50 protein-coding genes (2 of these 50 running past the window's edge) are annotated in these 57,671 nt (G+C 66.2%); 28 read left to right on the forward strand and 22 right to left on the reverse strand.

The window, feature by feature from the left end:
- Positions 1-484 carry the 5' portion of a hypothetical protein gene (locus tag JVX90_RS08720; RefSeq protein ID WP_205331953.1) on the reverse strand. The gene continues 149 nt to the left of window position 1, outside the view, so only the first 484 of its 633 coding nucleotides appear in the window; the start codon lies at positions 482-484; the stop codon falls past the left edge of the window.
- Between the two features lie 233 nt (positions 485-717).
- Between JVX90_RS08720 and JVX90_RS08725 the strand changes: the two genes are divergently transcribed.
- From JVX90_RS08725 to JVX90_RS08735, 3 genes are read left to right on the forward strand one after another with little or no spacing between them, the layout of a single operon-like run.
- Positions 718-1,575: an alpha/beta hydrolase gene (locus JVX90_RS08725; RefSeq protein ID WP_240194109.1), complete on the forward strand. Its 858-nt coding sequence runs from the start codon at positions 718-720 to the stop codon at positions 1,573-1,575.
- The gene (locus JVX90_RS08730) at positions 1,575-2,474 is read left to right on the forward strand and encodes an alpha/beta hydrolase (RefSeq protein ID WP_205331954.1); all 900 of its coding nucleotides are present in this window, start codon (positions 1,575-1,577) and stop codon (positions 2,472-2,474) included. The genes JVX90_RS08725 and JVX90_RS08730 overlap by 1 nt, the downstream gene beginning before the upstream one ends.
- Positions 2,471-3,886, forward strand: coding sequence for an MFS transporter (locus tag JVX90_RS08735; protein ID WP_205331955.1), 1,416 nt, complete (start codon positions 2,471-2,473; stop codon positions 3,884-3,886). The genes JVX90_RS08730 and JVX90_RS08735 overlap by 4 nt, the downstream gene beginning before the upstream one ends.
- A 75-nt stretch (positions 3,887-3,961) precedes the next feature.
- On the opposite strand, the gene JVX90_RS08740 is transcribed toward JVX90_RS08735, so the two are convergent.
- The gene (locus JVX90_RS08740; RefSeq protein ID WP_205331956.1) at positions 3,962-6,196 is read right to left on the reverse strand and encodes an NADP-dependent isocitrate dehydrogenase; all 2,235 of its coding nucleotides are present in this window, start codon (positions 6,194-6,196) and stop codon (positions 3,962-3,964) included.
- Between the two features lie 381 nt (positions 6,197-6,577).
- On the opposite strand from JVX90_RS08740, the gene JVX90_RS08745 reads away from it, so the two are divergent.
- From JVX90_RS08745 to JVX90_RS08755, 3 genes are read left to right on the forward strand one after another with little or no spacing between them, the layout of a single operon-like run.
- Complete coding sequence (locus JVX90_RS08745) at positions 6,578-7,663, forward strand: NADH:flavin oxidoreductase (RefSeq protein WP_205331957.1); 1,086 nt, start codon at positions 6,578-6,580, stop codon at positions 7,661-7,663.
- Complete coding sequence (locus JVX90_RS08750; RefSeq protein ID WP_205331958.1) at positions 7,660-8,325, forward strand: DUF1345 domain-containing protein; 666 nt, start codon at positions 7,660-7,662, stop codon at positions 8,323-8,325. Before JVX90_RS08745 ends, JVX90_RS08750 begins: the two co-directional genes overlap by 4 nt.
- Positions 8,322-8,942, forward strand: coding sequence for a LysE family transporter (locus tag JVX90_RS08755; protein ID WP_205331959.1), 621 nt, complete (start codon positions 8,322-8,324; stop codon positions 8,940-8,942). Before JVX90_RS08750 ends, JVX90_RS08755 begins: the two co-directional genes overlap by 4 nt.
- A gap of 50 nt (positions 8,943-8,992) precedes the next feature.
- Here JVX90_RS08755 and JVX90_RS08760 read toward each other — a convergent pair whose 3' ends face one another.
- The 5 genes from JVX90_RS08760 to JVX90_RS08780 are packed head-to-tail and all read right to left on the reverse strand — an operon-like array spanning position 8,993 to position 14,112.
- Positions 8,993-9,727 carry a MerR family transcriptional regulator gene (locus tag JVX90_RS08760; protein ID WP_205331960.1) on the reverse strand — a complete coding sequence of 245 codons (735 nt, stop codon included), beginning with the start codon at positions 9,725-9,727 and terminating at the stop codon, positions 8,993-8,995.
- Between the two features lie 9 nt (positions 9,728-9,736).
- A complete protein-coding gene (locus tag JVX90_RS08765; protein WP_205331961.1) occupies positions 9,737-11,233 on the reverse strand; it encodes an NAD(P)/FAD-dependent oxidoreductase in 1,497 nt (498 codons plus the stop codon).
- Between the two features lie 13 nt (positions 11,234-11,246).
- Entirely contained in the window at positions 11,247-12,170 is a 924-nt protein-coding gene (locus JVX90_RS08770) for a hypothetical protein (protein ID WP_008376476.1), read from the reverse strand.
- A 50-nt stretch (positions 12,171-12,220) separates the two neighbouring features.
- Positions 12,221-13,105 (reverse strand): SDR family NAD(P)-dependent oxidoreductase, encoded by an 885-nt coding sequence (locus tag JVX90_RS08775; protein WP_205331962.1) that lies wholly within the window; start codon positions 13,103-13,105, stop codon positions 12,221-12,223.
- Positions 13,105-14,112 (reverse strand): alpha/beta hydrolase, encoded by a 1,008-nt coding sequence (locus JVX90_RS08780; protein WP_205331963.1) that lies wholly within the window; start codon positions 14,110-14,112, stop codon positions 13,105-13,107. Before JVX90_RS08780 ends, JVX90_RS08775 begins: the two co-directional genes overlap by 1 nt.
- A gap of 178 nt (positions 14,113-14,290) precedes the next feature.
- Between JVX90_RS08780 and JVX90_RS08785 the strand changes: the two genes are divergently transcribed.
- From JVX90_RS08785 to JVX90_RS08795, 3 genes are read left to right on the forward strand one after another with little or no spacing between them, the layout of a single operon-like run.
- Positions 14,291-14,773 carry a hypothetical protein gene (locus tag JVX90_RS08785; protein WP_240194110.1) on the forward strand — a complete coding sequence of 161 codons (483 nt, stop codon included), beginning with the start codon at positions 14,291-14,293 and terminating at the stop codon, positions 14,771-14,773.
- 7 nt (positions 14,774-14,780) lie between these two features.
- Positions 14,781-16,058: a flotillin family protein gene (locus tag JVX90_RS08790; protein ID WP_205331965.1), complete on the forward strand. Its 1,278-nt coding sequence runs from the start codon at positions 14,781-14,783 to the stop codon at positions 16,056-16,058.
- Between the two features lie 10 nt (positions 16,059-16,068).
- Positions 16,069-16,887, forward strand: coding sequence for a hypothetical protein (locus tag JVX90_RS08795; protein ID WP_205331966.1), 819 nt, complete (start codon positions 16,069-16,071; stop codon positions 16,885-16,887).
- On the opposite strand, the gene JVX90_RS08800 is transcribed toward JVX90_RS08795, so the two are convergent.
- Positions 16,872-17,492, reverse strand: coding sequence for a pyridoxamine 5'-phosphate oxidase family protein (locus JVX90_RS08800; protein WP_205331967.1), 621 nt, complete (start codon positions 17,490-17,492; stop codon positions 16,872-16,874). The genes JVX90_RS08795 and JVX90_RS08800 overlap by 16 nt on opposite strands.
- Before the next feature lie 14 nt (positions 17,493-17,506).
- Here JVX90_RS08800 and JVX90_RS08805 point away from each other — a divergent pair, with 14 nt between their 5' ends.
- On the forward strand, positions 17,507-17,971 hold the full coding sequence (locus tag JVX90_RS08805; protein ID WP_205331968.1) for a carboxymuconolactone decarboxylase family protein: 465 nt from the start codon (positions 17,507-17,509) through the stop codon (positions 17,969-17,971).
- Between the two features lie 36 nt (positions 17,972-18,007).
- Here the strand turns inward: JVX90_RS08805 and JVX90_RS08810 are convergent, their stop codons facing one another.
- From JVX90_RS08810 to JVX90_RS08830, 5 genes are read right to left on the reverse strand one after another with little or no spacing between them, the layout of a single operon-like run.
- Positions 18,008-18,340, reverse strand: a complete 333-nt coding sequence (locus tag JVX90_RS08810) for a GNAT family N-acetyltransferase (RefSeq protein ID WP_205331969.1) — start codon at positions 18,338-18,340, stop codon at positions 18,008-18,010.
- Positions 18,337-19,326: a pirin family protein gene (locus tag JVX90_RS08815; RefSeq protein WP_205331970.1), complete on the reverse strand. Its 990-nt coding sequence runs from the start codon at positions 19,324-19,326 to the stop codon at positions 18,337-18,339. Before JVX90_RS08815 ends, JVX90_RS08810 begins: the two co-directional genes overlap by 4 nt.
- A 10-nt stretch (positions 19,327-19,336) precedes the next feature.
- A complete protein-coding gene (locus JVX90_RS08820) occupies positions 19,337-20,413 on the reverse strand; it encodes a heparan-alpha-glucosaminide N-acetyltransferase domain-containing protein (RefSeq protein WP_205331971.1) in 1,077 nt (358 codons plus the stop codon).
- 13 nt (positions 20,414-20,426) lie between these two features.
- Positions 20,427-21,056, reverse strand: a complete 630-nt coding sequence (locus tag JVX90_RS08825) for an LON peptidase substrate-binding domain-containing protein (protein ID WP_205331972.1) — start codon at positions 21,054-21,056, stop codon at positions 20,427-20,429.
- A complete protein-coding gene (locus JVX90_RS08830) occupies positions 21,053-21,745 on the reverse strand; it encodes a VOC family protein (RefSeq protein ID WP_240194111.1) in 693 nt (230 codons plus the stop codon). The genes JVX90_RS08825 and JVX90_RS08830 overlap by 4 nt, the downstream gene beginning before the upstream one ends.
- A gap of 106 nt (positions 21,746-21,851) precedes the next feature.
- Here JVX90_RS08830 and JVX90_RS08835 point away from each other — a divergent pair, with 106 nt between their 5' ends.
- The 3 genes from JVX90_RS08835 to JVX90_RS08845 all read left to right on the forward strand — a co-directional run bounded on the left by JVX90_RS08835 (position 21,852) and on the right by JVX90_RS08845 (position 25,427).
- On the forward strand, positions 21,852-23,612 hold the full coding sequence (locus tag JVX90_RS08835; protein ID WP_205331973.1) for an alpha/beta-hydrolase family protein: 1,761 nt from the start codon (positions 21,852-21,854) through the stop codon (positions 23,610-23,612).
- Positions 23,613-23,639: 27 nt separating this feature from the next.
- Positions 23,640-24,497 (forward strand): crotonase/enoyl-CoA hydratase family protein, encoded by an 858-nt coding sequence (locus tag JVX90_RS08840; RefSeq protein ID WP_205331974.1) that lies wholly within the window; start codon positions 23,640-23,642, stop codon positions 24,495-24,497.
- A 153-nt stretch (positions 24,498-24,650) separates the two neighbouring features.
- Positions 24,651-25,427 (forward strand): hypothetical protein, encoded by a 777-nt coding sequence (locus JVX90_RS08845; protein WP_205331975.1) that lies wholly within the window; start codon positions 24,651-24,653, stop codon positions 25,425-25,427.
- Here the strand turns inward: JVX90_RS08845 and JVX90_RS08850 are convergent.
- Together JVX90_RS08850 and htpG are read right to left on the reverse strand one after the other, a co-directional pair.
- Complete coding sequence (locus JVX90_RS08850) at positions 25,424-25,891, reverse strand: nitroreductase family deazaflavin-dependent oxidoreductase (protein WP_205331976.1); 468 nt, start codon at positions 25,889-25,891, stop codon at positions 25,424-25,426. The genes JVX90_RS08845 and JVX90_RS08850 overlap by 4 nt on opposite strands.
- On the reverse strand, positions 25,891-27,849 hold the full coding sequence (htpG, locus tag JVX90_RS08855) for a molecular chaperone HtpG (protein ID WP_205331977.1): 1,959 nt from the start codon (positions 27,847-27,849) through the stop codon (positions 25,891-25,893). Before htpG ends, JVX90_RS08850 begins: the two co-directional genes overlap by 1 nt.
- A 45-nt stretch (positions 27,850-27,894) precedes the next feature.
- On the opposite strand from htpG, the gene JVX90_RS08860 reads away from it, so the two are divergent.
- Positions 27,895-28,659 carry a PIG-L family deacetylase gene (locus tag JVX90_RS08860; protein ID WP_205331978.1) on the forward strand — a complete coding sequence of 255 codons (765 nt, stop codon included), beginning with the start codon at positions 27,895-27,897 and terminating at the stop codon, positions 28,657-28,659.
- A 6-nt stretch (positions 28,660-28,665) separates the two neighbouring features.
- On the opposite strand, the gene recD is transcribed toward JVX90_RS08860, so the two are convergent.
- From recD to JVX90_RS08880, 4 genes are read right to left on the reverse strand one after another with little or no spacing between them, the layout of a single operon-like run.
- Complete coding sequence (gene recD, locus JVX90_RS08865) at positions 28,666-30,516, reverse strand: exodeoxyribonuclease V subunit alpha (RefSeq protein WP_205331979.1); 1,851 nt, start codon at positions 30,514-30,516, stop codon at positions 28,666-28,668.
- A complete protein-coding gene (locus JVX90_RS08870; RefSeq protein ID WP_205331980.1) occupies positions 30,513-33,866 on the reverse strand; it encodes a UvrD-helicase domain-containing protein in 3,354 nt (1,117 codons plus the stop codon). Before JVX90_RS08870 ends, recD begins: the two co-directional genes overlap by 4 nt.
- On the reverse strand, positions 33,863-37,204 hold the full coding sequence (gene recC / locus JVX90_RS08875; protein ID WP_205331981.1) for an exodeoxyribonuclease V subunit gamma: 3,342 nt from the start codon (positions 37,202-37,204) through the stop codon (positions 33,863-33,865). The genes JVX90_RS08870 and recC overlap by 4 nt, the downstream gene beginning before the upstream one ends.
- Before the next feature lie 40 nt (positions 37,205-37,244).
- Positions 37,245-37,700: a thioesterase family protein gene (locus JVX90_RS08880; RefSeq protein WP_336819947.1), complete on the reverse strand. Its 456-nt coding sequence runs from the start codon at positions 37,698-37,700 to the stop codon at positions 37,245-37,247.
- A gap of 61 nt (positions 37,701-37,761) precedes the next feature.
- Between JVX90_RS08880 and JVX90_RS08885 the strand changes: the two genes are divergently transcribed.
- Positions 37,762-38,367 carry a GNAT family N-acetyltransferase gene (locus JVX90_RS08885; RefSeq protein ID WP_205331982.1) on the forward strand — a complete coding sequence of 202 codons (606 nt, stop codon included), beginning with the start codon at positions 37,762-37,764 and terminating at the stop codon, positions 38,365-38,367.
- 88 nt (positions 38,368-38,455) lie between these two features.
- Complete coding sequence (locus JVX90_RS08890; RefSeq protein ID WP_205331983.1) at positions 38,456-39,889, forward strand: NAD(P)/FAD-dependent oxidoreductase; 1,434 nt, start codon at positions 38,456-38,458, stop codon at positions 39,887-39,889.
- A 327-nt stretch (positions 39,890-40,216) separates the two neighbouring features.
- Here JVX90_RS08890 and JVX90_RS08895 read toward each other — a convergent pair whose 3' ends face one another.
- Both JVX90_RS08895 and JVX90_RS08900 read right to left on the reverse strand, forming a co-directional pair.
- Complete coding sequence (locus JVX90_RS08895) at positions 40,217-41,983, reverse strand: BCCT family transporter (RefSeq protein ID WP_205331984.1); 1,767 nt, start codon at positions 41,981-41,983, stop codon at positions 40,217-40,219.
- 121 nt (positions 41,984-42,104) lie between these two features.
- A complete protein-coding gene (locus JVX90_RS08900; protein ID WP_205332349.1) occupies positions 42,105-42,509 on the reverse strand; it encodes a PaaI family thioesterase in 405 nt (134 codons plus the stop codon).
- A gap of 259 nt (positions 42,510-42,768) precedes the next feature.
- On the opposite strand from JVX90_RS08900, the gene JVX90_RS08905 reads away from it, so the two are divergent.
- From JVX90_RS08905 to JVX90_RS08940, 8 genes are all read left to right on the forward strand, one after another.
- Positions 42,769-43,161 carry a BlaI/MecI/CopY family transcriptional regulator gene (locus JVX90_RS08905; protein WP_205331985.1) on the forward strand — a complete coding sequence of 131 codons (393 nt, stop codon included), beginning with the start codon at positions 42,769-42,771 and terminating at the stop codon, positions 43,159-43,161.
- A gap of 63 nt (positions 43,162-43,224) precedes the next feature.
- Positions 43,225-44,163, forward strand: coding sequence for a M56 family metallopeptidase (locus tag JVX90_RS08910; RefSeq protein WP_205331986.1), 939 nt, complete (start codon positions 43,225-43,227; stop codon positions 44,161-44,163).
- A 45-nt stretch (positions 44,164-44,208) separates the two neighbouring features.
- Positions 44,209-45,645 carry a GuaB1 family IMP dehydrogenase-related protein gene (locus JVX90_RS08915; RefSeq protein ID WP_205331987.1) on the forward strand — a complete coding sequence of 479 codons (1,437 nt, stop codon included), beginning with the start codon at positions 44,209-44,211 and terminating at the stop codon, positions 45,643-45,645.
- A gap of 9 nt (positions 45,646-45,654) precedes the next feature.
- Positions 45,655-47,031 carry a hemolysin family protein gene (locus JVX90_RS08920; protein ID WP_205331988.1) on the forward strand — a complete coding sequence of 459 codons (1,377 nt, stop codon included), beginning with the start codon at positions 45,655-45,657 and terminating at the stop codon, positions 47,029-47,031.
- Positions 47,024-48,100: a hemolysin family protein gene (locus JVX90_RS08925; RefSeq protein ID WP_205331989.1), complete on the forward strand. Its 1,077-nt coding sequence runs from the start codon at positions 47,024-47,026 to the stop codon at positions 48,098-48,100. Before JVX90_RS08920 ends, JVX90_RS08925 begins: the two co-directional genes overlap by 8 nt.
- Positions 48,100-49,002 (forward strand): 3-methyladenine DNA glycosylase, encoded by a 903-nt coding sequence (locus tag JVX90_RS08930; RefSeq protein ID WP_205331990.1) that lies wholly within the window; start codon positions 48,100-48,102, stop codon positions 49,000-49,002. Before JVX90_RS08925 ends, JVX90_RS08930 begins: the two co-directional genes overlap by 1 nt.
- Positions 49,003-49,078: 76 nt before the next feature.
- Positions 49,079-51,244: a malate synthase G gene (locus JVX90_RS08935; RefSeq protein ID WP_205331991.1), complete on the forward strand. Its 2,166-nt coding sequence runs from the start codon at positions 49,079-49,081 to the stop codon at positions 51,242-51,244.
- A 125-nt stretch (positions 51,245-51,369) separates the two neighbouring features.
- On the forward strand, positions 51,370-52,548 hold the full coding sequence (locus JVX90_RS08940) for a hypothetical protein (protein ID WP_205331992.1): 1,179 nt from the start codon (positions 51,370-51,372) through the stop codon (positions 52,546-52,548).
- Between the two features lie 30 nt (positions 52,549-52,578).
- On the opposite strand, the gene JVX90_RS08945 is transcribed toward JVX90_RS08940, so the two are convergent.
- Positions 52,579-53,217 (reverse strand): dihydrofolate reductase family protein, encoded by a 639-nt coding sequence (locus JVX90_RS08945; protein ID WP_205331993.1) that lies wholly within the window; start codon positions 53,215-53,217, stop codon positions 52,579-52,581.
- A gap of 212 nt (positions 53,218-53,429) precedes the next feature.
- On the opposite strand from JVX90_RS08945, the gene sfnG reads away from it, so the two are divergent.
- The 4 genes in view from sfnG to JVX90_RS08965 are tightly spaced (at most 35 nt apart) and all read left to right on the forward strand, a layout consistent with a single transcriptional unit that may run on beyond the window.
- Entirely contained in the window at positions 53,430-54,596 is a 1,167-nt protein-coding gene (gene sfnG / locus JVX90_RS08950; RefSeq protein ID WP_205331994.1) for a dimethylsulfone monooxygenase SfnG, read from the forward strand.
- A 35-nt stretch (positions 54,597-54,631) separates the two neighbouring features.
- Entirely contained in the window at positions 54,632-55,834 is a 1,203-nt protein-coding gene (locus tag JVX90_RS08955) for an acyl-CoA dehydrogenase family protein (protein WP_205331995.1), read from the forward strand.
- Positions 55,835-55,838: 4 nt separating this feature from the next.
- The gene (locus JVX90_RS08960) at positions 55,839-57,014 is read left to right on the forward strand and encodes an SfnB family sulfur acquisition oxidoreductase (RefSeq protein WP_205331996.1); all 1,176 of its coding nucleotides are present in this window, start codon (positions 55,839-55,841) and stop codon (positions 57,012-57,014) included.
- 24 nt (positions 57,015-57,038) lie between these two features.
- Positions 57,039-57,671: the 5' portion of an LLM class flavin-dependent oxidoreductase gene (locus tag JVX90_RS08965; protein ID WP_205331997.1), read on the forward strand. It continues 540 nt past the right edge of the window; 633 of the gene's 1,173 nt are visible here — the first part of the coding sequence; its start codon is at positions 57,039-57,041; its stop codon lies off the right edge, out of view.

A 57,671-nucleotide genomic window follows, 5' to 3' on the forward strand; every position in this document is an offset into this window, starting at 1 on the left:
AACCGGACTCTCCGTCGTCAGACGGCTTACCTGACGCGTCGCGCTCGACGTTCCACGCATCGCGGATCTTGCCCCACGTGATGAACGCCGGCGTGCCGGCATCCGCGTTCTTCGCAGTGATCACGCCGCCGTCGAACTGCTGGAAGACGACGCCGCTGTCACTCGTGCCGGCGTAGTCGTCGTCACCGGCCTTGGGCTTGCCCAGATCTGTGCGCTGCTTATCCGTCGCGGCCGTGTACTTCGCGGCGATCGGCCCGGTCAGCGTGACCTTCGTGCCGTTCGCGGCGGTCAGCTGCACGTCCTTCGCCGAATCGGCGCCTGCCGAATCACTCGAGCTCGTCGACCCATCGGCGCTTGTCGAAGCGGCCGCAGTCGATGAGTCGGCTCCGTCGTCCGACTTGTCGTCACTGCACCCCGCCACCACTGCCGCGGTGAGCGCCAACGCTGCGGCGACCCCCGCCGTCCGTCGCATGATGTCTCGCATGATGTCCTTTCGATCTTCGTCGAGTCGATCTCCGGTCGAGGCCGGTGGAGGTTCTTCGTCCCACCGACTCCGCTTGACGACACTAGCCAAGGTTTGCTGGCTGGGAGCCGTTCTGGCTCATAACAATTCGAAGAATATTCATTCAATCGGACTACAACGGGCATATTCGGCCCAGTTTCGAATCGAAACACCTTCTCCTATACGTTCGTATAGTCGCCTGTAAGGAGCCTCACGTGACCGTTACCAAGATCGAGACCATCACCGTCGACGTCGACGGAATGCTGCTCGTCGGAGACCACCGTCGCACCGCGGCGACAACGGGCTCGCCGATCGTCCTGTTGCACGGTGGCGGCCAGACACGCCACTCGTGGGATCGAAGTGCTGAAGCGCTCGCCGCCCGCGGACGCGACGTCTACACGTTCGATCTGCGCGGACACGGTGACAGCTCGTGGGCGCGCGACGGATACGGCATCGACGGATTCGTGACTGATCTCAGCGGGGTGCTGCAAACCCTCGACGCGCCGCCCGTGTTGATCGGGGCGTCTCTCGGCGGCATCACCAGCCTGTGCGTCACCGGTGAACAGCCTGGAGCGGCGTCTGCTCTTGTCATGGTCGACGTCGTCGTCGACGTGGAGCCCGCCGGCATCGACCGCATCAAAGCGTTCATGAGCGATCACATCAATGGATTCGACACGCTCGACGACGTCGCCGACGCGATCGCCGCGTACACGCCCGGCCGGGCCCGGACACGTAACCTCGATGGACTCCGCAAGAACGTCCGGCAACGAGACGACGGACGCTGGTATTGGCATTGGGATCCAGCGTTCATTCTCGGCGACGGCGATGAGGCCCGCACCGTCACCGACCCCACCAGGCTCCGGGCGGCCGCCACCCGGGTCGACGTCCCGACGCTGATCGTGCGAGGCGGCAAGTCCGACGTGGTGAGCGACGCGGGCATCGCGTCGATGAAACAGCTCATCCCCCACGCCGACGTGTCCGACGTCGCCGCGGCGGGCCACATGGTGGCCGGTGACGACAATCAGGTGTTCGCGGCGTCCATCGAAGAGTTCCTCGACCGGCACGGTCTCTGATGCGGCTGCGGCTGACCGATCTGGTCGACCCGCGGTTGGACGCGTTCGCCGCCGAATCGCGCACCCACCACGCGGACATCGACGGTGTCCGCGGTCCGGCCGACTACGACGAACTCCGCGCCGTGCGCGCACAGATCGCCGCACGCCCGTCCGTAGCCGACCCGGCGGCCCGCACGTCGACCGTCAACGGCGTCCCCGTGCGAATCCTCGAGCCCTCATCAGCACCGAGCCGCGGCGTGTATCTCGCACTGCACGGAGGCGGCTTCTACCTCGGCTCGGCCGTGCGCAGCGACCCTCGTCACCGAGATCTCGCCGAATCGCTCAACGTCACCGTCGTCGCGCCCGACTACCGACTCGCGCCGGAACACCCGTGGCCCGCCGCAGGCGACGACTGCGAGACGATCGCACGGTGGCTCATCGACCATGCCGCACTCGAGTTCGGAACGGGCCGCTTGGTCATCGGCGGCGCGTCGGCCGGAGCGACACTTGCTCTCACCACACTGCTGCGCCTCCGGGATCACGATCTGTCCGGCGAGATTCTCGGCGCCGTCCTCGCCTTCGGCAGTTACGACATCAGCGGCCAGACGCCGATGGGCCGCTCGATCGCCGACGAGTACTTCATCGAGGCGTACGTCGGACACGTCGACGATCGGACACACCCCGACATCTCCCCCGTTTTCGCCGATCTTCGCGGACTCCCACCCGCTCTGCTGACCGTCGGTGCCGACGATGTCGTCCTCGAGCACAGTTTGGTGCTTGCGGCACGCCTGACAGCCGCCCGGGCGGACGTGACCCTGAACGTCTATCCCGACGCTCCGCATGCCTTCACCGGAGCTCCCACTGCGATGGCGGCCGCTGCGTGGGACGACATCTACCGATGGATCGACGGTCTTCTATGACGCAGCCACATCCGCGGCTCGCCGTTGTCGTCCTGTGCGCCGCCGGCATCGTCGTCGCACTGATGCAGACGATCATCGTCCCCCTGATTCCGAGCCTCCCCACGCTGATCCACACCTCGGACAACAACTCGTCGTGGGCGCTGACGATCACCCTGCTGGTCGGGGCCGTCGGAACCCCGATCGCGGGACGTCTCGGAGACATGTTCGGCAAGCGACGAGTCCTCATCGGCAACATGCTCGCTGTGACCCTCGGCTCCGTCGTCTGCGCGGTGTCGACCAGTCTCATCCCGTTCTTGATCGGCCGCGGCCTGCAAGGCATCGGGATCGGCACCATCGCGGTCGGCATCAGCATCATGCGTGACATCGTTCCTCCCGCGCGTCTCGGCTCGTCGGTCGGCACGATGAGCGCATCACTGGGGGTGGGAGGCGCCCTCGGCCTGCCCTTCTCGGCGATCATCGCCCAGCACATCAGTTGGCACGCCCTCTTCTGGATCAGTGCTGCAACAGCCTTGGCTTGCGGGTTCGCGATCCTCGCCTATGTTCCGGAGAGTCCGTCCATCGCGGGCGGCCGGTTCGACGCCGTCGGCGCACTCGGCCTCGCCGCCGTGCTGACCTTCATCCTGCTCCCCGTCTCGAAGGGAGCGGCGTGGGGCTGGTCGAGCCCGATCACCGTTGCCGGATTCGTGGCATTCGCGATCGCCGTCGTGCTCTGGTGGCGATACGAACGACGAACCGCCAATCCCCTGATCGACCTCGACACGCTCACCAGTCGACCGATCCTGCTGACGAACATCGCCTCCGTGGCGACGGGTTTTGCGTTCTACGCGATGCAGATGGCTCCGATCCAGATCCTCATGGCACCCGAAGACGCGCCGGCTGGACTGGGTATGAGCATGGTGCAGGCGAGTCTCATCCTGATGCCTACCGGACTGGTGATGTTCGGGTTCTCGTACGTGAGCGCGTGGCTCACCCGCCTCCGAGGCGCACGAGTGTCGCTGGCGACGGGCGGGCTCGTGATCGGTGCAGGCTACATCGTGTTTCTCGTGATGCTCCTCGGACCGTGGGCCATCGCCTGGTGGTGGATCATCGGCTCGAGCGGCCTCGTCGGCGCGGGCCTCGGCATCGCATACTCGGCGATGCCTGCGCTCATCATGCAGGTGGTACCGGTGAGCCAGACCGGTGAAGCGAACGGCGTCAACGCCCTCATGCGCTCGGTCGGCACAGCGGCCGCCACCGCGGTCGTCGGCATGGTCCTCACAGCGTCGACGGTCGCGGTCGCCGGCCACCACGTCCCCACGGTGGCCGCGTACACCACCACCACCGCGATCTGCATCAGCGTCTGCCTGGTCGCCTTCGTGACCGCCATCGCGATCCCGAAACGCACACCACTCCACATCGACGAGATCGTTTAGCCCACCCGGCCCCGAGAGCACAAGAGCGGGCCCACCCGTGAAGGGTGGGCCCGCTCTTGTCGGCTTCGACGTCGGTCAGCCCTGCGCCGCAGCGAGGGCGGCGTTCAGCGTTGCGCTCGGACGCATCGCAGCGTCCAGCTTGTCGAGATCGGCCTGGTAGTAGCCGCCGAGTTCAACGGCGTGGCCCTGCACTTCACCGAGCTCGGCGACAATCGTCGACTCCTGAGCAGCGAGAGCCTCTGCCAGACCGGCGAACTTGGCCGCCAACTCGGCGTCCTCGGTCTGAGCGGCCAGTTCCTGAGCCCAGTACAGCGCGAGGTAGAACTGGCTGCCGCGGTTGTCGAGCTCACCGGTGGTGCGCGACGGCGACTTCCGGTTGTCGAGCAGCTTGCTGGTCGCGGCGTCAAGGGTGGTGCCGAGGATCGCTGCCTTCGGATTGTCGTTCTTGCGACCGAGGTCGTCGAGGCTCGCGGCGAGCGCGAGGAATTCGCCGAGCGAATCCCAGCGAAGGTGATTCTCCTCGACGAGCTGCTTCACGTGCTTCGGCGCCGAGCCGCCCGCACCGGTCTCGTAGAGGCCGCCGCCCGCCATCAGCGGGACGATCGACAGCATCTTGGCGCTTGTGCCGAGTTCGAGGATCGGGAACAGATCCGTGAGGTAGTCGCGGAGGATGTTGCCGGTCACCGAGATGGTGTCGAGGCCGCGCATCGCACGCTCGAGCGTGTAGCGCATGGCGCGGACCTGCGACATGATCTGGATGTCCAGACCCTCGGTGTCGTGATCGGCCAGGTACTTCTTGACCAGAGTGATCAGGTTGTTCTCGTGCGGGCGGTACGGGTCGAGCCAGAACACGGCCGGCATGCCCGATGCGCGTGAACGGTCGACGGCGAGCTTCACCCAGTCCTGAATCGGCGCATCCTTGACGATGCACATGCGCCAGATGTCACCCTGCTCGACGTTCTGCGACAGCAGGACCTCACCGGTCGACGCGTCGACGATGTTGGCGACTCCGCCCTCCGGAATCTCGAAGGTCTTGTCGTGTGAGCCGTACTCCTCGGCCTTCTGCGCCATCAGGCCCACGTTCGGCACGGTGCCCATGGTGGTGGGATCGAACGCGCCGTTGGTCTTGCAGAAGTTGATGATCTCCTGGTAGATCCGGGCGAATGTCGACTCGGGCATCACCGCCTTCGTGTCCTTCTTGCGACCGTCGGCGCCGTACATCTTGCCGCCGATGCGAATCATCGCGGGCATCGACGCGTCGACGATGACGTCGCTGGGCGAGTGGAAGTTCGAGATGCCGCGTGCGGAGTCGACCATGGCCAGCTCGGGACGATGCTCGTGGCAGCGGTGCAGATCCTCGACGATCTCTTCACGCTTCGACGCCGGGAGGCTCTCGATCTTGTCGTACAGATCGACCATGCCGTTGTTGACATTGACGCCCAGCTCGTCGAACAGGTCGCCGTGCTTGGCGAAGGCGTCCTTGTAGAACACCTTGACGCAGTGGCCGAAGACGATCGGGTGCGACACCTTCATCATCGTCGCCTTGACGTGGAGCGAGAACATGACGCCGGTCTCCTTGGCGTCGTTGAGCTGCTCTTCATAGAACTCCAGAAGCGCCTTCTTGCTCATGAACATGCTGTCGATGACGTCGCCCTTGTCGAGCGGAACCGTCTTCATCAGGTGTGTCTCGCCGTCGGGGGTCACAACCTCCATGCGAGCCTCACACGCGTGATCCATGATCATCGACTTCTCGCCGGCGTAGAAGTCGCCGTGGTGCATGTGCGCGACGTGCGACTGCGACGCCATGGACCACTTGCCCATGCTGTGCGGGTTCTTGCGCGCGTACTCCTTCACTGCCTTCGGCGCACGACGATCGGAGTTTCCCTCACGCAGGACCGGGTTCACAGCACTGCCGAGGCATGCGGAGTAGCGGTCGCGGATCTCAGTCTCTTCGGGCGTCTTCGGATCGTGCGGGTAGTCGGGCAGGTCGTAGCCGTGCTCGCGGAGCTCCGCGATCGCGGCGTTCAGCTGCGGGACCGACGCGCTGATGTTGGGGAGCTTGATGATGTTCGTTTCCGGGTCCTGGGTCAGTCGACCCAGCTCGGCGAGGTTGTCCGGGACTCGCTGATCCTCGGTCAGCCGCTCGGGAAACGCCGCGAGAATGCGGGCGGCCACCGAGATGTCACTCGTCTGGACGTCGATCCCGGCGGGCTCGGCGAAGGTGCGGATGATCGGCAGGAACGCTGCGGTGGCGAGACGCGGGGCCTCGTCGGTGAGCGTATAGATGATCGTCTGCTTCTGGGAGGTCATGGTTGCAGCCTCTTCTGATCGTCGTCGTTCTTGTGGAACTCGTTGCTATCGCTGACATTGTCCCGCCGAACGTGACCTAGTGCGCGCGGTCCCGGGAATTGCGAGGCAGCACACACAGCGATCGGCCACTGACCTGGACTGCTTGCTGTATACAGCAGTTCGGGTCGTCTGGTGGGACGGTTTTCTTTCGATCGGCCGGTGTGACCCGGCGATTCGGGGCGCTCGGCGGAGTGGTTGTCCGTCTCCCGCTTCGGGATTCATTCTAGCTATGCCGTTGTGGTCGAGCCGCCCGGCACTCGCGGAACCGACACCTGGCCGATGTCGTCCGGGTGGAGAGGGGGTCGATATTCTCGTGTGGAGACCCGTCGTCGAAGGAGCCCGATGTCAGCGCCGTCCGAACCGCTCACGTTCACGCGTGGCCCTGTATGGAGAAACCGAGTCGCACTCGCTCCGTTGACGAACCTGCAGAGCGGCCCCGACGGCGTGCTGAGCGACGACGAATACACATGGCTCACCCGGCGTGCCGAAGGCGGGTTCGGCCTGGTGATGACGTGTGCGGCTTTCATCAACACGCAGGGCCACTCGTTCCCAGGACAGTTGGGCGCATCCGAGGATGGACATCTCGCAGGCCTGACCAGGCTGGCGGACGGCCTACGCGCCGCAGGTGCGGTCTCATCACTCCAGTTGCAGCATGGGGGACGCCGAGGCGATCGTGCACTGTCGGACGATCTCGTCGCGCCTTGGGACGATGAGAAGTACGGTGCCTCGGCGTTGACCACCGACGGCGTGGAGCGGGTCGTCGACGACTTCGCGACAGCTGCGCGCCGCGCCGAACAGGCCGGTTTCGACGGTGTTGAGATCCATGGTGCACACGGGTACCTGATCGCGCAGTTCCTCGACGGGCGAAGCAACACTCGCACCGACCGGTACGGCGGCAGCGCTGACAACCGGTTTCGCGTGGTCCACGAGACCATCGCCGCCATTCGAGCCGCGACCGGACCCGATTTCCAGCTCGGCCTGCGACTCTCCCCCGAGCGGTACGGGATCGTGCTCGACGAGGCCCGCGAACTCGCCGCACAGGTGCTGGCCGACGGCGCCATCGACTACCTCGACATGTCGATGTGGGACACGTTCAAGGTGCCCCACGGTGACGAGCCCGGCAGCCGACCGCTGCTCGATGTCTTCACCGAACTTCCGCGCGGCGACGTCCGCCTCGGTGTTGCCGGCAAGATCCTGACCGCCGCGCAGGTTCGCGAGTGCCTCGAGCGAGGCGCCGACTTCCTGCTCGCCGGCACGGCGGGCATCCTTCATCATGACTTCCCGAGGCGCGTGGTCGACGACCCCGACTTCGCCGCCACCCATCCGAAGCCTGCGTCGCATTTCGTCGCCGAATCGGTCGGACCGTCGTTCCTGGACTACCTGTCGACCAATTGGGACGACTTCGTCACCGTCGACGGCGTTCGGTGATCGATCGGGACGACGTCGCTGCGGGCGTCGCCACCGCCGCCGACCTCATCGTGGTGGTGCTCGCCTTGGTCAGCCTGGTCGCCGAGAACTTCTACGCGCTGCTGGCGTGGGAGATCGCGGCAGCGTTGTACCTCCTCTGCACCGGTGTGGTGATCCGCCGCCGGGTCCGACGCGGGACCTCCGATCCGCGCACCGGGTTCCTCAGCCGGCTGTCGTGGATCGTTCCGTTGGCGACGAGCCTGGCCGGAGTCAACGCCGCCGTCGTCGCGCTTCTGGGGCAGTCGTACGCGGAGAAGTATGCGGACAGCGCCGGATCGGCCGCCCTGTTGGGTGTGGCCGGCATCGTCCTGTCCTGGCTTCTTCTGCACGTGGCGTTCATGCACATCTACATGAGCCGCTACAGCGCGTCAGCGGCTCCCGCGCTGTCGTTCCCCGAGGATCGCGATCCCGATCACGACGACGTCCCTGCGCGGGAGCCGGGCTATCCGGAGTTCGTCTACTTCGCGTTCACGATCGGCACCACCTTCGCGACGTCCGACGTTGAGGTCCGCACACGGCGGATGCGGTCCGCCGTCGTAGTGCACAGCACGTGGAGCTTCTTCTACAACGCGCTCGTCGTCGCGGTGGCGTTCCAGGTGCTGCAACGCTTCGCGACCCTGTGACGGCGTCCACCTGGTGGGCACTCCTCGGTGCGTGCCTGCTGATCAGCTTCACACCCGGCGCAGGGGCGGTCAACACGATGACCAACGCGCTCAATGTGGGCTTCCGACGCTCGATCTGGGGCATTCTCGGCCAGCAGGCCGCGCTGCTCGTTCAGTTGGTGATCGTCGCCGCCGGCCTCGGCCTGGTGATCGCCGGATCGCCGACCGCGTTCGACGTCATCCGCTACTGCGGTGCCGGGTACCTCGTCTATCTGGGTGTTCGGCAGATCCTCGCCGATCCGTCCGCAGACGACGAGGGCGTCGAGAGTCCCGCCGATGAGAGCGGCCTCTCGATGTTCGTCCGCGGTCTCTGGGTGAACCTGCTCAACCCGAAGGCGATCGTTTTCCTGCTCGCCTTCATCCCCGGGTTCGTCGTCGCCGACGGCGATCTGTTCGCCCAGTACGGACTCATCGGATTGACGATCGTCGCTGTCGACATGATTGTGATGTGGTTGTTCTTCGCGCTCCTCGGACGCGCGTTTGCGCGCATCACGTCGACGCCCCGCGCTCGTCGACGCCTGAACATCGCCTTCGGCCTGCTCTTCATCGGAGTCGGCGTCATGCTCGCGCTCATGTGAGGCCGCACCACGCGGCGGGCCGTGCCGAAGCGATGCGGTGACTGCGCGATCTAGTCTCGCGCTTCGACAGTCGCGAGATACTCCTTGATCTCCTGTTCGCGCGCGTCATCGAGAGCGCGGTCGAGGGCGGCGTAGGCGTTGGTCGTCGCCGAGGATCGCATGGTGGCGAGGAGGTCCGTCACCCACTCGACCTCGTCCGGCGTGGACGGAAGCCAGCCGACGCCTTCTCTCCGAACGATCTCGTCGCGCGCGCCCGACATCAGCACTCGAACGGCGTCGGCGAGACGATCGGTGAACTCGCGGTGAACTCCGATCAGGGTGCGCAGTTCCATCCCGCGCTCGACGAGTCGACCGAGGTTCTTCAGGATGTGGTCGTCGACGGCACGCACCCGCGACGACCCGCCGACGCGTGTGACGATCCGCGCGTCGACGAGTGCGTCGAGAGTCTCGGCGTCGACCGGGCCGAGCACGCGTTCCAACTCGTCATGCGTGATCTCGTCGGGCCGCCGTTGCGCCCACCGGAGATCCAGCAGATCCGGCAGATCGAGGGCCTCGGCGACCATCGCACGAGGGTTGGTGAGAAACGTACCGATGTGCTTGAGCGTGAAGCCGTTGCTCAACAGCCGGTTGATCGCCCGCAGGTTCGCCAGGTGACGCTCGGTGTAGATCGCAACACGCCCCCGGCGCAGGGGCGCGGGCAGAAGCCCACGCTCCTGGTAGCCGCGAATGTTGCGCGTGGTGGTGCCGGATGCCCGCGCGAGGTCGTCGATCCGGTACTCGGTCATCGCACGAACCTACCCGGACATCACCGGAGTCGCGACAGCCGCCGCGTCGGTGTGCACCAGGATTCGGTAGTCCTGCAGGTCGACTTCACGGAGTTGATTCGCGTACTGGGTCGCGAAGCCGGGGAACATCGTCGCGTTGAAACCGTCGTCGGTGAGATACCAGCTCTGGCAGCCTGAGTTCCACGTCGTCGACTGGAGCCGACGTTGGATGTCCTCGTTGTACTCCGCCTGCACGTCCGCGCGAACATCGAGGGCCTTCCACCCATTCGCCTCGACCAGCCCGATGGACTCGGTCAAGTAGTCGATCTGCGCCTCCATGTAGACCAGCGCCGAGTTGTGGCCCGGGCCGGAATTCGGTCCGAACGTCACGTACAGGTTGGGGTAGCCCGACACGGCGACGCTGCGGTACGCGTACGCACCGCCCGACCACTCGTCGGCGAGGACTCGCCCTCCGATGCCCGTGACGGGGAACGGTGTGCCCTGCTTGCCGACCTCGAACCCCGTTGCGAAGACGATGCAGTCGAACTGATGCTCTATCCCCTCGACCGTGCGGATGCCCTTGGGCGCGATCCGGGCGATCGGCCAGGTCACGAGCTTGCAGTTGTCCTTCTGCAGGGCCGGGTAGTAGTCGCTTGTCATCAACAGTCGTTTGCAGCCTGCCGAGAAGTCGGGCGTCAGCTGACGCCGCAGCCACGGATCCTTGACTGTCAGGCGCAGGTTGAGTCGGCTGATCGCTTCAACGACGCGGGTGATCGGACTGTCCCAGACGAGGCCGAGTGCCATCGACTCGTGGCCCCAGTACCAGGCCGAACGCGCCAAGGACTGGGCACCGGGAACGTGCCGATAGACGGACTTGGCGAACTCTCCGGTCTCCACGTCGATGCGTGGAAGGACCCACCCGGCGGTGCGCTGGAAGACCTTGACCGAGCCGGCCTGCTCGACCAGGTGAGGCACGATCTGGACGGCGCTGGCGCCGGTCCCGACCACAGCGACCTTCTTGCCCGCGAAGTCGTAGTCGTGATCCCATCGTGCGCTGTGCACGACGTGCCCCTCGTAGTCCTCCAGACCCTTGATGTCGGGCAGGGACGGATTCGCGAGCGGGCCGGCCGCCATGATCACCGAGCGTGCGCGGACCGCACGACGACGCCCGGCGAACCGGATAGTCCACTCCCCGGTCTTCTCGTTGTATTCGAGACCGGTCACCTCGTGGCCGAACTTGATGTGCCGCGCGACGTCGAAGTCGGCGACCATCGAATCGATGTAGTCGAGGATCTCCGCACTGCCCGAATAGGTGTGCGACCAGTCGGGATTCTGCGCGAAGCTGTAGGAGTACAGGCGCGACGGGATGTCGCATGCGGCGCCCGGGTAGGTGTTGTCCCGCCAGGTGCCCCCGACTCGCTCGCCTCGTTCGAAGACGACGACGTCGTCGATGCCCTTCTGCTTGAGGCGGATGGTGGCGCCGATGCCCGCGAACCCGGCGCCGATGACTGCAACTGCGATTGTCATGTGTCTGTGGTCCTCAGGCAGCCGGCTCGTAGGTGAGTTCCTGCGACCACGACGGTGTGCGGTGGACGAGGTCGAACGGGATGTACGACGTCACCTTGACCAGCGAATCGGCGACCAGGTGGTACGGGACGTTCTTCCGGTCGATCACCCAGCTGCCGTGCATCGCGACCACCTGGAACATCGGGAGACGGCGCACGTACTCGGACCTCTCGCCGACGGCGCGGTACTTCCGCATGGCGCCGTAGAGCTTCTCCTCGTCGACGCCCATCGCCACGATGTTGTCGCGCATCTTGTTCAGCAGAGGCATGTAGCTGAGGAAGCCGACCATCAGCGACGGCTTCACCCAGCCGCCGACGAAGTCGGCGGTGCGCTTGCGGAGATCGGCGTGGCCGAGGATCTCCATGACCTCGTAGTCGACGGCGAGGTGACGCGACTCGTCCGAGTTGATGTGACGGAACACCTCCTGGGCCACCGGGTCCTTCACCTCGTCGGTGATGAACTTGATGAGCGCTCCGTCGAGCGCGACCTCGAGCATCGGGATCACGGTGCCGAGGAACGACAGCGACATCCCGTCGGAGTACTTGTCGAGCCAGTTGATGATCAGTTGCACGTTGACGTTCGGCGACGGGATCTCATCGTTCTCGAGCATTCCCCACCGACGCATGAGGGCGAGTTCGGCGTTCGCATGCTTCTGCTCCTCGGCGTGGAAGTGCTCGTAGATCGACTTCAGAGTCGGGGTCGGGGCCTTCTTGGCCATCGCCGCGAATCCGCGGGCGCCGACGTTCTCGATCCACATGAGGTCCGAGAGGAACGGCTTGAGCTTGGCGTGGAGCTCCGGTTCGATGAGTTCCGCGCCCGGCGCGTCCCAGTCGATGTCGGCGAGCGCCCACTGACGGTTCTTGATCATCGCAAGCATGCGATCGAGGTCCATGGCCATGATGTGTGTCCTTAAGTCGTGACGAGAGTGAGAGCCTGTGACCGGCCGCGTCAGCGGCGGTCGGCGGGTTCGGCGGCGTCGGTCTCCAGGGGCGCGACCCGTCCCAGAAGTCCCGCTCCCCAGGTGTAGACGCTGGGAATATGACGTTTCAGGTGCCAGATGACGTTGGCGTCGAATTGGGGGACGACGTAGAGCCGTCCAAGGTCGTTCGCATCGAGGGTCGATGCTGCGACGCTGGCCGGCGACATGCCGGTGAGTTCCATGAGGCGTCCGGCGAGGCCTTGTCCGGCGTCGGTGATCCGGCCGTCGCGGGCGACGTTGGTCTTGACGAACGTGGGGCACAGGACCGTCACATTCACACCGCTGCCGCTCATCTCAGCCGACAGGGTCTCCGACAGGGACATGACACCGGCCTTGCCGACGTTGTACGGGCCCATGGCCGGTGCCGCGGCGAATCCGGCAGCCGACGCGACGTTGATGATTCCGCCGTGGCCGGTGGTTCGGAGCATCGGCGCGAACGTCTCACACCCGTGGATGACGCCCCACAGGTTGATGCCGAGAGCCCAGTTCCAGTCGTCCATGCCGATCGCGCCGACGGCCTTGCCGCCGATGCCGACACCGGCATTGTTGATGACGAGCGTCGGCGGCCCGTCGAACTCGCGGACGGCGAGGTCGGCGAGTTTCGCCACGTCGTCGCGGATCGAGACGTCGCAGACCGCGGCGACGGCGCGACCTCCGATACGGGTGATTTCACGGACCGTGTCGTCGGCGCGTGAGCCGTTGATGTCGGCGCACACGACGTGGCCACCGCGCTTGGCGAGTTCGAGTGCAAACGCGCGGCCGATTCCGCTGCCCGCGCCGGTCACGACCGCTTTCGCGTTGTGACTGCGCCTGTTGCGGACGAATGTGGACAGCACTGAGTCGATGCCGAACATCAGGCGACTCCTTCCGTGGTGGTGGTGGCTGTATGTGTGGCGATAGACGCGCGCAGTGCGGTCGCGACGAAGTCACGGATTCGGAGCAGAGCGGCGTCAGCGTCGGGCGTCAGACGCGGAAGTGCCTGGAAGACGTGCATCTGACCTGGCCACACCTCTAGTTCGGCCTTGCCTCCGCGCGCGTTGACCTGAGCCACGAAATGCCGGGAATCGGCGGAGAGCATCTCGGCGCCGCCCGCCTGCACGAGCATCGGCGGAGCGTCTGCCGCGGCGCGGTAGTCGAGTTCGAGCCTGCGGTCAGCCAGATCGGCGCCCGTTGTGTACAGGTCGACCAAGCGACGGGCCGCGGCGGCGGTGATCATCGGGTCGCGGCGACGACGTTCCTGCTGCGCGGATAACCCGAACGTCAGGTCGACGACCGGTGACAAGAGGACGGCGGCAGCGGGTCCCGGCTCACCGTCGGCCGCACGATTGAGCACAAACGCCCCGGTCAGATGCCCGCCCGCGGAATCGCCCGCGATGATCAGGTTCTCCGGTTTGTATCCGCGGTCGAGCATCCACTGCCACGCAGTGTCGACATCGTCCGCAGCGGCCGGGAACCGGTGCTCGGGTGCGAGTCGGTAGTCGGGCACGAAACAGGGCAGGCCCAGGACGGCAGAGAGCCTGGCGACGAAACTGCGGTGCGTGCTCGGTGAGCACATCATGTACGCGCTGCCGTGGAGGTAGAGGACTGCGGATTCGCTGCGACGATCGACGCCGGGCCCGTACACCCACTCGCCCACCACACTGCCGTCACGGACCTGGACCACGGATGCGTCCCGCGGCATCCGACCGGCGGCGCCCATCAGAGCGGCGATCAGCCCGCGCGACACAGCGACACCCGCTGCGCTCGTCCCGATGAATCCGGTCACAGAGCCGACGCCGACTCGAGTGATCAGTGCGTTCAGTCGGGTACGTGCCGCCGCTGTTGCGGGCACCCGAGGGGCGGGCACGGTGAGTTCAACCATTTCTCGATGACACCACCAACCGTGCCACTTGTCAATGGCACGGTCGATGATGTCAACGGGTCGTTCGGGCGGACGGCGTCGAACGTCCGATGTGCGAGAATGAAGTCACGCGAAACACGTAACGGATTGGGGTGCCGTGCTCGGAATCGTCTTACTCGCAATAGGTCTCGTCGGCTTGGTGCTCACGTTGCTCTCGCTGATCGGCTTCGAGTTCGCCCAGTTCGACGTGCATGTCGGCGATTCCGGAGCAGGACTCCTGTCGGTCGCAACACCGTTCCTCACCGGATTCGGGCTCCTCGCAGGCGGCCTGATGACGTTCAGTGACACCTCGACTCCCGTGGCACTCGCAGCCGGAATCGGTACCGGAGTAGCGCTCAGCGTCGTCGCGATCGTGATCCTCGGTTACCTCGTCGGCTCGGAGGAGGAACTCCCCTCGTTCGACTTGATCGGTTCGACGGTCCGGATCGTCGAACCCGTGTCGGACGGCCGTCTCGGCACCGCCGAGGTGTCGACTCCACTCGGGTCGAGGCAGATCACCGTCCGATCCGACGACCCGCTCCCCCACAACGCCCAGGCCGTCGTCCTCGAGAAGGCCGACGGTCGAGAGATCTTCACTGTGTCGCCGATAACCTTCGGCGACGTTCATCCGGAAGGGAATTGATACACCCATGACCACTGTCATCTGGGCTGTCGCAGCCGTAGTGGTACTGCTCGTACTCGTCGTTCTGCTCCTTCTGTCCCGGTACCGTGTGCCAGGCGCCGAGGAGGCGTTCATCGTCACCGGCACCGGAAAAGGGCATCAGGGCAAGGTGTACCGAGGCACCGGCACTTTTGTGCTGCCCGTCGTACAGCGAGCGACCCGAGTGCAACTGTCCTCGATCAAGGCCGATCTCGACACGTCGACACCGGCCAACGACGGCATCGAACTGAAGGTCCGCGGTGTGGCCGTTGTGAAGGTCGGCGACACACCCGAGGACATCCTCAAGGCGGGCCCCCGCTTCGGCGACGACTTGAACCGAGTCAACGCGCTCGTCACCGAGCAGCTGTCGGGTGAACTCCGCTCGATCGTCGGCACGATGACGGCCAAGAGCATTCTCGTCGACCGTCAACAGCTCGTCGACCAGGTCGCACAGTCGATCAAGGAGATCCTGGGCAACCAGGGTCTGGTGCTCGACAGCTTCTCGATCAACGACGTCCAGGACTCGGACGGTCAGTACTTCAGCGACCTCGCGGCCAAGGAGCGGTCTGACCAGTCGGCCATCGCCGCACAGTCGCGCGCGGAGGCGCATCGTGTGGCTGAGCAGAGCCGCATCGCCAACGAGCAGGCGATCATCGAGCAGCAGCGCGAGCTGGACATCCAGCGTGAAGCGGCCCGTCAGGCGACGGATCGTGCAGCGGCCGAGGCCGACTCCGTGCGCCCGCTGGTCGAGGCGGAACGTCGTCGCATCCAGGTGGAGAAGGACAACGAGGTGGCCGAGCAGGCCGCGCGTCTGCGCGACACTCAGCTCGACGCCGAGGTCCGACGTCCCGCCGAGGCCGAGCTGTACGCGGCCCAGCAGCGAGCGGAGGCCCGCAGGGCGGAGATCACCGCAGAAGCCGAGGCGAAGGCCGCAGGCATCCGCATCACCGGTGAGGCCGAAGCGGAAGCCCTGGAGAAGCGCGCGGATGCACTCGGCAAGCTCGACAAGGTCGGTCAGCTGGAGCTCGTCATGAACAAGCTGCCCGACATCGTCCGCGCCGCAGCCGAGCCGCTCGCCGACTCGAACATCACGCTGATCGGCGATTCGGTGAGCCCACTGACCCGCAGTGCAGGCGCAGGTGTCGCAAGCACTCTGGAAGTCATCCGCAGCACAACGGGCATCGACGTCGCGTCGATGCTCGCCGATCTCGGCCAGTCCGGGACGACTGCCGTCGAGAAGCCGTCGGACGCCACCTCGACCGACTAGCCTCCTAGGCGTGAACAGACGCCGTCGCTTGTACAGACTCTTCATCGCTCTCATCGTCGGAGGTCTGGCAGCGGCGGCGTTGTCGTCTGCTCCCGCCCACGCGGACACCTGGCGCAGCAAGTCGGTGAGCGACCACTTCACGCTTCTGTACAACGAAGGGCTCGCCACGGACCGGATCGGGCTGCTGCATCCGCGGGGCACCCTGTCGATACGTCCCGATCTGTGGCAGGCCGGCTGGCAGCACATCGGCGACCAGGACATCCACTCCGGGTACACCTACGACGACTACGAGAATCTCAGTGCGAGCCGCAAGCTCTACACGGTCACCAGTCCGCGTGGAGTGATGACGAGGTACTACCACCCGCTCGAGCCCGGTGAATTGGCGAACAACTCGTTCGTCACCGTCGACCCGACCGGCGCGTATCTGGTGAGCGGCGAGTGGTTCACCATGCAGCGATTCATCGTGTTCGCCAACCCCAAGGGTCGGCCGGCAGGCTCGACCATGCCGATCCTCAGCGAGATCAGACTCGACACGCCGCTGACAAACGTGCAGAGCTGCGACTTCATGACCGCCGACCGCCTGGTGTGCGCCGTCGACGAACCCGTCAACCGCGTGGTCTCCGTCCACTTGTCGGCGCAAGTCGGTGCGGCGTCGGTCCGCGGCACGGTGGAGCCGGAGTTCACCATCCCCAAGCGAAGCGTCTGTCGTGGGAGTTACGAGTCCGAGGGCATCGATTACGACATGTCGCGTCGGATCCTCAGCGTGGCGATGATCAACCCGAGCCCGTGCTTCGTCGGGACCAAGGTGTTCCGCTATCGCGCCAACTGACTGACCGACGCAGGCACGTCCGTGTCACGACCGGTGTACGTGATCGGCGCGTCGTAGACGGTCCGCATCGGGATCACTCCCGTCCAGTCGTCGGTCTCGACACCCGGTCCGCCGGTCCGCGCTTTTGCGATCCACTTCCCGTCTTCGATCGGCAGACGTAGAGCTATCGTCGCCGCAAGTTCTTTCGGCAGGATCGCAGTGGTCTCCGCCGAGCGCCCGGGGACGATCCGGTCGCTGAGCGCGGTCAACACAGTTCCCGGGTCGTCGATCGGCTGGAGCACACCGCGAACGACGACGGCGCGATAGTTCGCCGAATGGTCGAACAGGGTGTCGGAGACGACGAGCCCGTCGACCACAAACGCGGTGAACGTGACCGCCGCACCCGCGGCCACGTGTCGAAGCATCCCCGCCCCGGTCGAGCCATGGACGATCACGTCATCACCGATGCGCGCGAACAGCAGCGGCACCGACCAGGGCCAGCCCTCGACGACGGTCGACAGCGTGCCCACCAGAGCCTCGTCGAGCACCTCGTCGAGGAGCGCACGATCACCGCCCCGATCGGTCTTACGGGTGAGGCTGTGCAGCTGCTGCGGTTCGGTGCTCATGTATACGTTGTGTCATGCCGACTCCGCGTGTGTCCATCGATAAACAGACTCCCGCCGTCTACAAGCAGCTCGTAGCGGTGTCTGCAGCGGCCAAGCAGGCCGCAGCCGATGCCGGGCTCGACCGCAGCGTCGTCGAACTCGTCAATCTGCGGTGCTCACAGATCAACGGGTGTGCATTCTGCCTGAGCCTGCACCACGCCGACGCCGTGGCCGCAGGAGTCACCGAACAACAGATCGCCGTGCTGCCCGCGTGGCGCGAGGCTCCTGCGTTGTACACCGACCAGCAGCGAGCAGCACTTGAGCTGGCCGAATCGACGACCGAACTGCCGTCGATCGACGACGCCGACTGCGCATACGACCGCGCAGCCGACATCCTCGACGCGGCCCAGATCTCGGCGGTCACCTGGGCGGCAGTCACGATCAACGCGTTCAACCGCGTCTCGATCATGAGCCGCTACGACGTCCATCCGCGGCCGTAGAGTCGGCTCGTTGAGCCGACTACGTCCCAGGGTCGGTCAGCGGCTGCGGAGGAACTCGAGGATCTCCGGCGTCGGGCGGTCGACGATGTCGGAGAGTTCGTCGTGCTTGGAGACGTACTTCGCGACGAGCGGGCACACCGGCACCACACGCAGCCCGGCGGCCCGCGTGTCCGCGAGGGCATCGTGAACCAGAATCGAGCTCAGGCCGCGACCGGAGAACTTCTCGTCCAACTCGGTGTGCGGGAAGATCCGCTGTTCGCCGCGGTCCACGAATTGGGTGAACCCTGCGAGTTCACCGTCGACACTGATGTCGTAGCGGCCCTGGTCGTCGTTTCGGACGACGGCGATCTGCTCGGTGCTTTCAGTCATTCCGTTGGCCTCTTCCTCGGCTTGAGCCGACTAGTCGGGAGCGGAGGCGCCGGAATCCGGTCGTCCGGCGTCCACCCGTCCACTGTGCCGAAACGCGTTGCGGCGCTCTCCCATTCCGCCCCGTTCTCCCATTCTTGGCGGTACCCGACGATCTCGTCGTGTGTGCGCCCGACGAAGTTCCACCACATGATGATGTCCTCGCCGAATGGGGTGCCCCCAAGGAGGATCACCCGGGCGACTGCGTCCGACGGGTTCGCCAGTCGGATCGTGGACACACCGGGCCCCACGTAGGCGAGGTCACCGCGGGTGAGGTCGACGCCGTCGACCACAAGCTGCTCAGTGTCGAGGAGCACGCCGTGTTCGAAGTCGGACCGGACCGGCAGGACGACCTCGGCTTGCGGTTGAAGCAGTACCTCCGCGCCGAGCAGCGGCGTCGCGGTGACGATCGGCGACGACGTCCCGTTGAGGTCGCCGATGAACACCCGCATGCTCCCGTCGTCATCGAGGGGCACCGACTGTGGTGCGTGGTGCTGGAAACCGTGTGGATCGTCTCGCACAGCGTCGGGCAGCGCCACCCAGAGCTGGACACCGTGAAGGACCGTCGTCCCATCGGTCGACATCTCCGAGTGACTGATGCCGTGGCCCGCCGACATGAGGTTGATCTCGCCGGGCAGGACCATCGCGTGGACCCCGGCGCTGTCGCGGTGCTCGATCTCGCCCTCGAATAGCCAACTGACTGTCTGCAGTCCAGTGTGGGGATGCGGGTAGACGCGCATTCCGCCGCTGTCGGACACCGGGTCCGGACCGTAGTGGTCGGCGAAACACCAGGCTCCGATCATCGAGCGGTCGCGAGTCGGCAGTGTTCGGTTGACGATCATGGCGCGGATCCCACCGAGCGGAACCTTCCGTGGTGTCACGACCTCCACCCCGGTGGTCGGACGGCCGGAACAGTCGATCTCGCCAGGTTCTGCGTCGAGGTTGCTCACGCTGTCGACACTAATCGCGTTCGGCGGACGGTGTCGACGGCACGAGCGGGCGCGCAACAACCAACGACAGTTTCAGCACCAAGGTCTCGAGAGGACCACGACCGATGGTCGCCGCCCACGCCGTGCATCCGATGATCACACCGACGGTTATCGGCCAGAACGGGTGCAGCGCCCGAAACTCGGTGATGTCGTCCACCGGTCGGATCGCGATCCAGATCCACCAGATCAGCAGGTGCGCTGTGTACGCCGTGAGCGGCATCGAACCGACGGAGCGGAGCGGGAGGCTCACGGTGCGCAACGGCGTGGCCACCGCAAGCGTGCACAGGCCGATCGCGGCGAGGCCGAATCCACCTGATCCGAGGGCTTCGCCGACTCCCGACGAGTGTGGTGCCGAGCTCAACTCGGCAACGTCGTGGTCGGCGGCGATCCTGCCGACCCCGTCGCCCAGTACGGCGAACAGTGCGCCGACTCCGACGAGCAGCGCGGCGTCGACGATCCGGCGACGAGCAAGCACCCGACCTGCGGCCATGCCCGCCGCCAGGAAGCCCGCCCACAGCACAAATGGGAAGAACCAACCGATCAGGCGGCCTCCGGCGAGTGAGGTGTCGCCGCTGTCGGCAGGCCACGGCACGGCGTCGATGGCGGTGAGCACAAACGGCGCGACCACACCGAGCCCGGCCGAAGTGACCCAGAGAACCGACGTGCGGACCCGTTGGAGTCCGATGCCGATCAAGAAGAGCACACCGTACGCGGGGAGGATCACTTCGACAGGCAACCCGAGGAACAGCAGCAGAACACCGATCCCCCAGATGATCGCCGCCCGAGACGCCAGCATTCTGTTCGGGCTGACCGATCTGGTGCCAGGATCCTTGTCCGGATCTCCGGCCAGGGTGATCGACACGCCGGCCAACATTGCGAAGAGGATCGACGACCGTCCCGTCGCCGCCCCCGCCCACGTCGACGGTGAACTCCACTCGACGGCCGGCAACGTCGTCAGGTGGACGGCGAACATGCCGATGACGGCGAGACCACGTGCGAGGTCGACACCAGCCAAGCGTTCGGTCGCGTCGAGGCGCGCCAGGCTCATGAGAGACGTCCGATCATGTTTGGAGCCGGAACCGGAGTGCGGCGATCAGATCGTCGATCGCCGAGATCAACACGTCGACGCGTGCCGCCGGATCCGGCGCGGACAGCGCTCGGTGCCGGTCGGCGGCTCCGAGCGGAAGGTCGGACGCCGCACGCCACGACGCCTCCTCACGGTCGGGACCGCCGTAGTCGACGGGCTCGGCGAGTTGGGAGGCGATCCATCGCAGCTGCGGATCGAGGCGCCCGCCCTGACCGCACAGCAACTGGAGTTGCGCGCGTCCGCCCACCAAAGCACGCCAGTCGGGTTCACCGCCCGCCTCGTCTGGGAGCGGCCGGGTGACCGCACGTGGATACGGGTCATCCGGAAGCCACTCGTCGACGACGATCCGCTCGATCCCGGCGCAATTCAGCGAAAAGCGTCCGTGACCTGTCTGAGCCCATGTGTCGACCCGCGCGAGGGTGCCCACCGTCCCGCGCTCGTCACCGCCGCCGACCTCTGACCCGCGCTCGATCAACACGACGCCGAACGTGCGGTCACCGGCGAGCAGATCGTCGAACATCGTCGCGTAACGCGGCTCGAAGATGCGCAACGGAAGGGTCTCGCCCGGCAACAGCACCGAACCCAACGGGAACATCGGAGTCATGGCTTGGGCAGCTGTTCGATCAGCAGGGTCGGCGTCCCGAATGCACGGTCGCGAAGTGTGCAGACGCGGGTGCCAGGCTTTCGTCCGACTCGAACCTCGCTGACGTCGAGTCCTGCGCCGAGCAGTCGTTTGTGTTCGGCCTCGATGTCGTCGACGCGCCACGCGACTCCGCCGAAGCGATGGCGCTCGGCCATCGATGCTCCTGCCACGACTTCCACGATGACCGAGGAGGTTCGGAAGAACAACTGTGCAACCCCCTCCGCGATCTGGCGGTCCAGCCGCAGGTCCATTCCGAGCCTGCCCGCATACAGCGCAACCGCCGCATCCACGTCATGGTGGTACATGACGACGTGGTCCACACGCGGGCCGTCGCCGCAACCACGACGGGACGTGACACCCACCGGCTCGACGCCTTCGAGCTCGTACGACGACTCGTCTCGAAGGACTGCGGCGAGGCCGCGTCGGCCGAGCAGCCGAACACTCTCGTGGAGGTCGGCGACAGCGAAGTCCACAGCGGTCTCGGCATCCTCCGGCGAGAGTTCCACTCGCCCGTTTCCGAACACCCAGACTCCCGGGCCCGCCGACTCGCCGAGCAGGATTCGATACGCGTCGGACGACGCCGCCATATCGGCAACGGGAATCCCGAGGACGACGTCGGAGGAGCTGAGAGGATCAGTCGAAATGCTCACGGCCACAATAGTTGCACAACCCCGATCAACCCCGGGTGCAGTGACCTCACGCGTCGTACGCTGCAGGTATCTTCATCGTGACACTCTCGAATACGAAGGAGGCGGCGTGGTCACTGACGACGCAGCCGGCACGGATGCTCCGGAGCCGACCGACCCGCTCGACACCGCTTCCCAGACGGAGGAGTCGGCCGCCTCACCCGCATCCGACGCCCGCGGCCGAGTCGGAGCCTGGGCAACCGCGTACGTCCGCCGCTTGTCGTACACCGGAGCCGTCCTGGCGACACTGTTCCTGTGGATGTCCACGACGCCGTCCCTCTTGCCTCGTGGTCCCCTGTTTCAAGGACTGGTCGCAGCGGGGGCGGCCGCGATCGGTTACGGACTCGGAGCGTTCTTCGCATGGCTTGCGCGCTACCTCGTCTCGAGGGAGGAGCCGTGGCCTCGCCCGGCTCGGATCTGGTGGGTCGGCCTCGGCGTCGTCTACGGGATCGGCACGGTCATCGCCCTGTACTGGTTCCATCGCTGGCAGGACGAACTCCGCGACCTGATGGGCGTTGATCACCTCACCTGGACGTCGTACCCGCAGATCGCGATCATCGCCGTCATCGTGTTCGCGATCCTCGTCGGAGTCGGTCAAGCCTGGGGTGCTCTCGTTCGGTTCATCGCACGAAAACTGACGGCTCACATCCCACCGCGCATCTCCGGTGCGGTCGCAGCTCTGGTCGTCGTACTCGTCAGTGTTCTTGTGGTCAACGGGGTGGTCACCAACTACGGCATGAAGGCACTCAACGAGACATTCGCCGCAGTGAACGACGAGTCGACCCCCGACTCGTCACCACCGTCGTCCGCGCTGAAATCAGGAAGTCCGGAATCGCTCGTCAGCTGGGAGAGCCTAGGCCGCCAGGGCCGCGCGTTCGTCTCCACCGGTCCGACCAAAGAGGAGATCGGCGAGTTCAATCACAAGCCGGCACTCGAACCGATACGTGTGTACGCCGGTCTCGAGTCGGCTCCCACGATCAATGAGGCAGCGACTCTGGCAGCCGACGAGCTCGTCCGGGCCGGAGGACTCACCCGAAAGGTCATCGCCGTCGCGTCGACCACCGGCACCGGATGGATCAATCGAGCCAACCCCGACTCGATCGAATACATGTACAACGGCGACACCGCGATCGTCGGCATGCAGTACTCGACTCTGCCGAGTTGGCTGTCGTTCATCGTCGACCAGGAGCGTGCACGCCAGGCCGGTCGAGCGCTGTTCGAGGCTGTCGATCGGCGTGTCCGCAACATCCCCGAGGCGGCACGACCGAAGATCGTCGTCTTCGGCGAGAGTCTGGGCTCCTTCGCCGCGGAAGCACCGTTCGGTTCGATCCCGACGATGTCCGCACGCACCGACGGCGCGTTGCTGACCGGCCCGACGTTCAGCAACACCCTGTGGCGCGACACGACGAACGGCCGCGACTCGGGCTCCCCGGAGTATCTGCCGATCTTCGACAACGGCGACCAGGTCCGGTTCATCAGGGACCCCGCCGACCTCGACCGCCCGGCAGGTCAGCCGTGGACCAAGGGCCGCATCGTCTATCTCCAGCATCCTTCCGATCCCATCTCCTGGTGGTCTCCGGACCTGCTGTTCGACGAGCCCGACTGGCTGCGGGAACAACGCGGGCCGGACGTGCTCGATTCCACGACGTGGTTCCCGATCCTGACGTTCCTGCAGGTCGCGGCCGATATGGCGGTCTCGGTCGACGTTCCCGACGGTCACGGCCACAATTACCTTGCGGCGATTCCGAAAGCGTGGGCGCAGATTCTCGAACCGCCCGGCTGGACGAATGAGGACACGATCCGACTTCTCCCCCGCCTGACCCGCGATTGATTCCTACTGGCGAGTAACATTTCTGAAATGAGCGAGATGAGCATCCCCGAATACCGCGACAGCGACCAGTACAAGGCCTTCGACGTGACCGTCGACGAGCACGTCGCCGAGGTGACCTTGATCGGTCCCACCAAGGGCAACGCGATGGGCCCGGACTTCTGGGCCGAGCTCGTTCCCCTGTTCCAGGGCATCGACACCGACCCCGACGTCCGCGCAGTCGTCTTGACCGGATCGGGCAAGAACTTCTCGTTCGGCCTCGACCTTCCCGCGATGGCAGGCGACTTCGGCCCGGTGCTCGGCGGCGACGGCAAGGCAGCGAAGGCCCGCACCGACTTCCACAACATGATCGGCCGCATGCAAGCCGGCATCAACGCGGTGGCCGACTGCCGCAAGCCGGTGATCGCAGCCGTCCAGGGTTGGTGCATCGGGGGCGGCGTCGACCTGATCACCGCCGCCGACATCCGCATCGCCAGCGCCGACGCCAAGTTCAGCGTCCGCGAGGTGCGTGTCGCGATCGTCGCCGACATGGGATCGCTCGCCCGCCTCCCCCTGATCATCGGCGACGGCCACACCCGCGATCTGGCCCTGACCGGCAAAGACATCGACGCGGCGCGTGCCGAGAAGATCGGTCTCGTCACCGACGTCTTCGACACCCCCGAAGCGCTGCTCGACGCCGCTCGTGCGAAGGGCGCCGAGATCGCGGCACTGCCGCCGCTCGTCGTCCAGGGCACGATGAACGTCCTGGACCACTCGCGCCGCTCGCGCGTCGACGAGAGCCTGCGCTACGTCGCGACGTGGAACGCGGCCTTCCTCCCCAGCAACGACCTCGGCGAAGCCATCGCCTCGGTCTTCGAGAAGCGTCCCCCGCAGTTCAAGGGCGAGTAAGCCGGGCCCTTCCCGCACGGGCTGTCCATTCACGCGCGAGGCGTTGATTCCCGCCAATTGTCAGACGATTAGCGGGAATCAACGCCTCACGCGTGAGCTCGATGAGGCTGCCGTAGCGAGCGGGACGGCGGGCACGACCAACTTGAGGAACATGTGGACAGCCGAGAACCGACCCCATACATCTCGCTGCCGGCCGACGGACGCCGGGGCGTCGACCAGCACAGCGTTGCACTCATCGTCGAGCCCACGTCGTGGCCTGCGATCCTCGGCGCCCTCGCCGAGCTCGACGCGTCGACAGCCTCCGACGAACGACTCCTCCTCACGCTCGACAACCTCGCGCAGTGCCTCTACACAAGCGGACATGCGCGGAATCGGCACGACCTCGACGGTGACGTCGAGTACCCGGACGACGACTCGCCCGCGGCACTGTACGCCTACGAGACACACATCATCCGAACGGCTCTGCACGCCCTGCACGATCCCGAACGAGCCGAGCCGTGGGAATCGCTCGCAGCCGCCTCGACGGACACCGCGGTGGTCGACGCCCTCGCGGTGCTGAACCGCGAACCGGAACGACTATTGGAGCGCACACACGTCGTCCAACGGGCAGCGGTGCCCACGTCGGCAGACCTTGTCGCGAGCATTCCGAACGGATACTTCGAGGGCGACTGGTCGCCGTTCGCGAGCCACACAGTGGCGCGCCGAATGAACGACAAGCATGGCTACGCGTTGATCGGTGTCGGAGCGTCGACGCTCGCGTTCCGCCGGATGACATCCGCGTCCACCGACCCGTCAGTGTTGATCGCCGACGTGCAGCATCTGTACGGCGCCGCGGACTCCCGCGCGTGGGACGAGGTCCGCGACGCCGTGACCGATTCGCCGATCCTCGTTCTCGGGTACGCAGAGGACTTCGTCGAGCTCGCCGACTAGCTCGGCGAGAGGCGGAAGAGCGGGATCGTGCGGTCGGTCCGCTGTTCGTAGAGCGTGAAGTTCGGCCAGACGCCGAGGAGGCACTGCCAGGCCCCATCGCGTGCCTCGCCCGACAACTCGGTGGCCGCCATCGGCACGTCGGCGCCCTTGACGCGCAGCGTTCCGCCGCCGGCCGCACGCATGTTGAACACCCACGCCGGACTCTTCGGGCCGCCGAAGTACGACCCTGCGACGATCCAATCGTCGCCGTCGGGCGCGGCGAGCACCGTCGTCGTCCGCGGCTCGCCGCTCTTGCGGCCGACGACGGTGAACGTCACGCTCGGCAGACTCGCGATCCACAGCAGGTCGATCCGACCCCGGCTGATCCGCTGAATCCACCCGTCGACCTTGACGATCTTCGGGAGATACGGCGGCAGCCAGGGCCAGGACCCGATCCAGATCGCGGCCCGCGTGATGATCGACATCAGGCGAGCGAGTCTGCGACCTGCTGAGCGATCAACTTCGCGACGGCGGAGGGATCGGTGAGCTCACCGCCCTCGGCGAGGACGGCGCTGGCGAACACCAGTGACGCCGCAGGCTCCAGCGCGGTGTGATCGTCGTCTGCCGACCCGAACTTCTCCTTCAAACGCGTCACGACTGCGTGGGCCGGGTTCAGTTCCAGAATCCGCTTGCTGTGCGGAACCGGCTGGCCGGACGCCCTGTACAGCTTCTCCAACTGCGGCGTCATCGAGAACTCGTCACCCACCAGGCACGCGGCCGAATCAGTGAGGCGCGACGTCAGACGAACGTCCGAGACGTCGTCCGACAGGGTCTCGCCCAGCCACGTGAGGAGCGGCGCGAACGCCTCGTCACGCTCGGTGTCCGCGCTCTCCTCGGCACCGTCCAGATCGACGACGCCCTTGGCGATCGACACGAACTTCTTGCCGTCGAAGTCGGGGACGTTCCCGACCCACACCTCGTCGACCGGATCCGACAGCAGGAGCACCTCGATGCCCTTGGCCGCGAACGCCTCCAGGTGCGGGCTTCCGACGATCTGCGCGCGCGACTCGCCGGTCATGTAGTAGATGACGTCCTGATCGTCGGCCATCCGCGTCACGTAGTCGGCCAGTCGTGTCGGCTCGGTCTCGCTGTGGGTGGACGCGAACATCGACGCCTTGAGGATCGCCTGGGCGTTGTCCGCGTCGTTGATCAGGCCCTCCTTGAACACTCGACCGAAGTTCTCCCAGAACGTGCGGTAGTCGTCGGGCCGCTTGTCCGCGATCTCCTGGATCGTCGAGATGACCTTCTTCACGAGGCGACGACGGATCGCGCGAATCTGTCGGTCCTGCTGCAGGATCTCGCGGGACACGTTGAGCGAGAGATCCGCCGCATCCACCACACCCTGCACCCAGCGGAGGTACTCGGGCATGAGGTCGGTGGCGTCGTCCATGATGAAGACACGCTTCACATACAGGTGGATTCCGCTGCCGCGTTCCCGCATGAACAGGTCGAACGGCGCCTGCGTCGGAATGAACAGCAGCGCCTGGTACTCGAACGTCCCCTCGGCGTGCAGCGAGATGGTCTCCAGCGGAGCATCCCACGCATGCGAGATGTGACGGTAGAAGTCGGCGTACTCCTCCTGGGTCACCTCGTCCTTCGACTTGGACCACAGAGCCTTCTGCGAGTTGAGTGTCTCGTCGACAGGCTCGGCGGGCGCGGCCGGCTCGTCGCCCTCCGCGGCCTCGACAGGCTCCGGCGTCTCACCGAGCATGCGGATCGGCCACGCGATGAAGTCCGAGTACTTCTTCACCAGGCCCCGGAGCACGTAACGGTCGGTGTAGTCGTGAACGGCGTTTTCATCGTCGACGTCACTGAGCGCGAGCGTGATGGTCGTGCCTTGGGGAGCATCGACCACGTCGTCGATCGTGTACGTGCCGTCGCCGGTCGACGTCCACTTGGTGCCGACGACCTCGCCGGCCTTGCGAGTGACCAGAGTCACCTCGTCGGCCACCATGAACGTCGAGTAGAAGCCGACGCCGAACTGACCGATGAGATCCTCGGTCGACGACTTGTCCGACTCGGCCAGCTTGCGCCGCAGTTCGGCGGTCCCCGACTTCGCGACAGTGCCGATCAGGTCGATCACTTCGTCGCGCGACATGCCGATGCCGTTGTCGGCGATCGTGAGAGTCCGCGCATCTGCGTCCGGGATCAACCGAATATGGAGGTCGGAGATGTCGGCGTCGAGATCCTTGTCGGTCAACCCGGCGAGCCGCAATTTGTCGAGAGCGTCCGACGCGTTCGACACCAGCTCTCGCAGAAAGCTGTCCTTGTTCGAATAGATCGAGTGGACCATCAGGTCGAGCAGTTGGCGGGCCTCCGCCTGGAACTCGTGAACCTGTGACGTCAAGGCAGTACTCCTTTCGCACCCTCGGTCGGAGGGCATCGGCTGATCGGCACAGAACAGTTTACTGACCCTTCGACGCGTACTGTGGAGCACGTGTCCGGCATACCGAGCGCCTTGTTCGTCCACGCCCACCCCGACGACGAATCGTTGTGGACAGGCGGGACCATCGCCGCCCACATCGCACGCGGCGGCGACGCCGACCTCATCACCTGTACGTGGGCTCCCGGGACCGTCCGGCACAGTGAACTCTGCGACGCCGTCAGGGAACTCGGCCTCCCTCGCCCACCGATCTCCCTCGGCTACGCCGACAGCTTCGTCCCCGAGTCCGCGCCCGACGCACCGTCGATCATCGACGTCCCATTCGACGACGAAGTCGGTGCGCTCGTCGGACACATCCGCAGGATCAGGCCGGACGTCATCGTCACGTACGACGCGTTCGGGATCTACGGCCACCGCGACCACATTCACGTCAATCGACTGGTCTGCGCCGCCGCCGATGCCGCGAACCTCGTCCATTACCGACCGGAGACGGGCGACCCGTGGCAGGTGAAGTCGCTCTACTTCGCGACGATCCCGGTCAGTGTGGTCGACGAGCTGAGCCCGCACCTTCCCGAGACCACACACATGCCACTCATCGGAACGCCGGACGAACAGGTCTCGGTGACCCTCGATCTGCAAACCCACGTCGGAGCCAAGATCCGTGCGATCACCTCTCACCGCACCGAGATGGCGCGCAGCGCGTCGATGAAGGGCTTCGCCTCGCTGCCCCGTGAACAGCAACGTCGGTTCCTCGCGTGGGAGTCGTACCTGCGTCGCGATCTCGTCCCCGGCGGCGCCGACCTCGCTTGACCGGACTCAGGGCGCGGGACGCTCGACAGCGCGGGTGCGGAGACCGCTGGCGCGGGCGACGCGACGGCCCACGGCTGCACGCAGAGCGTCTGCGGTTCCAACGATCCGGACCCTGCTCTCGGCGCGGGTGATCGCCGTGTACAGCAGTTCACGAGTCAGGAGTTCCGCGCCCGAGGGCGGCAGCACCACGGTGACCTCGGTGAACTGACTGCCCTGGCTGCGGTGGATTGTCATCGCGTACACCGGCACCACATCGGCCAGCTGGCTCGGATGGAGGCGTTTGATGGAGTCGCCACGTTCGAACACAGCCACCAGAGCGTCGCCATCGGCGATCACCACGCCGGAATCACCGTTGTAGACGTCCTGCGCACGATCGTTCGCAGTCACGAGCAACGGCTCGCCCGCGTACCACGCGCCCCCGTACATCGCTGCGCCACCGAGATCGTCGGCCGTCCAACCGGTGATCCGGCGAGACCATCCCGCGACGCCGAATCGGCCTGCCCGGTGAGCGCACAGCACCCGGTGCCCCCGCAGCGCGTCCACCGCGCGGCGAGCATCGCCGGAACCTGCGGCCTCACGAAGGCTGTGCGCCCACGCGACGACCGATGCTCGGACCCCGTCGAGATCGTCGGGGTCGACCAGGGTCACCGGACTGTCGTCACCGGAGGACCCGATGAGTTCCAGAACACGGTCGGCGTCCCCGGCGTTGACCGCTTCGGCAACCTCGCCGATCCGGTCTCCGTACCGGTGTCCACGGCGCAACGTGATCACGCCACCGCCGAGACCTGCCCGTTCGACGTCGGTGAAGTCCGCTTCCCCGATCCCCGCCGCGGAGCCGAACGCCGATGTCGGGTTCACCGTCGAACCGTCGGCCGGGTCTCGCTCCACCAGGTCGGCGAGCACCGCTCCCGCTTCGACAGACACCAGCTGATGCGGGTCGCCGACAAGAATCAATCGGGTGTCGCTGCGCAGGGATTCGAGCAGACGGCACATCATCGTCACCGGCAGCATCGACGTCTCGTCGACGACGACAACGTCGAACGGCAACCGGTTCCCCGAGCCCCGAACGAAAGTCCCATCCGGCCGGGACCCGAGCAGGCGATGAACGGTCACCGCCGCCGGATCGCTGGTGAGCCGACGTCTGGTCCGGCTGTACTCGCCGATCGCCGACTGAAGCTGCGCTGCGGCTCGCCCAGTCGGCGCACACAGCCCGATGCGGATGTCGGGGCCGAGGACGGTCTCCATGACCGCGAGAATCCGCGCCACCGTGTACGTCTTTCCCGTGCCGGGCCCGCCGGCGAGGACTGTCGTCCAGCTCGTGGCGGCGAGCGCCGCAGCAGCACGCTGTCGGTCGTACAACCCTGAATCGTCTGAGGTGAACGCCTCATCCAATGCTCGGGTGAGGACGTCGACGTCCACGTCCGGTCGAGTCGCGGCGCGGTCGTCGAGGATCGTGCGGATGCTCTGCTCCTGGCGGAAGTACTTACGCAGGTACAGAAGTGGACCGTCGGCCGATTCGGCCAGCGCCAACGGGGTGAGCGGCCCCGCCGATGAGCCCACCACCAGGGGTGACGCGGCCAACGCAGTGGTCAGCCGCTCGACAGGCGGCCACGGTAGTTCTACGGGTTCGCCGTCGACTGTGTGCTCCACCGACGTCTCCGAGATCCGATCGAGCTGCACGCACGTCGAGCCGGTGCGGACGGCTCGTACCGCCATAGCGGTCGCCAGGAGCACGTCGTCGTCGGTCGTCCCGCCCGCGAGCGCGGCGACCCGGCGAGCCACGTGGACGTCCGACGCGTGCAGCACACCCGCCTGGTTGAACGGTGCGAGGGCGCCGGTCTCCGAGGTGACGATCATCGATTCGCTCCCTTCCCCGCGAGCAGATCGCTCATCGCGGTGACCAGATCCACCGGCATCCGCCACTCGAAGACGCCGCAGCCGGGTGGCGTCGCCGGCCCGGCCATCCCTCGCACGAAGTGGTACTGAACCGGCCCGAGATGCAGGTCGGGCCGATAGCCGGGCAGCCGCCACAACAGGTATCGATGCAGAGCGACGGAATACAGCAGAGCTTGCAGCGGGTACTGCGCGGTCATCATCTCCGCCGCCATCGCATCACGGTTGAAGTCCTCAACAGCCAGTTCGCCGGGCCTCAGTCGGTTCGTCTTGTAGTCGACGACGACAAAACGTCCGTCCGGGATCCGGAGCACCGAGTCGATGCTGCCTGTCAGGAAGCCTCGGAACCGCTCGTCCGACACCGCACGGACGAGCTCGGCATACGGGGCGAGCGGATCGCCGGTCGGCAGATGCTCGGCGAGCAGATCCCCGACCTGATCGAGGCTGAAACCGCCTCCGACAGCGGACAGAGGCAACTCGAAATCGAGTTCGGCGAGACGATCGGGAGGCGCCACGGACCACAGGTCCCCGAAGCCGAGCGGCGTCGTCAGCACGCCGACAAGCGCGTTCGCGAGCACGTCGAGGTCGATGTCGACACCGCGCCGAGCCGCCCCTTCCTCCGTGAGCTGTCGGACGTGCACGGTGATGTCGTCCGCCGACGTGTCGACGTGTTCGAGGACCTCGTGCACCAGGGTTCCGAACCCCGCACCGAACGGCAGTCCGTTCATCGGCGACCCAGTGCCGACCGTCAGCGGCTGATCACCGATCGTCGGGTCGGGCGCATCGACAGGTTCGTCGCGGCGCTCGACGGCGTCCGGTTCACTCCCGGTCCCGATCACCGAGGCCGCTATGTGCTCCGCGTGCGCCGCCGCGTGCGCAACGGCGACGATCGCGGAGTACGACGTTCGTCGCCACGCGTCGTCCACTCGCCTGGTGAACCGCGACACCGCGAGTCGCGGTGCGGCACCGCCTCCGGCCACCGGCCGAGGGACACGGATCCCATCGCGTCCGCCGGCGTGTTCAACGCTGATCGCCCGGCTCAACGACGCCGCCTCCCGCAGGACGCCGGCGCATTCCATGTCGTCGGCCGGGATGGGCACCATGTCCGGGATCGTGGCGACCTCACCTGCCCGGGCTGCTGCCCGCCTGTGCTGTCCGGTGAACAGGAGTCGGTGCAACGCGCCACGCGCCGTCGTGGTGCTCGGCGCCCACCACAGCACCACCATCGACCGTGCACGAGTCGCCGCGACGTACATCAGCCGCAGGTCCTCGCCGGCCGACTCCGACCGTGCCAGCGCGTCCCTCCTTCCGTAGCCCGGCGCGCCCTTGCCCGCCACGTCGAGGCACCGGGTGTCACCGTCGTCATGGAACACGAACGTCGCCGGGTTCACGCGAGAGGCCCCGTCCCATCCGAACGGCACGTAGACGATCGGGAATTCGAGACCTTTGCTGGCGTGGACGGTCATGATCTGGACGGCGGCCGTGTCGCGGTCGAGCTTTCGGGTCGCGTCACCCCGCCCCGACCATGTTGCGCTGTCCGCGATCTGCTCGCCCAGCCAGTCGACGAGCGACGTCAGACCGCTTCCACTGTCGGCGGCGTACCGGTTGCAGACGTCGGCGATCTGGCGCACGTCGGTGAAGAGTCGTTCGCCTTGCGCAGAGCCTAGGAGCCGCTCCGCGGTGGTGAACTCGTCGAGCAGTCGAGCCGACATGGCGGCGAAACCGCCGTCGACGAACACGCGTCCGAGCTCGGCGAACTGCGCGGCGAGCGTTCCGATCCCCGTGTCTCCCCGGCTCTCCAGGGTCTGAGCCGTGAGCCCGACCAGCGGCGTCAACGCGGCGAGGCGGACCCTCGGCTGCCGTGACGGCTGGTCTATCGCGGTGAGCACATGCCACCAGTGGCGGGCGGCGTCGGTGGTGAAGATCGACGTCCCGGACGTCACGACGGACGCGACGCCGCGATCGGCGAGAGCCTGCTGCAACGGTTCGATCGTCCGGTTCGCGCGCAGGAGGACTGCGATGTCACCGGACTCCACGGGCCGGGTCACTCCATCGAAATCGATGGTGACCGACGACTTCAGCAGCGCCGCGATGTCGCCCGCGACGTCGTCGATCACCCTTTCCCGGACCTGTGCCACCTTCGGGGTGGTGCCGTCCTGGGTGTGAACGGAGAAGTCGTTCCTGTCGAACCGCCGAATGCGGACCGCGGGCGCACCATGGATGCGCGACCCGGCGTGGTGGGCGGTGACCGGCCGGTACACGATGTCGGGATGCCCGAAGGCGGCGCCGTCGAACAGCACACTGAGGCCTTCGACGACGTTCTGATCCGAGCGGCGGTTGACGTCCAGGATCCGCCGATCCCCCGCGGCCTGCACCGCATGGAGGTAACTGAGCACTTCCGCGCCGCGGAAAGCGTAGATCGACTGCTTCGGGTCGCCGACCAGAACCAGCGGAATGTGGTCGTGGAAGCAGCGTCGAACGATCTCCCACTGTTGCGGATCAGTGTCCTGGAATTCGTCGATGAGGACGACGGAGAACTGGTCGCGGATGCGTTTGCAAGCCTTGTCGCCGATGGCCGGATCGGTCACGATGTCGAACAGCGTGTTCTGAAGGTCGTCGTAGGTCCGCAGTCGCGCCAGTCGCTTCCGGATCTCCGTCTGACGGCGAACGTGTGTCGCCATCGCGACCCGCAGGTCCGCGTCGTCGTCGCGCTCGTCGGGCCGGAACGGTGCAAACGTCGCGTTGGGATTGCGGACGGCCTCCTTGGCGATCTCCAGAGTCTCGTCGAAGGCGGGCGCATCGGACGGGTCGCCGGCGAATCGTGCGATGTAGGCGTCGCGCGCCACCTCGGCCACGATCTCGTCCACGTTCTCGACGATCGGGTACTGCTGTTCGCGTTCGCCGAGGAAGCCGAGAGCGGCGAGCATCCGATTGCAGAACGTGTGGGTGGTGGCCATGGTGGCGGCGTCGAAGTCCGACAGCGCCGCGACGAGGCGTGCACGACGTACCGCGATCGTGTCGGAGGTCCCGTCGAGGAGCCATTCGACGAGGACGTCGTCGCCTGCGAAGCCCTGATCGACGGCAGTGAGACACTCGCGGAGCCGTGACCTGGTCCGGTCGCGAAGCTCCGCCGAGGCCGCGTTCGAGAACGTGGCCATCAGCAGTCTCGACACGGGAACACCCTCTGCGACGTAGCGGACCGCAAGCGACACGATCGCGTATGTCTTGCCTGTTCCCGCGCTCGCCTCGAGCACAACTGTCCCGGTCGGCAGAGGATCGCGGAGGTTGAACCCCCGTGTGTCAAGGGTGTTCATCGGTCCTCCTCGTTGGCCAGCAGCGGCGAGAAGAGGGCACACGCCAAGCGCAGGTACATCGGCGTCGATGAATCGCCTGGCAACAGATGCTCGACGTCGCCGAGTGAGGCGAGTGCCGGGACCGCGAGGCACAGGTCGTCGAACTCCACCGACGCGTCGGGGTCGCCTCGGAACACCAGACCCGCGTAACGATTCTTGTCGCCGAACGACTTCTCGTACGTGAACTTCGCACGCTGCATGGCCTGCGGTGCCCGCCCGCGACGGTTGAACTCCGACGCCGCCGACGCCGCCGAATCGAGGGTGAGGCCGATCGGCGCTCGAAGGCCCGCGTCGCGCAGCGCGACGAGGAGTGTGAGCGTCTCCAGCGCATCGTCCGGTGCGGACAGGCGACTGATCTTGGCCGAGGGCGTGTAGCCGCCTGCTCCGCCGACGACAACGGCCTGCGGAACGCGTCGGCTCGACCCTACGGCGATGGCGAGCAGCCGGATCCATGCTCCGACCCTGTGTTTGGCCCCGAGTCGGGAGTAACTGACCGGCACCAGCCGATCGCCGAAAACGTCGCCGACGGTCCCGTACAGACGACGGCCGCCGGGCAGATCCACTCGGACGTCGACCGCGTCAGCCGAATCGGTGCGATAGCCGTCCGCCGCGATGGCGATGGCCTGTGCCTTGCCGCGGATCGGGCCGAACGTGTCGGCGCCGAAGGCGAACGGGGGAAGCGAACCGCGCCGCAGTTCGGCGCCCGCAGCGGCCGCGGGATCACGGCCGTCCAGCAGAGCTTGCAGATATCGGTTGCCCACACTCCACTGCTCGAGGCCGTCGAGTGACACCGGCAGCTGATCGGGATGCCTCTCGGCGCTCTCCGGCAACCCGACTCCGAGCCGCTGTCGTGCGAAGCCTTCGACCGGGGCGCAGAGGAACGTGATCAGATCGTCCAGGTCGACGTCGCCGAGTTCGGGTTCGCCGAGGCGGGCGTCGGCCAGCCGCGGCAATGCGGGCGCGGGCGCACCGGAGCGGTCGATGTCGCTCAACGCCCGAGCTCCCGCGAGGAGCGACGCGTCGTAGCTGAACGGCGCGGCTCCCTCGTCCGCGACGAAGTTCCGAGTGTCGAACGCATGCAGGGTGTGCCGGTGCACGATCGGCGACGGACCGCCGGGGTGTCCGACGATGACGTTCGCAGCATCGACCAGTTCGCTGACGACCACGGCGGGCGGCAGCGCCGTGCCGGTGACCGGATCGGCGCCGGTGTAGAAGAGGAGCAGATGCTGCCCGGCGGCGCCGACCGCGTCGAGGAACGCCTGGCGGTCCTCGTCTCGTCGGTCACGTTCACCGACCAGCGGCGCGACGGCGAGCACATCGTCGCCGTCGACCGACGACGGACGCGGGTAGGCCCCCGTGTCCAACCCGAGGACGACGATCGCGCGATGCGGCACCGACCGCATCGGAACCATCGTGCACACCGTCAACTCGCCCGTGCAGAAGTTCGAGCGCGTCGGTCGCGCCGCCAGCAGGCCCGCCATGAGATCACGCAGGTCCGCGAGTTCGAGTCGCACGTCGTCGGCCGCGCTCAGCGCGTCACCGATCATTCCGACGGCTTGAGCACGTTGCCACTCGTCGTCGTCTGCGACGTCGGTGAGACCGTCGACGGCGCCGATGAGGATGCCGGCCCATTCGCCGGTGGTGTGCGGCCGCCCGACCGAGTCGATGAGCGTCGTCAGCCTGTCGGCGAACTCGGCGAACCTGCCGACGAGGTCGGTGTCGGTCGAGTCGACGCCCGCAAGCGGGAGCGCGGTGGCCAACCACTCGTTCTCCGACTCCTCCGCCACCACGCCGAGCAACATGCGGTCGAGGCCGGAGGCGACCGTACCCTGCGGAAATCCGCCGAGGCCGAATCTGCCGCGCTGCGCGGAGTCGACGCCCCACCGGATTCCGGAGCGGTGGATCCACCCCGCGAGGGTGTCGACGTCGTCGTCGGTGAACCCGAAGCGCGTCCGGACGGGCGTCGACGACGCGAGGTCGATGAGTTCTCCTGCACGGACTCGGCCCGCTGCGAGGTCGAGAACTCGTGCAACGACATCGAGCACCGCATTGGATTCGCGGAGGCCGCGGTCAGCGAGCCGCACCCGCAGGGAGTACGCAGGATGATGCAGTCCGGACTGGCCGAACGCGCCGCGGATCAGCGGCGCGAATGATTCGACGTCCGGGCACATGATGAGAACGTCGCGGGGCTCGAGAGTCGGGTCGTCGTCGAAGAGCCGGAGGAGCCGGTCGCGGAGCACCTCCACTTGACGTTCCGGTCCGTGGCACGCGTGCACCTCGAGGGAGGTGTCGGCCCGCAGTCCGGGGGTCGGCTCGAGGACGTCTCGTCGCAGCCCGTCCTGGAGTGCGCTGAGCACAGTGGCCGGCGCCGAAGAATCCGATTGTCGATGGTGGACGTCCGCGCCGATGGACGGTCTCAACACCTCCTGCAGTTCTTGAACGTCCCGCGACAGCGCGGCCAGGAGTGGATGGTCCGGCACGTTCGATTCTCGCTCTGCGCGCCTGCGTCGCGGCTGCGCAGGTTCGGTGGAGATCCGCCGCCACAGCGCATCAGACGAGTGCGGCAGGTACAGGGCCACCTCACGCTCGGCACTCAACGCGTCGAGCACCACGTGCAGTGTCTGCGGAATACGCGTGGGGCCGAACAGGGCGACCCGTTCGGGTAGATCAACAACCCCGGGCTCGTCACGAAGACGTGCCGCGAGCGCGTCGGCGTCCTCGGCCGGGTGGGGATGCCCGACCTCATCGCGGACGAGCCGCCAGAACCACGGTTGCCAGGTGAGGTGCTCGGCCAGCGGATTGCCTGCCCCGTCGGTGTCGCGTCCCACCGCCCAGTCGGCGATCATCGTCGGTCGTTGCCAGCCGTACGCGCCGAACATTCCGGCGATCGTCGCGGCAGTCGAGAAGCGTCGGCCGCGCCGCAGGAGCATTCGAGCGGTGTCGTCTCCGGTCATCCCGAGGTGCGCAGCGAGCACCGCCAGGCGAGGATCGTCGATGTTGGCGTCGAGGACGCGCAGGACCGGCCACCGCAATCGGTCGGTGTACCAACTCTCCGCTCCCTCCGGATCGGCAGACGCGGAGACCGTCACCCTGCGCAGCAGTGCAGCCGGGGAGCTGAAGTCGATGTTGGCGGCGATCCCCAGGCGCAGCGACAACTGTTGCCGGAGCCAGCGTTCCACACCGCGCTCCGGTACGGCGACCACCTCGGGCCGCATCGGGTCGGCGCCCGGCGTAGCCAGCACGTCGGCGAGCACTCCGACCAAGGTGTCGGCGTGTTCGGCGCGATGCACGGTCAGCACGTCATCTCCCCCCTGTCACACGATGTCACCGGTGTGTCGGTCAGCGGCGGCGACGCAGCGGGACCGGATCTCCGCTGTTCGCCCGCAGCACTGCGACGACGTTCTCGGGCATGACCACTTTCTGTCCGGTCCGCAGGTCGAGCCCCGCGAGCGTCGTCTCCGCGAGGGCGGCGAGTTGGCCGTCTGCGCCGTACAGCGCACATCCGAAGTCGAAGGACGTGGTGCCGATCCGCGGCACCCAGACGTCCACCCGGACGGGCTCCTCGGAGTAGTGCAGGATGGACGCGAACTCGATCTCCTGACGTGCGATGACTCCCGCGTACCCGCTGCGGGCCCCGCCGAACCAGGAACTCATCGTGCGGACGCGCGCCTCTTCGAATACTCGGGCGATCTGCACGTTGTTGATGTGTCCCAGGGAGTCCTGGTCGCCCCAGCGCAGGGCGATCTCGACGCTGTGGGGCGGTGTTGGGTTCGACGAGTTCTGTATGTCCGACACGCGACTGACCATATCCCTGTCGTCCGACATGAACTCCACGCGCATCGATAGACTGCCGTGGATGGCCATCGACTCGGAACGTCTACGACTACGACCGGTGTCGCACGCCGACGCCGACCGTCTCCTCGACCTCGATTCCGACCCCGAGGTGATGCGCTTCGTGAGCGGCGGCCAGCCGTCGACCCGCGCCTCGGTGGAGGACTGGGTGATTCCACGGTCCGAGGCACAGTTCCGAAGCCACGGGACCGGACTGTGGACGCTGACTGCGCGGCGCGGCGGGGAGTTCATCGGGTGGGCCCAGCTGCGGGTGCCTCGCCACACCGGAATTCGCGAGCTTGAACTCAGTTATCGGCTGCACCGCCGTTTCTGGGGTGGAGGACTCGCTGCGGAGGCGGCCACGGCATTGATCGCGGTGAGCTTCCTGACATCGGAGACTGAACGGATCTTTGCCAGCACCCACACCGACCACGCGGCGTCGCAGAGGGTGATGAGCAAGCTCGGCATGCGATTGTCCGCCGGTGCACTCTCGTCCGAGCAGCTGTCGCCGGATCTTGTGGGCGGCGACGTCGAGTACGAGATAATGCGCGAGCAGTGGCTGCGCACACGAGGCAGACACAGCGGTGTCGCCGCGGCGACACCGTTCGACGGGGCCGGCCGCACCGCCTGAGATGCCTCGCAACCGGTCAACGACTACCGTTGGACTCCTCAGGCCACAAGCCAACGAATCAGCCAAGACAACACTGGAGAAGACACCGATGAGCAACACCATTGCCACCGACCCGATGCGACGCCGACGGGTCGTCATCATCGGATCGGGCTTCGGCGGTCTGTTCGCGGCGCAGCGCCTCAAGAAGGCCGACGTCGACGTGACCCTGATCGCGAAGACCACCCACCACCTGTTCCAGCCGATGCTGTACCAAGTGGCGACCGGCATCATCGCCGAAGGCGAGATCGCTCCGGCGACGCGTGTGATCCTCCGCGACCAGCGCAACGCCAGCGTGATCCTCGGTGAAGTCTTCGACATAGACCTTGAGAAGCAGATCGTCCGTTCGCAGCTGCTCGAGCGAACCACCGAGACCCCGTACGACGATCTGATCATCGCCGCAGGCGCCGACCAGTCGTACTTCGGCAACGACCATTTCGCCGAGTTCGCGCCCGGTATGAAGACGATCGACAACGCTCTTGAACTCCGCGGCCGCATTCTCGGCGCGTTCGAGCAGGCGGAGCTGTCCGACGATCCGGCCGAGCAGGAGATGCTGATGACGTTCGTCGTCGTCGGCGCGGGTCCGACCGGCGTCGAGATGGCCGGCCAGATCGCCGAGATGAGCGACAAGACGCTCAAGGGTGCGTTCCGGAACATCGATCCGACCAAGGCGAAGGTGATTCTGCTCGACGCCGCCCCGGCTGTTCTCCCGCCGTTCGGCGAGAAACTCGGCCAAAAGGCCAAGGCTCGCCTGGAGAAGATCGGCGTGGACGTCCGACTCGGTGCGATGGTCACCGACATCGACGACGACAGCCTGACTGTGAAGTACCCCGACGGCCAGATCGCCACGATCGCCAGCCAATGCAAGGTCTGGTCGGCCGGCGTGCAGGCGAGCTCGATCGGCAAGATCCTCGCCGATCAGTCGGATACCGAACTCGACCGGGCGGGCCGAGTGAAGGTCGGACCCGATCTGACGATCCCGGGCCACTCCAACGTTTTTGTCGTCGGCGACATGATGGCCGTCGAGGGTGTCCCGGGTGTCGCCCAGGGCGCCATCCAGGGCGGACGCTACGCCGCCGACGCCATCCGCGCGTCGCTCAAGGGACACACTCCCGACGAACGCAAGCCGTTCAGCTACTTCGACAAGGGCTCGATGGCGACGATCTCCCGGTTCAGCGCCGTCATGCAGGTGCCGATTCCCGGAACCAGCAAGAAGTTCGAGACCGAGGGCTACATCGCGTGGCTCGGCTGGCTGTTCCTGCACCTGATCTACATCGTGGGCTTCCGCAACCGCGTGAACACGTTCGTGAACTGGTTCTTCGCGTTCAGTACCCGCGGCCGCACTCAGCTCGCCGTGACCGAGCAGCAGGTGTACGCCCGGCACGCGCTCACTGAGCTGTCGTACCTCGAGCGTCTGCGGCTCGCCGACGACGAACGCGCCAAGGCGAAGAAGGACCTCGAGGAACGCAACTCCTCGGCAGGCTGACCACAAAACGCGGAAACGCGGCTTTCGGCGACGCCAACCGACGCTTCGTTGGCAAACGCGGCCTTCACGGAGGCCGCGTTTGTCGTTGGGAGTCGCGGCGAAGCCGGTCCCGTTGACCTCGTCGCGTGCACGTCGTCCGGTGTGCTTGTCGCCGCAGCTTCCTCAAAGCGCCTGCGACGACGCAGCCGCGCCGGGCCAGCGTGAATCCGCCTGTACTCCCCGGCTGCGGCATCGTCTTGGGTAACCGCGATCCTCGCCGACAAACGCGGCCTTCACGGAGGCCGCGTTTGCTGGCGAAGCGTCGATCTATGTCGAATAATGCAGCGTCTAGCTCGGCGCGTCCGGCTTCACCGGATCATCTTCCGTTTTGTCGCCGTTGCTGCCGTCGTCGACGTCAGACTCGGAGTCGACGCCTTCCATATGCTTCACGGGGTCTGTTCCGGTCTCGCTGTAGCGGGTAACCAGATCGAAGTTGTCACCGTAGCTGTCCTCACCGATGGCAACGGCGCGTTCGACGAGCAACGTGCTTCGATCGCTCACCGCGACGATTCGGTCACTGCTCAGATCCTTGTACAGGGCAACACACAGCACGATCATGACCAGCACGAACGGCACCGAGGCGACGATCGTGATGTTCTGCAGGCCGGTGAGCGCCGATGCTCCGCCGTCCCCGACCACCAGCATGATCGCGGCGACGGCACCGGTGAGCGCACCCCAGAAGATGACCGTCGACTTCTGCGGTTCGTGAACTCCCCGCTCCGACAGCGAGCCCATGACGATGGATGCGGCGTCTGCACCCGACACGAAGAAGATCGCAACGAGCATCATGACGACAACAGTTGTGATTCCAGCCCACGGCATGGTGTCGAGCAGGGAGAACAACGCTCCCGTGGAGTCGACGCTGCCGTCGGAGGCCAAGTCGCCCACTTCGTGCTGTCGGTTGATCGCGGCGCCGCCGAAGATCGCGAACCACACGAGGCTGACGAGCATCGGGACGAACAGCACACCGCTGACGAACTGCCGGATGGTCCGGCCGCGGCTGATGCGTGCGATGAACAGTCCGACGAAGGGCGTCCACGAGATCCACCAGGCCCAGTAGAAGATGGTCCACGACGACAGCCATTCGGCGAGCTGCGCGTCGCCGTCAGCATTGGTCCGTGTACTCATCTGGACGAAGTCCTGCGCGTAGTCGCCGAGGGCGGACGGCAGCAGGTTCAGGATCAACAGCGTCGGCCCGGCGACGAACACGAACACCGCGAGCGCCAGGGCGAGAACCATGTTGATGTTCGACAGCCACTGGATGCCGCGAGCCACGCCGGACACGGCGGACAGAATGAAGCAGAACGTCAGCACCGCGATGATGATCACCAGGATCGGCGTGCCCACCGTGCCGACCCACCCCGCGAACTTCAGGCCGTCGCCGATCTGCAGGGCACCGAGGCCGAGCGATGCCGCCGACCCGAACAGGGTCGCGAAGATCGCCAGGATGTCGATGATCTTGCCGCCGACGCCATTGGCTCGGTCGCCGAACAGCGACGTGAAGGCCGCGGACAACAGTTGCGAGCGACCCTTGCGGTACATGCCGTAACCGATGGCCAGGCCGACGACCGCGTAGATCGCCCACGGATGAAGTCCCCAGTGGAACATCGTGGTGCCCATCGCCGTCTTGAATGCTTCGACGGTCTCCGGATCGACCGTTCCCGGCGGCGGTGACACGTAGTAGGTCAACGGCTCGGCGACGCCGAAGAACATGAGGCCGATACCCATACCGGCGCTGAACATCATCGCGATCCACGAGCTCGTGCGGAACTCGGGCTGGTCGTCGTCACCGCCCAGTGGAATGCGGCCGAACCTGCTCATCGCCAACCAGATGACGAAGATCACGAACCCCGTCGAGGCAATGACAAAGAGCCATCCGAGGTTGGTGATCACGCCGTTCTTGGCGTTGGCGGAAATCGTCGAAAGGCTGTCCTTGTCGACGAACCCCCAGACGACGAATGCGATCGAGAACGCGGCCGTGATCGAGAAGACGACCCAGTCGCGCTGCGATCTATTTGTAGTGCTCTCAAGCTTTGACACGACTCCCCTTCGCATGAGCTCCGTTGATCAGTGCCGTCTGACCGTAACAGGTTCTTCTCAGGTGGAAACGGACCGCGTCATGCGCCGACGCCGCCCCCTGTCGTTTGAACAGAGGACGGCGACGGAGGTCGCGATGTCAGAGATTCTGCATGCGCACCTTCGACTGTGCAAGCAATCTTCCCTGGTCATCGGTCATGTCGATGAGCCACAATTGCTGACGCTTTCCACGGTGCACAGGGGTTGCCACAACACTGATGACACCCTCGGAAACGGACCGCAGAAAATCAGTCGAATTGTTGACGCCGACGGCATGACCGCCGATGCCGCTCTCCTGAAGCCAGCAGAACGCGCTCACACTCGCGGCGGTCTCGGCGAGCGCACAATACGTGCCGCCGTGGACGATTCCGAACGGCTGGTGATGGTCAGAACGCACGGAGAGGGTGCCTCGCAGTCCTTCACCGGTGGCCTCCACGATCTCGAATCCGAGGAGTGCGTCGAGTCCGGTGGCCGTCTTCACGAGAGCTTCGTAATCTTCAGTCATCATCTCAGCGTGCCACCGCACGTGGAAGAAAAGTCGACGGCCCCCGGAGCTCCTCATTGGAGCCCGGGGGCCGTCGCCGCGGATCGGGGGTCTCTGCAGCCCTCAGGACACTCACGCGATCGCTGAGATTGAATGTAGGCTAGCCTTACTTACATTGTCAAGTGCGCCACGGAGAACCGGCGAGGGAACTAAACACGATCCCCTCGCGTTAACACATTCGACCGGGTGGAGAGCGGTCAACGAGAGGAGCCGAAGTAAGATGAAGAAGATGAACGGATTGGGAGAGTTGGAACGTGCCGTGATGGACACGCTGTGGGCGTCGCCGACCCCGCAGACGGTTCGTCAGGTTCACGCCGAGCTGTCCAGCTCGCGGGCCCTCGCCTACACGACCGTGATGACCGTGCTGCAGCGTCTCACGAAGAAGGAACTGGTCACTCAGATCCGCGATGACCGTGCGCACCGCTACGCCGCCACCCGTCCACGTGAGGATCTCGTCGCCAGCCTGATGGTCGACGCACTCAAGGGCGCCGAGGCGCCCGGGTCGCGACACGCCGCACTCGTCTCATTCGTCGGCCAGGTTGATGCCGACGAAGTCGCCGCCCTCCGCGAAGCTCTCGACGAACTCGAGTCGTCGCGTGGCCTGAAACACTAGAGTCGACACCGTCGACACCCACCCGTCGAGCCTCGGCTCGACCGCACGATTCGAGGAAGGCCGATGACCGCGCTGCTGTTCGGCATCCTCACGATCGCGTTCGTCGGACCGATCCCACAAGCTCTGTCCCGAGCTACCTGGCCGCTCTACGCACCACGGGCCGCGATGACTCTCTGGCAGTCGGTGGCCCTCGCCGCCGTCCTCTCTGCGTTCTCCACCGGACTCGCCATCGCCGCGAATCTCCTCACACCGGGACACGACGGCGCGCCGACGACCAACCCGTTCGACGAGATCGGTCGACTCGGCTGGTTCCTCTGGACGCTGTACGTCGTGGTGTTCGCCCTCACTCTCCTCGTCGGCGCTCGCCTGATGTTCACCGTGGTGCGAGTGGGCATCCGAACGCGCGCACGCCGCACAATCCACCGGAACCTCGTTGATCTCGTCGACTGCGTCGACAAACGCCGCGGGGCCGACCGGGACGTCCGCGTCCTCGACGTCCCGACTCCACTCGCCTACTGCCTTCCGGGACTCCGCAGCCGCATCGTGGTCAGCGAGGGTGTTCTCGACCGTCTCTCCGACGACGAGCTGACGGCGGTCATCGAACACGAACGCGCCCACCTTCGTGCACGCCACGACCTGGTCCTCGAGGCGTTCATCGCGCTGCACGAGGCGTTCCCTCGGTTCGTGCGATCTCAGTCGGCGCTTGGGGCGGTGGAACTGCTCGCCGAGGCACTCGCCGACGATCAAGCTGCCCGCGCCACCGCGCCGACGACTGTGGGACGCGCGCTTGTGGCCTGCGCCGACGCGACCGCACCGCGCGGCGCGATGGCAGTGGGAGGGCCGACGACCCTGACCAGGGTGCGCCGCCTCGGCTACGTCCGGCCGGTCCCCCTGGTGTCCGCCACCGCGTACACGCTGGCCGCTGCGATTCTGGTGGTGCCGACCCTGGCGGTCGCGATCCCCTGGCTCACCGAACTCAACCGTCTCATCACCCACTTCTGACATCCCTCAGCTCTGACATCCCTCAGCATGGAGAAAGGTCCCCGCGTGCGATTCCTGGACGGGCACGAACCCGACCACGACCTCACCTACGACGATCTGTTCATCGTCCCGAACCGATCGGCCGCCACCTCGCGGTTCGACGTCGACCTCGCGTCGACCGACGGCACCGGGACCACGATCCCGCTCGTGGTCGCGAACATGACGGCCATCGCGGGCAAGCGGATGGCCGAGACCGTCGCACGCCGTGGTGGCCTGGTCGTCCTCCCGCAGGACGTGCCGCTCGACGCCGCGGCCCGGACGATCGGATTCGTCAAGAGCCGCGACCTCGTCGCCGACACACCCGTGGTGATGTCACCGAACGACCTGATGGCGAATGCACAGTCGCTGATCCCCAAACGCGCGCACGGCGCGGCAGTCGTCGTGGACGACGGTCGCCCGGTCGGCCTCGTCGCTCGCAACGTGACCGGTCATGACATCGACATGTTCACCGACCTGCGCTCGGCGATGACGCCGATCCCCGTCGTGCTTCCTGCGGGAACAGATCCGCGGACCGTGTTCGACACTCTGACCGAAGCGAACGCCGAATTGGCTGTCCTCGTCGACCCCGACGGCGCATTGGTCGGCGTTCTGACTCGCACCGGCGCGCTCCGCGCGGGCATCTACCGCCCCAACGTCGACGCCGACGGTCGCCTCCGGGTGGCCGCCGCGGTCGGCATCAACGGCGACGTCGTCGGCAAGGCCCGCAGTCTCGTCGAAGCCGGCGCTGACGTCCTCGTCGTCGATACCGCGCATGGGCATCAGGAGAAGATGCTCTCGGCGCTCGCGGCCGTCGCAGGCGCCGATCTCGGGGTCCCGATCGCGGCGGGCAACGTGGTCTCCGAACGCGGAACACTCGACCTCATCGACGCCGGCGCGACCATCGTGAAGGTGGGTGTCGGTCCGGGCGCCATGTGCACCACTCGCATGATGACCGGCGTCGGACGCCCGCAGTTCTCCGCCGTCGCCGAATGTGCGGCGGCCGCCCGAGAACGCGGCGCACACGTGTGGGCCGACGGCGGCATCCGGCATCCACGCGACGTGGCGCTCGCCATCGCGGCAGGCGCGTCCAACGCCATGGTCGGATCGTGGTTCGCAGGAACATACGAATCGCCCGGAGATCTGCACACCGACACGAGCGGCGAATACAAGGTCAGCTTCGGCATGGCGTCCAAGCGTGCGGTCGCCGCACGTTCGTCGACAGACAGCGCCTACGACCAGGCCCGCAAGGGACTGTTCGAAGAGGGAATCTCGTCGTCGCGGATCCGGATCGATCCGGAGCACCCGAGCGTCGAGGACCTCATCGACCACATCTGCTCCGGCGTCCGATCGACCGCGACGTACACCGGTGCGACAACACTCCAACAGATGCACGAGAAGGTGGTGCTCGGAGTTCAGTCGGCAGCCGGGTTCGCGGAGGGCAGACCGCTGCCCGGGGGCTGGTGACCCGCCCACGTGGACATAGTCGTCATCGTCGCAAGCCTCATCGGCTTCGTGGCGCTCACCCTCGGCACCGCACTCTTCGTCGCCGGAGAGTTCTCCCTCACCGCTCTTGAACGGTCGACGATCTCCGACGACCTCGCCCGAAGGGGGGATCGACGCGCCCGGTCGGTTGACCGGGCGCACCGGGAGCTGTCGTTTCAGCTGTCAGCTGCCCAGCTCGGCATCACCATCACCACGCTGATCACCGGTTACATCGCCGAACCGGTGCTCGCGCGGATCTTCGACCCGATTCTGGACGCCGTCAACGTCCCCGAGTCATGGCAGTCCGGCGTCTCATTGGCCCTCGCCCTGGTGATCGCGACGTCGTTGTCGATGGTCTTGGGCGAGTTGGTTCCGAAGAATCTGGCCATCGCCAAGCCGCTTGCCGTCGCCCGCGCCACGGCAGGACCGATGAGCGCGTTCGCGACGGTGTTCAAACATGCCATCAACGGGTTGAACGGAACTGCGAACAGGCTCGTCCGACGTCTCGGCGTGGAACCGACCGAAGAACTCCAGTCGGCCCGTTCGGCTGCCGAACTGTCGGTCCTCGTCCGCAATTCGGCGCTGCACGGCGAGATGGACGCCGACACCGCCGCGCTCGTCGACCGGTCACTGCGCTTCGGCGACCTGTCCGCCGAGGACCTCATGACACCCCGCGTCCGCGTGGAGAGTCTCGAGCCCGGTGACTCCGTCCACGACCTGATCGAGGCGTCGTCGAGCACCGGCCACTCCCGCTTCCTGGTGGCGCCAGACGGCGACCTGGACAACCTGATCGGCGTGGTCCACATCAAGCAGGCGTTCACCGTCCCCGCTCGAGAGCACTCCACCACTCCCCTGCGTTCCATCGCGCGACCTGTCACTCGAGTCCCCGACAGCCTCGACGGTGATGCGCTGATGGACCGCATCTCCGCCGACGGCCTCGAAGTGTGTGTTGTCGTCGACGAATACGGCGGTACAGCAGGCATCGTGACGTCCGAGGACATCATCGAAGAGATCCTCGGCAACGTCACCGACGAGCACGACGACGAGGAGTCCGAGGTCGCCCGCGTCGGCAACGGATTCCGGTGCGCGGGACTGCTGCGGCTGGACGAAGTTCAGGACGCCGTCGGATACCGCGCCCCCGATGGCGCATACGAGACGCTCGGCGGTCTCGTGATGTTCGTTCTGCGGCGGATACCCCAGGTCGGCGACGTCGTGGACTTACCGGTTCGGGAGTCGACATCGGAAGCCGACCGCGGTGAGCCGCCACAACGATGGCGTGCGACAGTCGTCCGGATGGATGCCCGACGCGTGGACCAGGTGTGGTTGACGATCGTCGACAACGAGACGACGGGAGACGCTCATGGGTGACATCTGGGGCATCCTCCTCGCCGTGCTCCTGCTGGCGGCGAACGCCTTCTTCGTCGGCGCCGAGTTCTCACTGATCGCGGCCCGCCGAGACCGGCTCATCGCCCTCGAGGAGTCCGGCAAGAAACGGGCGCGCACCGTGATCACGGCATCGGAGAACCTCTCGCTGATGTTGGCGGGCTGCCAGTTGGGCATCACGATCTGCTCCATTCTGCTGGGCCGGATCGCCGAACCCGCGATCGCCCATCTCATCGAGAAGCCGCTCGGCCTGATGAACATCCCCGACGGCTTCCTGCACCCGATCGCGTTCGCGATAGCTCTGGCGATCGTCGTGATCCTGCACATCCTGGTCGGCGAGATGGTGCCGAAGAACATCGCATTGGCAGGGCCGGAGAGTGCCGCGATGCTGCTGGTGCCGGTACACCTGGCGTTCCTGCGGATCGCGAAGCCGTTCATCTGGGTGTTCAACGCCCTCGCGAACAGCGTTCTCCGATTGATGCGCGTGGAGCCGAAGGACGAGCTGGCTTCGACAGTCACCGAGACCGAACTCGCGCAGATGATCGGCGAGTCACGCGAGTCCGGCCTTCTCGACGCCGGCGAGCATGATCGACTCACCCGTGCCCTCGAGACCGTCCAGCGGACTGTCAGCGAAGTCATGATTCCGCTGAGCGAGGTCCAGAGCGTGCGGGTGCTGCCCGATCCGGCGACCGGAGGGCTCGGACCGCGGCTGAGCGCGCTTGAGCACGCGGTCCGCGAGACGGGCTACTCCCGTTTCCCGGTGCGGGGCCTCGACGGCTCGTACATCGGATATCTGCACCTCAAGGACGTGCTCGACGACGTCTTCGACGATAACGTCGACTCCGACTCCCTCGTGGCCGTCGACAAGATCCGGCCGCTGCCGACGTTGGCGGCGACGCTGCCCCTCGACGAGGCGGCCACCGCGCTGCAGCGAGTGAGCGCGCACCTCGCCGCAGTCGTCGACGCGTCGGGCGCGGTGGTCGGCATGGTGGCGCTGGCTGATCTCGCGGAGGCGTTCGTGGGCGCGGTACGGGACTCCACCCACCGGATCTGATGTCCGAAGCAGTTAGACGTCTGACGCATGCGGATTGGTCGGCGCGGGCCGTCGCCCACCGTGACCGGATCAATGCGCTGGTCGGGCCGTACTTCGCGGAGCGAAGAGCCGGGGTCGCGCACCCCGTCGTCGACTTCCTGTTCACGTACTACGCGGCGCGCCCGGCACAAGTCACACGATGGCATCCGGGGTTCGGTGTGTCACTCGAACGGGCGCGTCGGTACACCGGGCTCCGCGGGTACGTCGTGGACGATGAGGGCACGGCGACCGTGTCGCAGGATCACCTCGAGTCCCGAATCGATCTGCTCGACGCGACGCTGACGATCACTCGCGCGACATCCGGACGTGCGCCAAGACTCGGGTGTTTCGGCCTCCACGAATGGGCGATGGTGTACCGCTCAGACGTCAATCGGCACCCGCATCCGCTGCGCCTCGGCGCATCCGAGACGGATGCCGTCGTCGAACGGAATGGACTTCGCTGCACACATTTCGACGCGTTCCGGTTCTTCACCGAGCCCGCGCGACCGCGCAACTCCATCGCCCTGACCAGGTCAGATGCCGTTGCGAACGAACAGCCGGGATGCCTGCACGCCACCATGGATCTCTATCGTTACTGCCTGCGCCTGTCTCCGCTGATCGGCTCGGAACTGCTCGGCGACTGCTTCGAGTTGGCGCTCACCGCGCGAGAACTCGACATGCGGGCCAGCCCTTATGACCTCACCGGTGTGCTCGACATGACCGGCAGGCCCTATGAGCCGGTCCCGATCGAAACCGCAGAGGGGCGGGCGCAGTACGCGGCCGAGCAGACAGCCGTCGCCGAACGCGGCGCGGTCCTCCGGGAATCGGTGATCGCCAGATGCGACGACCTGCGCAAGCGGTGTCGGGGGGCGAATCCGGTGTAACACCCGGGCCGGTAGAATATCTGTGCCGGATGATCTCGTGCCGGCGAATTCGCGAACGCCCACCAGAAAGGTCGTCATGTCTGATCGTGTCACCGTCAACGGCTTGCAGGTCGCTGAGGTCCTCTACGACTTCGTCAACAACAAGGCTCTCCCGGGTACCGGTGTAGACGCCGACGCCTTCTGGACCGGCGCCGCCGCGGTGATCAACGACCTCGCACCGCGCAACCGCGAACTCCTCGCGGTGCGTGACGACCTCCAGGCCAAGATCGACGCCTGGCACCGTGATCATCAGACTCTCGACTTCGACGAGTACAAGGCGTTCCTCAGCGAGATCGGTTACCTCGTGCCGGTCCCCGAGGACTTCGAGATCACCACCTCCAACGTCGACACCGAGATCACCTCGGTCCCGGGCCCGCAGCTCGTGGTCCCGATCCTGAACGCGCGCTTCGCCCTCAACGCGTCCAACGCGCGCTGGGGCTCGCTCTACGACGCGCTGTACGGCACCGACGCCATCTCCGAGGCCGACGGCGCGGAGAAGGGCAAGTCGTACAACAAGGTTCGCGGCGACAAGGTGATCGCCTTCGCGAAGGCGTTCCTCGACAAAGCCGTGCCGCTCGAACAGTGCAGCCACGCCGACGTCACCTCGTACACCGTCTCGGGCGACTCCGTCGTCGCCTCGTTCGGTGACGGACAGACCACTACGTTCGCCGATCCGACCGCATTCGTGGGCTACACCGGCGAACCCGCTGCGCCGACCGGGATCCTGGTCCGCCACAACGGTCTGCACCTGGAGATCCAGATCGACGCGTCGTCGCCGATCGGTTCCACTGACAAGGCCGGGGTCAAGGACGTCGCCGTCGAGTCGGCCGTCACCACGATCATGGACTTCGAGGACTCTGTGGCCGCGGTCGACGCGGACGACAAGGTGCTCGGCTACACCAACTGGCTCGGCCTCAACAAGGGCGACCTCGCCGAAGAAGTCAGCAAGGGCGGCAAGACGTTCACCCGCACGCTGAACCCCAACCGGACCTACACGGCTCCGGACGGCTCGACCCTGGAACTGCACGGCCGCAGCCTGCTGTTCGTCCGCAACGTCGGGCACCTGATGACGAACCCGGCCATCCTCGACGCCGACGGCAACGAGGTCCCCGAAGGCATCATCGACGCTCTGGTCACCTCGGCGATCGGTATCCACGGAATGTCTGCAGATGGACTGCAGAACTCGCGCACCGGATCGATCTACATCGTCAAGCCGAAGATGCACGGTCCCGACGAGGTCGCCTTCACCGCAGAGCTGTTCGGCCGCGTCGAGGACGTTCTCGGCCTGGAGCGCAACACCCTCAAGGTCGGCATCATGGACGAGGAGCGCCGCACCTCGGTGAACCTGAAGGCGTCGATCAAGGCCGCGTCCGAGCGCGTCGTGTTCATCAACACCGGCTTCCTCGACCGCACCGGCGACGAGATCCACACCTCCATGGAGGCGGGTCCGTTCGTGCGCAAGGCGGAGATCAAGGGCCAGACCTGGTTCAACGCGTATGAGGACTCGAACGTCGACACCGGCCTCGCCGCGGGTCTCGAGCACAAGGCGCAGATCGGTAAGGGCATGTGGGCCATGCCCGACCTGATGGCCGACATGCTCGAGCAGAAGATCGGTCACCCGAAGGCCGGCGCGAACACCGCATGGGTTCCGTCGCCCACGGCTGCGACGCTGCACGCGCTGCACTACCACGAGGTCGACGTCTTCGAACGCCAGGACGAGATCGCCAAGCGCGATCCCGCGTCGGTCGACGACATTCTCACGATCCCGCTCTCGGCGAACCCGAACTGGACCGACGAGGAGAAGCGTGAGGAGCTCGACAACAACGCGCAGTCGATTCTCGGCTACGTCGTCCGCTGGATCGATCACGGTGTCGGTTGTTCCAAGGTTCCGGACATCCACGACGTGGCGCTCATGGAGGACCGCGCCACGCTGCGCATCTCGAGCCAGCTGCTCGCCAACTGGCTGCGTCACGGCATCGTGACCGAAGACGACGTGGTCGCTGCGCTCAAGCGCATGGCGCCCGTCGTCGACCGTCAGAACGCAAGCGATCCGGAGTACCGTCCGCTCGCCGCCGATTTCGACTCGAACATCGCGTTCAACGCTGCGAAGTCGCTGATCCTCGAAGGCGCTGCTCAGCCGAGCGGGTACACCGAGCCGATCCTGCATCGGGCGCGCCGCGAGTACAAGGCCGCGAACGCCTGATACACCTGTTGGTGTAGGCGCCGGGCCACGTGGTGGGAACGCCTCGTGGCCCGGCGTTTTCAGTTCAACCGAAGAAGATAGTGGACGGGCTCGGGGGTGGGCCGAGCGCACAGGAGGGACACGCGTTGTCGAAGCATTCGACGGGCGAGAAGAATCGTCAGTTCATCGCACGACCGATCGTCGCCGGAGCACTGGTGGTGATCCTGATCGCGGGCGTCATCACAGCGTGGTCGAGGCTCGGCGACGATATCGAGCAGACCGCCTCAACCGACGCCTCGGCATGCGTCGACGGGAAGGCGACAGTCCCCGTCGTGGCCGATCCCGCGATCGCCCCGGGCCTTCAACGCATCGCACAGAATTTCAACAACACGAACCCGATCGTGCGGGACAAGTGCGTCACCGTCCAGGTTCGTCCGGCCGACGCACGCGCGACGCTGGAGGGGCTCACTGCGAAGAAGTGGGACACCAGGTCGTTCGGCCCGTACCCGGGCGCGTGGGTGCCGGAGTCCTCCGTGTGGGCTGCTGCCCTGCAGACGAAGAACGAATCGATCCTGCAGGGTCCGCCCGCATCGCTGGTCACCTCTCCGGTCCGTCTGGTGATCGAGCGTGAGCTCGCGAAAGCTGTCGACGGACGCATCGCGTGGAAGGATCTGCCGGGATTGACTCAGGCCAACTCTCTCGCCGCATACGGGCATCGCGAGTGGGGGTCGCTGCGTATGGCGATGCCGAACGGGCCGCAGTCGGATGCATCGGCGCTCGGTGCGCAGGGTGTCGCCGCGGCGGTCGCCGATCAGAAGGGGTCGCTCACCGCTGCTGAGGCCGAATCACCCGCCGTGAAGCGCGCTGTGGAGCAGCTGATGTCGGCGCCGCCGAAGATCGGTGACGGCTCGACCGCGGCTGCGGTGACGGCGATCGGAGCCGCGGCCGATCCGGCGAACGCCAAGGTCAGGGCTGTTCCGGCGACCGAACAGAGCGTGTTCGCGTCGACGATTGACGACAGGACCGCAAAAGTCGCCGTCGTCTCGCCGACCGGGGCGACTCCGGTCGCGGACTATCCGGTCGTCAAATTGGCGGGCGACATGGTGCCCGCATACGCCGGTGACGCGATCTCGGAGTTCTTCACCTTCGTTCGGAAGCCTCCGCAGATGAAGATCCTGACCGGCATGGGCTTCCGCGGCGCCGGTCCGCTACCCGCGCCGACCGCCACCGTTCCGTTCGGTCCGGTGGTCGACGCACTCCCCGCGCCCGAACCCGCGGCGGCCGTCGCCATCAACAAGATCGTCCTCCCCGCCGCCGCTCCCTGAATCGCGCAGCGCTGATCTATCTCCAAGTCGTCAGCGGCGACGGTTCCAGAACTGGTGCGTGAGCCCGCTGCCGGTGGTGACCGACTCGATGTCGAAACGGTCGTGCACGTCGCGCCCGCCGTCGAAGACGGAGACACCTGAGCCGAGCACGATCGGCACGGTCACCAGGTGCACAAAGTCGACGAGATCGGCGTCGAGGAACTGACGGATCGATGACGGTCCCCCGCCCAACCGAATATCGCCGCCGTCGCCGAGCTCCCGAGCCTGCAAGATCGCTTCGACGGGGGTGGCGTCGACGAAGTGGAAACTCGTGCCGTTCTCAAAAGTCAGTGTCTCGCGTTCGTGGTGGGTCAACACGATGACGGGTGTCTTGAACGGCGGTTCCGTTCCCCACCAACCGATCCACTCGTCGTCGGTCCACGGCCCGGTCTGCGGCCCGAACTTCTTGCGGCCCATGATCTCCACGCCGATTCCCTGTCCCCAGAGACTGTAGAAGGCGCGGTCGGCCGTGATCGGGTCGTCCACGGTGTGGACTCCCTCGATGACGCGTCCGTCGAAGCGGCTGAAGAGCTCTCGCGCGTGCCCGATCGGCTCGTCGACGGTGACGGTTCCGCCTGCGCTGAAGCCGTCGAGGGAGATGTTCAGATTGTGGACTCGCACTTTCGACATGCCTGAACGGTACTCGCCGTTCCGTGCTGGGTGAGTCCAATTCACCTGCCCTGCACCTAATCCCGACAGTTGAATTCATCGCGGGCCGATCCGTCGACGGACCGGCCGCGGCCGCGCACCATCGTTGTCATGACCGCTGTAGAGCTCTCCCGGAACCGATGTCGCTGAGCATGCGTCCTTAAGTCCACTTCACCAGGAGAACCACCACTGTCATGACCGACATAGTTTCTGAACGGCTCGACGCCGCATCAGCACCACTCCAGTTCGCCTACTGGGTGCCGAACGTGAGCGGCGGCCTCGTCGTCTCCACCATCGAACAACGCACCGACTGGAGTTACGACTACAACCGCAAGCTCGCCGTACTCGCCGAGAACAACGGCTTCGACTACGCGCTCTCTCAGGTCCGATACATCGCGTCGTACGGCGCGGCCTACCAGCACGAGTCGACGAGCTTCTCCCTCGCTCTGTTGCTGGCCACCGAACGACTCAAGGTGATCGCCGCCGTCCACCCCGGGTTGTGGCAGCCCGGTGTCCTCGCCAAGTTCCTCACCACGGCCGATCATCTGTCCGGTGGGCGCGCCGCGGTGAACGTCGTGTCCGGATGGTTCAAGGACGAGTTCACCAAGCTCGGCGAACCATGGCTCGAACACGATGAACGTTACCGGCGGACCGAGGAGTTCATCACCTACCTGCGGCGGATCTGGACCGACGATCACGCAGAGCTCAAAGGCGACTTCTACCGACTTCACGACTTCGACCTGAAGCCCAAGCCCGTCGACCTGCCCGGGCGGCCGCACCCGGAGATCTTCCAAGGCGGCAACTCGACTGCCGCACGCACCCTCGCCGGCCGCGTGTCCGACTGGTACTTCAGCAACGGCAAGGACTTCGACGGGCTGACCGAGCAGGTGGTCGACGTGAACACCGAGGCCGCCCTGCACGGTCGAACAGTCAAGTTCGGGCTCAACGGATTCCTCATCGGACGTGACACCGAATCAGAGGCACGCGATGTGCTCCGGGAGATCGTCGACAAGGCCGACCGACAGGCAGTCGAGGGCTTCGGCTCCGCCGTCAAACAGGCGGGCAACTCGACGTCGGACGGAAAGGGCATGTGGCAGGACTCCGAGTTCGCCGACCTCGTCCAGTACAACGACGGGTTCCGCACGGGTCTGGTCGGAACGCCCGAGCAGATCGCCAAGCGCATCGTCGCGTACAAGACGCGCGGTGTGAATCTCTTCCTCCTCGGGTTCCTGCACTACCTCGAAGACGTCGAGTACTTCGGCACCCGCATTCTTCCCCTGGTCCGTGAACTCGAAGCGGACCTGACCTCCAGTGGACGGCTCGAGTCCGAACTCGCCCGCAACGGCGTCCTGAGCGCCTGACGCCCCACACTTCATCTGACAAGGAATCCCACACCATGACCACCTCGCTCTCCCCCGACACCACCACCAGCGCCTTCGACGAGGCCCTCCACCGCGCCGACCTCGTGGCCGCCGAACTCCGCGCCACCGCCGCAGAGCGTGATCGCGCGAACGCCGCCCCCACCGCCGAGATCGAGCTGCTCCGCAGCCACGATCTGCTGCAGGTGGGCGAACCCGTCGAATTCGGCGGTTCCGGCCTGAACTATGCGCAGACGCAGCAGATCACCCGACGTATCGCCCGTGGCGACACATCTATCGCTCACCTCCTCGGATACCACTACGCACAGCAGCGGATCGCCCACCTGTTCGGGACTCCGGAGCAGGCTGAAGCGCTCTCCCGCCGCAACGCGGACGAGAAGCTGTTCTGGGGCGGAGTTCAGAATCCGCGTGGTGGCAGCGGTCTGGTGCTGACCCGCGACGGGGACGGTTTCCGGCTCAACGGCCGCCGCACGTTCGCCTCCGGCGCCGGCGTCGGTGATCAGCTGTCCGTTACCGCCACCTTCGGCGACGCCCTGGTCTTCCTCTCACTGCCCGCAGGCAAGGAGGGTTTCACGCCGCTCGGCGACTGGGACAACATCGGCCAGCGTCTGACCGACTCGGGCGGTGTGGAATTCGTGAACACGCCGATCTCACGGGACGAGATCCTCGGCGACCCCGACTCCCCACCGACGTTCACCGCGTTCCAGCAGCTCGTCACTCCGCACTGGCAGCTCGCCTTCGTCAACTTTTACATCGGCACCGCCGAGGGCGCCTTGGACGAGGCGCTCGACTGGACTCGACTGAACGCAAGCGCGTGGGAGACGTCGGGCCTCGAGTCCGCCACCGACGACCCCTACATCCTGGAGCTCGTCGGAGAGATCCGCGCGGAGATCACCGCAGCGGTGCTCCTCGCCGACCGGGCGGGCGACGCACTGCAGCATGCACTCGACATCGGTGAAGCGCTCACGGACGAGCAACGCGCCGTGGCCGCAGTCGCGATCGCCGAGGCGAAGTACGTCACGACCAAGGTCTCGTTGGACGCCGCTTCCCGACTTTTCGAGATTCAGGGTGCTCGCGCGACCACCACCGACTACGGCTTCGATCGGCACTGGCGGAACCTCCGCACGCACACCGTCCACGATCCGGTCGCGTACAAGGCACGTGAGGTCGGCGACTGGACCTTGAATCACCGCGCACCGCAGTTCTCGCTTTACAGCTGACACTGTGACACTTCGAATCACCGATCACGACGCCGCGATCGACGCGGCTCGCGCACTCGCACCCGCCATCGCGGCGGGTGCGAGTGCACGTGACGCCGCCAGAGCACTGCCGTTCGACGAGGTCACTGCGCTGTCGGCGTCCGGGCTCCTGTCCATCACGGTGCCGACCGAATTCGGTGGACCGGGGCTCGGCGCTGCAACGCTTGCGTCGGTGGTGGCGACGATCGCCTCCGCCGACCCGAACGTCGCGCAGATCCCCCAAAGCCACTTCGTGTTCGTCGACGCCGTCCACAGGGTCGGACCGGACACGCTCAAGGAGCACTTGTTTCCGCTGGTCATAGGCGGCGGACGAGTCGCGAACGCGCAGACCGAGCGCGGCGGGCGGACCGTTCTCGACGACTCCACGGTGCTTCGCCGGACCGCGACCGGTCTGCGACTCACCGGGACGAAGCACTACAGCACCGGCGCACTGTTCGCCGATGTGCTCGCGGTGCGAGCGAACGGTCCGGACGGCGGCAGCGTGATCGCGTTCGTTCCAGCCGCCTCCGACGGTGTCGAGATCGTCGACGACTGGAACGGGTTCGGTCAGCGCACCACGGCGAGCGGCACCGTCGTGCTGAACGATGTGGTCGTCGACCCTGATCACTTGGTTGACTTCACCCGCCTGCTCGGGACACCGAGCACCTACGGGACCCGTGCCCAACTCGTGCACGCCGCCATCGACGTCGGAATCGCGCGAGGTGCTCTCGACGCGGCACCGAGCGTCGTCGGCGGCGCCCGCCCATGGTTCGAGGCCGGCGTCGACAGGGCGGCCGACGACCCGCTGCTTCTCGCCCAGGCCGGAGACCTCGAGATCGACGTGCGCGCTGCACAGGCTCTGCTCGACGTCGCGGCCCGCAGCATCGACGCCGCCGACGCCAACCCGACACGAGAGGCGATCGGCGCCGCGGCACTTGCGACCGCCGCGGCGAAGGTCAGCGCGGGTCGAGCAGCCCGCCGCGCCGGCGCGGACCTGTTCGACTTCGGCGGCACCCGCGCGGCAGGTGCGCAGGTCAACGTGTCGCGCTTCTGGCGTGACGCACGAACTCACACTCTCCACGACCCGGAACGCTGGAAGGTCCAGCACCTAGGCCGATGGGCGCTGGACAGGCAGCTCCCGCCGAGCCACGGAACGATCTAGATTCAGACAAGGAAGTCACGACTGATGTCCCTCAAGCTCCATTGGTTTCTGCCGACGTACGGCGACTCGCGCTTCATCGTCGGCGGCGGTCACGGACAACCGGCCGGTATCGCACGCGGCGATCGCGATGCGTCCATCGGCTATCTGTCGTCGATCGCCAGAGCCGCCGAGGACTTCGGATTCACGGCCGCACTCACTCCGGCCGGCGCGTGGTGCGAAGACGCCTGGCTCACCACTGCGATGGTCGCTCGGGAGACCGAACGCCTCGGCTTCCTCGTCGCCTTCCGCCCGGGTCTGGTCAGTCCGACTCTCGCTGCCCAGATGGCGGCGACATTCAACAAGCACGCCCCTGGCCGTCTGCTGCTGAACGTCGTCACCGGAGGCGAGTCCGCCGAGCAACGCGCGTACGGAGATCATCTCGACAAAGCGGCACGCTATGCCCGTTCCGACGAGTTCTTGAGCGTCGTCCGACGCCTCTGGGCCGGGGAGACTGTCACTCACCACGGCGAGCACATCACCGTTGAAGAGGCGACCCTCGCCACCCTGCCCGATCCGACACCCCCGATCTACTTCGGGGGTTCGTCGCCCGAAGCCGGTGCGGTGGCCGCACGGCACAGCGACGTGTATCTGACCTGGGGCGAACCTCCTGCGGCCGTC

Source organism: Gordonia sp. PDNC005 (genome assembly GCF_016919385.1).
GTDB lineage: Bacteria > Actinomycetota > Actinomycetes > Mycobacteriales > Mycobacteriaceae > Gordonia.

Coding starts and splice junctions, on each gene's coding strand:
- JVX90_RS08810 (WP_205331969.1), bottom strand. CDS start 18,340: ATGACTGAAAGCACCGAGCAGATCGCCGTCGTCCGAAACGACGACCAG.
- JVX90_RS08780 (WP_205331963.1), bottom strand. CDS start 14,112: ATGGTTGAACTCACCGTGCCCGCCCCTCGGGTGCCCGCAACAGCGGCG.
- JVX90_RS08770 (WP_008376476.1), bottom strand. CDS start 12,170: ATGGCCATGGACCTCGATCGCATGCTTGCGATGATCAAGAACCGTCAG.
- JVX90_RS08955 (WP_205331995.1), top strand. CDS start 54,632: ATGACCACCTCGCTCTCCCCCGACACCACCACCAGCGCCTTCGACGAG.
- JVX90_RS08850 (WP_205331976.1), bottom strand. CDS start 25,891: ATGTCGATCATCACGCGGGCCGCGATCTGGATCGGGTCCTGGCCCTGG.
- JVX90_RS08925 (WP_205331989.1), top strand. CDS start 47,024: ATGGGTGACATCTGGGGCATCCTCCTCGCCGTGCTCCTGCTGGCGGCG.
- htpG (WP_205331977.1), bottom strand. CDS start 27,849: ATGCCCTCCGACCGAGGGTGCGAAAGGAGTACTGCCTTGACGTCACAG.
- JVX90_RS08790 (WP_205331965.1), top strand. CDS start 14,781: ATGACCACTGTCATCTGGGCTGTCGCAGCCGTAGTGGTACTGCTCGTA.
- JVX90_RS08825 (WP_205331972.1), bottom strand. CDS start 21,056: ATGACTCCGATGTTCCCGTTGGGTTCGGTGCTGTTGCCGGGCGAGACC.
- JVX90_RS08820 (WP_205331971.1), bottom strand. CDS start 20,413: ATGAGCCTGGCGCGCCTCGACGCGACCGAACGCTTGGCTGGTGTCGAC.
- JVX90_RS08910 (WP_205331986.1), top strand. CDS start 43,225: ATGACCGCGCTGCTGTTCGGCATCCTCACGATCGCGTTCGTCGGACCG.
- JVX90_RS08775 (WP_205331962.1), bottom strand. CDS start 13,105: ATGTTCGGCATCGACTCAGTGCTGTCCACATTCGTCCGCAACAGGCGC.
- JVX90_RS08740 (WP_205331956.1), bottom strand. CDS start 6,196: ATGACCTCCCAGAAGCAGACGATCATCTATACGCTCACCGACGAGGCC.
- JVX90_RS08735 (WP_205331955.1), top strand. CDS start 2,471: ATGACGCAGCCACATCCGCGGCTCGCCGTTGTCGTCCTGTGCGCCGCC.
- JVX90_RS08745 (WP_205331957.1), top strand. CDS start 6,578: ATGTCAGCGCCGTCCGAACCGCTCACGTTCACGCGTGGCCCTGTATGG.
- recD (WP_205331979.1), bottom strand. CDS start 30,516: ATGATCGTCACCTCGGAGACCGGCGCCCTCGCACCGTTCAACCAGGCG.
- JVX90_RS08870 (WP_205331980.1), bottom strand. CDS start 33,866: ATGAACACCCTTGACACACGGGGGTTCAACCTCCGCGATCCTCTGCCG.
- JVX90_RS08945 (WP_205331993.1), bottom strand. CDS start 53,217: ATGTCGAAAGTGCGAGTCCACAATCTGAACATCTCCCTCGACGGCTTC.
- JVX90_RS08885 (WP_205331982.1), top strand. CDS start 37,762: ATGGCCATCGACTCGGAACGTCTACGACTACGACCGGTGTCGCACGCC.
- sfnG (WP_205331994.1), top strand. CDS start 53,430: ATGACCGACATAGTTTCTGAACGGCTCGACGCCGCATCAGCACCACTC.
- JVX90_RS08900 (WP_205332349.1), bottom strand. CDS start 42,509: ATGACTGAAGATTACGAAGCTCTCGTGAAGACGGCCACCGGACTCGAC.
- JVX90_RS08765 (WP_205331961.1), bottom strand. CDS start 11,233: ATGACAATCGCAGTTGCAGTCATCGGCGCCGGGTTCGCGGGCATCGGC.
- JVX90_RS08890 (WP_205331983.1), top strand. CDS start 38,456: ATGAGCAACACCATTGCCACCGACCCGATGCGACGCCGACGGGTCGTC.
- JVX90_RS08930 (WP_205331990.1), top strand. CDS start 48,100: ATGTCCGAAGCAGTTAGACGTCTGACGCATGCGGATTGGTCGGCGCGG.
- JVX90_RS08935 (WP_205331991.1), top strand. CDS start 49,079: ATGTCTGATCGTGTCACCGTCAACGGCTTGCAGGTCGCTGAGGTCCTC.
- JVX90_RS08840 (WP_205331974.1), top strand. CDS start 23,640: ATGAGCGAGATGAGCATCCCCGAATACCGCGACAGCGACCAGTACAAG.
- JVX90_RS08905 (WP_205331985.1), top strand. CDS start 42,769: ATGAAGAAGATGAACGGATTGGGAGAGTTGGAACGTGCCGTGATGGAC.
- JVX90_RS08730 (WP_205331954.1), top strand. CDS start 1,575: ATGCGGCTGCGGCTGACCGATCTGGTCGACCCGCGGTTGGACGCGTTC.
- JVX90_RS08800 (WP_205331967.1), bottom strand. CDS start 17,492: ATGAGCACCGAACCGCAGCAGCTGCACAGCCTCACCCGTAAGACCGAT.
- JVX90_RS08760 (WP_205331960.1), bottom strand. CDS start 9,727: ATGACCGAGTACCGGATCGACGACCTCGCGCGGGCATCCGGCACCACC.
- JVX90_RS08805 (WP_205331968.1), top strand. CDS start 17,507: ATGCCGACTCCGCGTGTGTCCATCGATAAACAGACTCCCGCCGTCTAC.
- JVX90_RS08895 (WP_205331984.1), bottom strand. CDS start 41,983: ATGCGAAGGGGAGTCGTGTCAAAGCTTGAGAGCACTACAAATAGATCG.